This is a genomic window from Rhizobium sp. RHZ02, from assembly GCF_014851575.1.
Classification (GTDB): domain Bacteria; phylum Pseudomonadota; class Alphaproteobacteria; order Rhizobiales; family Rhizobiaceae; genus Rhizobium; species Rhizobium altiplani.
In genome coordinates, this window is the sequence record NZ_JACUZX010000005.1 from 337727 (window position 1) to 395397 (window position 57671).

Sequence of the window (57671 nt, forward strand, 5' to 3'; positions counted from 1 at the left end):
GGGTCTACGACGAAGATCTCGATCGTGAATCCGCCTTCGAGATTCTGGCGGCGCGCGCCAAGAAGGCATCCGACTCCGATGCAGCCAAGCAGGTGCAGCCGACCGAGCCGACCGAGGGCAGCGCCTCGGGCCGCTGGACACTGCCGGGCTTCGGCGATGATGAGACCGAACCGCAGGCCAAGAGCCAGGGCCGCGCCCGCTCCTCCGGCTACCAGCGCGAAACGGTCGTGGAAGCGGCGATGAAGAGCGTGGCCCGTACGGTGGCGACACAGGTCGGCCGGGCCCTGGTGCGCGGCATCCTCGGAAGTTTGAAGCGCTGAGCGGAAGGGGGCTATCGCCCTCGTTCCGCCCCGCGAAATCTTCTGCCCGTCACGCGCTCAACGCTTGCGGACGAACTCCGTACGCAAGACAAGGCCCTTGATGGTGTCGTGGCGACAGTCGATCTCTTCCGGGTTATCCGTCAAACGGATCGATCGGATAACCGTACCCTGCTTCAGGGTCTGATTGGCCCCCTTCACCTTCAGGTCCTTGATGAGGGCGACGGAATCGCCGTCCTTCAGGACGTTTCCGGCAGCATCCCGAACCTCAGCGGCCTGTGCGGCCGCGGCAGCCATTTCCGAAGCCGGACGCCATTCGCCCGTCACTTCATCATAAACGTAATCGTCGTCACCGCCTGCCATGGCGTCTCTCCTGGAATTTTAAGAATACCTGTCGAGCCGCTTACAGCAACCACGCTGCCCAATGCAAGTTCGGGAGCGCGACGGCGCAGCACAAGCGCTTTGGTTGCATTCCTGGGTTAGCAATGCTATTTCTCCTATGCGCTCAAAGAGAAAGGAGGGTCGCGTGCAAAATTTCTATTTCCGGTTCAACCGGCAACGTGGCTCCGTCAACGCCCTGCAAATGCGTTTGCAGGGCTGACCAGAGACCGTTTCTCACAAACTCTCTTCCCTGGTCTGCCCCTCGTGGCAGCAGTTTGGGCATTCGCCCGTCTGCAATACTCATCCACCGAGCTCGAAGCACACGCACGCGATGAAGGCTGCATGCCCTCGCCCGTGTGATCGCTCGGCAAGACCAGAGCAAGATCATGACCCTTATCAATATCCGCAATCTCGGCGTCACCCTCAGCGCACCGGTTTTTGCCAAGCTTGACCTCGTCATCAATGCCGGCGACCGCCTGGGGCTCGTCGCCGCCAACGGCCGCGGCAAGTCCACACTGCTCCGCTGCATTTCGGGAGCGCTCGAGGCAACCCACGGCGACATCACGCGCTCGCGCGGGCTGACGATCGGCTATGTCGAACAGGAGGTGCCAGCCAAGCTGCTTGACGTGCCGTTCCACGATGCTGTCCTTCAGGCGCTGCCTGCCGATCAGCAGGCGAACGAAAGCTGGCGCGTGGACATCGTGCTGGATTCGCTGGACGTGCCCGAAGCCTTGCGCAGCCGCCCGGTCAGGCAGCTCAGCGGCGGCTGGCAGCGGCTGGCGATGCTGGCGCGCACCTGGGTGATGGAGCCCGACGCGCTGCTGCTCGACGAGCCGACCAACCACCTCGATCTCGGCAAGATCGCGGCGCTTGAGGATTGGTTGAACGCCCTGCCCCGCGATGTGCCTGTGATCATCTCCAGCCACGACCGTGCCTTTCTCGATGCAGTCACCAATCGTACGCTGTTCCTGCGGCCGGAGCAGTCGCAGGTCTTCTCCCTGCCCTACAGCCGGGCGCGGGCAGCGCTTGATGAGGCGGACGCGGCCGACAGGAGACGCTACGAACGCGACATGAAGACTGCCGAGCAATTGCGCAAGCAAGCGGCGAAACTCAACAATATCGGCATCAACTCCGGCAGCGACCTGCTGGTTGTCAAGACAAAGCAGCTGAAGCAACGCGCCGACAAGCTCGAGGATGCGGCCAAGCCCGCCCATCTCGAGCGATCGGCCGGTGCGATCAAGCTCGCCAACCGCGGCACGCATGCCAAGGTGCTTGTGACACTCGACGAAGCGGAGGTCCGTACCCCTGAAGGCACGACACTCTTCCGGACCGGCAAGCAGTTCATCTGCCAGGGTGACCGGATCGTATTGCTCGGGGAGAACGGCGCCGGCAAATCACGGCTGATCGCGATGCTGCGAAAGGCAATCGGCCATCCGGAGACGGCGCAGGACGGCATCAAGGCCACCCCTTCGCTGGTGCTCGGCTATAGTGACCAGGCGCTGGCCGACTTGAAGGACAGCGATACGCCGATGGAGACGATCATCCGCCGCTTCGACGTTGGCGACCAGCGGGCGCGGGCGCTGCTCGCGGGGGCCGGCATGACCATCGACATGCAGTCGCGTCCGGTCGGGCGGCTGTCGGGCGGGCAGAAGGCGCGGCTCGGCATGCTGGTTTTGCGGCTGGCGGAGCCGAACTTCTATCTGCTCGACGAGCCGACCAACCACCTCGATATCGACGGGCAGGAAGCGCTGGAGGGCGAACTCATGGCCCACCAGGCGAGCTGCCTTGTTGTTTCCCACGACCGCAGCTTCGTGCGTGCCATCGGCAACCGGTTCTGGCAGATCGAGCGCCGGCGGCTGATCGAAGTGGAGAGTCCGGAGCCCTTCTTTGCGGCTGCACGGCCTTAGGGTCCGGACTCATGCAAGTCGGCGGCGTCGCGGACGGCGCTCCCTGGACCCAAGCAGCGAATTGCGAGGAGAGGCGATAGAGAGTAGAGTTCTCGACACCATTCGACTGGGGGACTAGGCAATGAGCAGATTGTTGATCCTGTCGGCTGGTGCCATCCTGGTACTAGCGTCCGTGGCGCATGCGGCGCCCTCTATGCAACCACTCAAGATCTCTAAGGAATGTAGCCAGTACACCGGCGAGACTCCGAGCTTCTGCACGATTACGGAATCGAATCTGGCGGCGATCCCGGCGGGTACCAAGATCTTGTACTATGGGCCGGTGACCGGCAGTCCCCTTTTCGGCAGTAGCACGGCTGTTATTGCCGTCGGAAACGGAGACACGGCGGTCGGGTACTGCGTCACCTACGACACCGCCAGCCCAATGCAAGGAACCTGTGCGTTTCATGCCGGCAGCGGGACGCTCGCCGGTTTCCAGGCGGTCGTCAAGGTCACGGTGGACGACAAGCAGATCTATCACTGGGACGGAGGCTACCTACTTGGCACCGACAAGGCCGCCAAGTGAGAGCAAAAGGAATGCTGCCTGGCCGTTTGACGTGAATTCGTGTCTGACTCCTGATTGGCAGGAGACAATGGCCGCGCGGCAACTGCGCTTCCGTTTGTCGGGCGGAGCACCTGCCGGCCGGGTCTCTTAGCGCTTCGCACGGCGCCTGGTGAAGTCGGACGCATACGGTCCGATGTCCAAGTGTGTGGGTTATCAGAAAGAGGCCGGCGTGGCACCGAGCAGGCTGAGCTTGCCGCCGTTAAGGGAATAAAGGCTCATCTTGCGCTCCACGGTACCCGCCGGCGTCAGCCTGAAGAGGCCGGTTACGCCGCGGAAGCCGACCTTGCTGGTCAGGTTCTGTGCGTTCATTCCCTCCGGTCCCTTTGTCCGGACAATGCCCGAGGCAACGGCAACAGCATCGTAGCCGTAAGCAGCGTCGGTGGAGAGCGTGCGCTTGTAGTGCCGCTGGTAGCGGTCGGCGATCATCGTCGCGCCTTCGGGCTCGACCATGGCAATCACCGTGCCTGCCACCGAGGGATCCGTATACGTCTGCGGCGGCCAAGCGCTGGTGCCGACGAAGGTGACGTTCGTCTTACCGCTGGCTTTTACGGCGCCGGCGATCGTCGTGGTGATCACCGTTTTCCCGAGCACGAGCACGGTGTCGGCATTCTGCAGATTGGCGCCCGCCCTCTTGACCGCATCAGCGGCGGCGGCGTCCGTCAGATCGTAGCGGGCAAGGCCGAGATACGTACCGCCGCCGGCCTGGATGGCGCCTGCCAACCGGGCCTCGTCAGCAGCCGGAAAATCGCTTTGGGCGAAAACCAGCACCTTCTTGTGGCCGCTGGCAGAGGCTGCCTGCACGCCTTCAATGGCGCTGTCGATCTCATCGGAAACGAAGTTGTAGACATTGCCCGATGTGGGCGGAACCGGCACGCCCAGATTGAGCAAAGCCGGCCGCTGGTCAGCCGGGACCGCAGCGATAGCTGATGTGACGGCAGGCGATGCGTAGCTGACGAGCATAACGGAACCGCGCGCCCTCGCCTCGCTGACGGCAGTCGCGGCGGCTGGAGCGCCGGAGGCCACGTCGACAACCTTCACGAAGACCTGGTTGCCGCCGAGTTCGCCGACGCCTAGGCCGGCACCGTCGCGCACGTCACGCGCAGCACCCTCATAGATGCCGGTCGTGCCTTTGGGGAGCAGCAGCGTGATCTCCGCTCCCGTTTCTCCGAAGTTTTCCTCGACTTCGCTCGAAGGTGCCTTGATGTCGTTGGTCTTCACGTTCTTGGCGATGCCATCGACGTCGGACTGGCAGCCCGAGACCACGCCGCAGGCGACGACGATCGACATTGCGAGAACGGATTTGATGAGTTTGAGGGGACCGGCGCCTTCCGAAAGCGACACTTGCCGTGTCGAGCGTAAACCATGCGAGCCTTGCACCGGCTCGATTGACTGCACTGTCACCTGTTCCCCCACTACTCGCAATCGCGGCCTTTTCCGGCCGTTTGACAGGATTTCATATCTGCACAGGCAACACCGGAAAGCAAACCCTTCGCCCAAACTTGGTTGACGGGCACACTAAACTTTTATGTTCTTTTGAACAGATAATTTATCCCAACCTTATCTATGATTAAATACCTGATTTTTATAGATTTTTTATACGGTTCTCGCAGCCAACGAGAGACCGCGATCCATGAAGCGCAGTATAAAAACAAGCAACATCGCTGCTTTTACTTTGTCTGCATTTTCAGCCGCATTTGCACCGAATACTTCGGCGGCATCCGTATTGCCGTCTTCGCAAATGTCGGGCGGGATTTACTCCGTTAACCTGGCGGCTGAAACGGCCCGCGCCCTGATGCTCGGCGGCGTCGCCAACCTCCTCAGCCTGGCGACGAAAAGTATCGGCACCATCGACGTTGCCGCGCTGACGCGCTCGCTACAGCCCGAGCCGGCCGGCTGGGTGAACGAGAGCGTTGCCCCTGCGCAGCCAGTCGCACGGCCGGCGATCGCCGCGCCGGCGGGCAGCGCCGCTTTCGGGACCGTCGCCATTCCTTTCAAGCGACTGGCTGCCCTGAAGAAGTTCGAACCGTCCCTGTCGGAAATGACCGATGGAACAGCCATTGACTGCAGCGCAGGCAAGTGCTCGGAGGCCGCGAACGCGATCAAGGTTGCCTTCAGCAAGACGTCGCAGTCCTCGATCCGCGACAAGCTGAACGCGGTCAACATCACGGTCAATCACACGATCCGCTACAGCCGCGACATCGACACCTACAAGGTGGCCGACTACTGGGCGACGCCCGCCGAAACGCTCTCCCGCCAGCAGGGCGATTGCGAGGACTTCGCGATCCTGAAGATGGCCGCGCTGCACGCCGAAGGCGTCGAACTCAAGGACATGTCCGTCATTGTCCTGTTCGATCAGAAGCGCCATTTCTACCACGCGGTGCTTTCTGTCGCGGTGAACGGCAACCGCTTCATCCTCGACAACATGCGTGACGAAGTTCTGCCGGATACCAGGCTGCCCGACTATGTGCCGCTCTACTCGATCGCGGACGGCAAGGGCTACCTGCACGGAACACGCACCGGCGCCAAGCAGGTTGCCTCGGCATTGCCACTCGAAAAGGTCGCTCCAGGCGAAGGCACGACGTTCTGAAAATCGCCGGCAAGATGCAGAAAAAGCGGCTGAATCTCGGCCGCGTTTTTCATGTCTTGGATTTTCTGGTCAGTAACGAGAGACATAGCCGATCAGCGTCGGCTTCTCATGCGTTGGCGCCAAAGCCAGATTGATCTGGCCCTTCATCGAGGCCGAGCCGACGGCTATGGTGAAGCCGGTGTTCAGCGTCTTGCCCCTGTGCCGATAGAGCGTGGCGATCGCCTCATCGATCTGCGTGTCGATCGAGAAGCGCAAGCTCTTCGTCAACTGCGCCGCATCACCAAGCGGAAGACGCTGGCGCAGCATGGTCAGGAAGGGATCGTTGAAGAGCTGGATCTTTTTTTCCTGTGTCAGCAGGATCGTCGGCGACGGCGATGCCTGGATGATGGCATTGACGTTTGCCATGGACGAGGCGTCTTCGACGGTATCCAGCCTGCGCAGCGCCCACTTGAAGCTGAGCACACGCAGCAGCGAGGCGAGGTTGCCGGACTCCGGCATCTGCGAGGCCGTATAGTGCACGAGGTCGGCCGTGCTCATCTTGCCGGCAGACGACATGCGGCCGAGGCCATCCCAGTAGATCCGCTCGAGGCGGATACCGCGGCGCTCGCCGCCTCGACCGACGACCGCCCGGAAGCGCGGCTCGATCTCATCGGCGCCGATGACAGGCAAAGGCTCCTCGATCGGCTCGAGTTCAGTGAGTGCGTTGCTGCCTGACTTGACGATCAGCATCCTATCGCTCCGTCAGCGCTTCGCCGCGCGCCTTGTTGATCGGCTTCATCAGGTAGCTCAGCACGGTCTTGTTGCCGGTCATGATCTCGACCGAGGCAACCATGCCGGGGATGATCGGATAGGACTTGCCGTTGCGCTCCAGCGCGGACTTGTCGGTCTTGACCTGTACCAGATAGTAGGTCTCGCCCTTTTCCTTCTCCACGAGACTGTCTGCGGAGATATTCTCGACGACGCCCTCAAGGCCGCCGAAGATCGAGAAGTCGTAGGCGGTGACCTTGACGACGGCAGGCTGGCCGCGGCGCACGAAGGCGACATCGCGCGGCGAGATCTTGGCTTCGACCAGCAGCGTGTCAGCGGTCGGAACGATGCCGGCGATGACACGGCCCGGATCGACATAGGCGCCGATGGTGTTGACCTCAAGCGTGTTGACGATGCCGTCGACAGGCGAGCGGATGTCGGTGCGCTTGACGCGGTCGGACGCGCCGCGGATGGTTTCATCGACGACCGAAAGCTCGGCCAGCGCCTGCGCCTTGTCCGTCAGCGCCTGCTGACGCAGTTCGAGGGCAAGATCGCCGAGCTGCAGCTTGGCTTCCTGCACGGCAGCCTGCAGGCGGTCGATGCTTTCCTGGTAAACCTTGAGCTGGCCCTTCTGGTCGGTGAGATCACGCTCGGTCTTCAACACTTCCGTCTGCGCCACCAGCTTCTTCTGTGCCAGCGGGAAAATGAGATCGTACTGGCGCTGGGCACCTTCGATATTCTGCTGCAGGCGATCGATGTTGGCGTGGGCTTCGCTGAGCTCGTTCTTGCGCTGGCGCACGCGCTCCTGCAAGACGCCAAGCTTGTTCTGGTAGCTGGCGCGATCGGCAGCGAAAAGCTGCGCCTCGTTTGCGCACACATCCTTCGCGACGGCCAGGATCTCTTCCGGGCAAATGTACGGCGTATCGTATTGACCAGCTTCCTCGAGCTTCAGGCGCGCAACCTTGGCACCGAGCGCACGCGCCTTGGCAACGGATTCGCCAAGGGTGGAGGTCGTCGTTGTATTGTCGAGCTGGACGAGTAGCTGACCTTTGCGCACGACCTGACCGAGGACGACGGCGATCTGCTGGACGACCCCGGGCTCCGACGACTGGATGATCTGCGTCTTCGAGACCGGAATGACCTTGCCCTCGCCGCGGGCGATCTCGTTGATGTCGGCAATAGCCGCCCAGGCGACGAAGCTCGCAATGACGAGCGCCACCAGTGCAAGAATGCCGCGGGCGAGAAGCGGAGGATTGTCGTGACGATTGCTGAGGCTCATGACTGCGCCCCTGCTGGTTTACGCTGCATGGCCTCGATGACCGCACCCTTCGGACCGTCGGCGATGATGCGGCCCTTGTCGATGACGATCAGGCGATCGACGAGCTCAAGCATGCTGTAGCGGTGGGTGGCGATCAAAAGCGTCGTATCACGGCTGATCGCCTTCGACAGGCGCGCAATCAGGTTACGCTCGGTCGCCAGATCCATGGCGCCCGACGGCTCGTCGAGAAACACGATCTTCGGCTTCGTCAGCAGCAGACGCGCAATCGTCAGCGCCTGCTTCTGGCCGCTCGACAGGTTCGTGCCGCGTTCGCCGACCGGCATGTCGAAGCCGCGCGGATGATTGCCCACAAACTCGTCGACGCCAGTCATGCGGGCGACTTCCAGGAGTTCCTCGTCGGTCGCGTCGGCGCGTCCGATCAGCAGGTTTTCCTTGACGGTTCCCGAGAAGAGATCGGACGACTGGCCGGCCACGGCAACCGCCGAGCGAACTTCGGCCATGTGGTATTGGCGGATATCGACGCCATCGATCAGCACGCGACCGCCCGAGGGACAAAAGAGCCCATCAAGCAAACGGCCGAGCGTCGTCTTGCCGGAGCCGATGCGGCCGATGATGCCGACGCGCTCGCCCGGCCGCACCGCAAAGGACAGCTTGTTGATGACGGGATAGTCCGAGCCCGGATACTGGAAAGACACATCCTGAAAGCTGAAGGCGCCGCGCGTGATCTCGCGGTTGACGAAGCCAACGGTCGACGGACGGTCGTCGGGCTGTTCCATGATCTTGTCGAGAATGCGAAGCGACATGGTCGCCTGGCGGAAACGCGCCAGCGTCATGGCAATCTGACCGAGCGGCGCACCGGCGCGGCTTGCCAGCATGACAGTCGCGACGATCGCGCCCATGGCGATGCGGCCTTCGGAGAATTCGTAGGTTCCGGCAATCACGATCAGGACGCTCACCATCTGCTGGATGAACATCGTCATGTTGATGGCGTTCGTCGAGATATGCTTGATATCCTCGCTGGTGCGGCTCGAATACTTGGTCAGTTCCTGCCAGCGGCGCAGCATCGTCGCTTCGGCGCGCAGGCTCTTCAGCGTTTCGATCGTCGAGATCGTCTCCACCAGTAGAGACTGGCGACGCGACGCCTCGTTGGCTGCCGTCGTCATGCGCTTGCCGATCGCGGCCTGCGCCCACAAGCCGATCGCAACCGACAGGACGAAGGCGACCGCCGGGATGACGACGAGCCAGCCGGAGATCAGATAAATGACGCCGAGAAAGATGAAGACGAACAGGCTGTCGATCAGGACGCCGATGGTGTTCGACGTGAAAAACTCGCGAACGAATTCATACTGCGTCACGCGGTTGGCATATTCGCCCGTCGACATCGGCCGCGAGGCGAGCGTCGAATTCAGCACCTTGTCGAACAGCAGCTGCGACAGGCGCAGATCCGCCTTGCGTCCGGCATAGTCGATCAGGGACGAGCGAGCGGTCTTCAGCAGGAAGTCGAAGACATAGGCAAGCGAGATACCCGCGGCCAGAACCCAGAGCGTCGGGATCGCCTTGTTCGGCAGGACCCGGTCATAGACATTCATCGTAAAGAGCGGCGAGCCGAGCGCAATCAGGTTGATGAATAGCGCCGCGACCATGACGCGAACATAGGTGCGCCAGTAAGGCGCAAGCGTTGTTGCCAACCAGTGCCGCTTTTCGATCTCGACGGCATGGCCGACCAGCGCCTCTTCCGAGGCGTTCTGGTAGTAAAGCGTAAAGGCAAAGGCCAGTTGCGGCTTCAGCGCCAGGAATTCTTCCCGCGTCAGACGGATCGCGTTGCCGGCAATCGGAACGATATCAGTGACATAGGAGCCGTCCTCGGCGACCTCGAGCAGCGGCAGCACGCTGCCATCGGCAAAGGCGACGATCGCCGGGCAATCGAAATTGCTCTGGCGGCATTCGCGCTCCTGGTGCTTGATCACCTGCAGGCCGATGCGCTCGGCCATGCGCTCGACATCGTCGATCTCAAGCGACTCGGTCACCTCGTCCGGAAGGCCGGAAAAGAGGACCGTGTCGGAGCTTGGTCGGCCATAGAACGCAGCCACGGATTTGAATGCGGCTTTGAATGTCTGCAGCGGTGTGCTGCTGGAGGTCCCGATCGCTACGTTCAGCATTGTTCAATGGCCACGTCGACTATTGCTGTCGAATTGGCGCTAGGAGGTCCAGGGGCATACCGGCCCTCTGATGTGAATCAAGCTCGACATATCCAGGATTCGCGACGCCCGCGGGGACAACAAACTCTTCCCGCGCATAAGGTTTGGACTGATCGACCGGCTTCAGCTTCATCGTCTGAAGCAGATTGCCCGACGCCGCCAGGATCTTGTACTCGGCAAACTGCGATGCAACGCGCGCGGTATCAGCGAGAACCTGAGTGTTGAACTTCGTGTTCTGCGCATCGAGCACATCGAGCAGCGAGCGCTGGCCAACCTTGAACTGCTCGCGGTAGGAGCCGACGAGCTGGTTGTTGATCGATGCCTGCTTGTTGAGGATGCCGGACAACTCTCCGCGGCTGACGCGCTCGTTCCAGGCGGAACGGACCGACTCCGAGACCTCGCGCTGAACCTGGGCGAGATTGTAGCGCTGCTCGCCGGCACGACGGATCTGCTCCTGTTCGCGCGCAACGTCGATGCCGCCGCGATAGAGGTTCCAGCGGGCAACGACGCGGACCTGATAGTCGTTGGTGTTGCCTTCGTCGCCATCGATGTCGTTGCCGACGCGGGCAGAGCCTTCGAGATTGACCTTCGGCAGGTAGTTGGCGCGCGCACCACGAACACCGGCATCGGCAGCATCGACGTCGGCATTGGCCGAATAGATGCGCGGGCTGTTCTTGGCGGCGACGAAGACCGCGTCGTTCAGCGTCTTCGGGACGTACTTGCCCACAGACGGCGGCGTCTGCGCATTGGTGATCGGCTCGCCGACGACCTGAAGAAAGCGGATTTTCGTCTGCTCAAGCTCTTCGAGCGCTTCGCGCAGCCGGGCCGTGGCGGCCTGCAGACGTTCGCTGCCCTGAAGGCGGTCAGCATCCGTCAGGGCGCCGCCCTTGATGCTCTCGTCGATGTCGCCGACCATCTGCGTATGGAACGCAACGTTCTGCTTGGCGGCAGCAACGATCTGGTTCTGGAGCATGTATTCCAGATAGTCCTGCGTCACTTCGAGGGCGAGCGACTCAGACCGTTCGAGAACTCGAAAGGACGCACCATCGACGCGCGAAGCCTGCTGTTCGACCTGGGCGCGGCGGCTGCCGCCATCGTAAAGTGTCTGCGAGATCGTCAGACCAACATCGCCCGGCGACAGATAGTCATGATCATCTCTTAGCGAGCCGGAGCTTTCATTCGACAAGCGGCGGCGCCCGATCCCGCTCTCCAAATCTACGGATGGCAAGTATAAACCGCGCGCTTGGCGTAGTTCAAACTCAATAGCTTCTCTATCCTTCGCAGCCTGCAAGATCTGCGGATTCGTTTTCATCGTCTTTTCGATGGCCTGCTGCAGAGACATTGCATTGGCATCAGCATAAAACGAAAAACTCAAAGCAACCGTCGCAGACAATGCTGCAAAAATTCTTTTGCTCTTAAACAAGTTCGATGCCCCTCAACATCAAAGATTCACTCGGCGAACCCGTATACCAAAGATTTTCTTTGGCAAAGAAGTAACACCAATCTTTCCACATTCCAATCGTAGCTTCCGACATTCCTGCCAAGACAGTTAATCCCAGTGGACAACTGCCTAAAGCGAGAATTTTACAGGATTTTTTAACGGGGGATTTGCCCGAACCTGTTTATCTGGCTTTACTTTCAAACGGACATGACCCGCGATGAATTTTAGCCAGCGTTACTCTTCCGCCACAATCGTTTCAGCTCTTCGGATCGCAACCCTTGGTGCTGTCTGCTACGTGGCTGGATCCGTCGGCGTTTTACTTATCTTAAACCTTCTCGTACCGGATCGACCATTTTTGGTGGGATTTGTCGGCGCAGGCTTAATTTCACTTCTTGTTGCATTTCCGCTGCTATTGATCTTGCAGCTCAAAGTTGGCGACCTCAAAAAACTACAAGAAACGATTAACTATACTGCGCGCCACGATGCCGTAACCAAAACACTGAACGGGACAGCCTTTGCCGCGGCCGTCGAACACTACATCGACCGGCGCAAGCGAATCGCCACCGACGCCGGCGGCGTGATGATCGCCGTCGTCATCGATACGCTTGACGAGATCAGCAGGCGCTATGGCCCGCAATGGGCGGATACCGTCATGCAGTCGCTCGCCGCGATCATTCAGTCGTCCGTGCGAAAGGGCGACCTGGTTGCGCGCCTCGCCACCAACGAGCTCGGGGTTTTCCTCCCGGGCGCGACCATCGAAAACGCCCAGGACGTCGGCACCCGCATCCGTCGGCGCGTCGCGGAAGCCTCGTTCTCGGCCGAGGGATCGCCGATGACGATCGGCATCCGGCTCGGCGGCGCCGTTTTCGAGGGACCGACCGACTTCACGCATATCCGTCAGTTGGCAGACGAAATGGCCATGGAGCGCGGCGGCGAGCGCGAGGACGCCATCCCGCTGTCGCGGCTGCCGGCCGCCTGACCTAGTCTAGTGTCCGTCCATAAACGCCTGTTTTTCAGGGTTTTCAAGGTTGCTCGTCCACTGAATGATGTTTGTTGGGACGGGTGATGGCACAGAACCCTGCAGGTTGTGGCGCGAAGCGCGATCTGGCTGCAATGGGGTCATGAGGTATCGGCCGCCGCTCGCCGGGTGTGCTCTGAACGCTGCCGGATGAGGGTGTCAGGTCGGCCTGAGGCGTGCGAAGAGGGCGAGATTGTAAGCGACCACCGACGACCGGACATAAGCCTTGAAGTGGTCGAGCCCACGCCAAGTGCAGCGCCCCAAGCCATAAGCGCGTTTCAGGCAAGAGATGCCGGCTTCGATGCCGGCGCGGAAGTTGCGCAGCTTGCGATACACCCAGCGGCTGCTGACCATGTCTTCGATGCTGAGACCGCGCTTCTTGTGGAAGGCCATGTCGCGGATGCCGCGGGTTTTGGCTCCACTCAAATTTTCGCGACTGGCATAGCCGCCATCGGCCGCGGCCTGACGCGGCGGCTCACCGTAAAAAGCGATGTGGCGTTCCAGCATCGGCAAGAAGCGCTCGCTGTCGGTCGGATTGCCGACTTCGATGACGAGGTCGAGGATCAGTCCACTTCTGCCGGTGGTCAGATTGAGTTTGTGGCCGTAGTCGACGTCGCGGCTGCCCTTGACGATGATGTCGGCATGCGGCTCGAACAGGCTCACCAGTTTCTCGCCGGCGGAGACCGGCTCGCCAGCCAGGACCCGCCGCTCGGTCTGGGCGATGATCCGCTCGATCAGCGGCCTATAGTGGCAGACTTGCGCCTGCCACAGTTCAACTGCCGGGCCCGCCGCCAGGGTCGACCGCTCAGCCGCGTGTTTGAGATAGCTCAAGGTGATGCGCGTGATCTTGAGCAGTTCGCAGTAGTGCTTCACCCGTTTCGGGCGACCGCGGGTATATTCGATCGCCCGAGCCCGCTTCTTTGCCGCGCGGCGGTGGTCGTGCCATGGGATGGCACGGCCCTGCGCATCGGCCTGCTGCAACAGCCGCACCATCACCCGCACGCAGTCCCATAAGAGGCTGCTGTCGCTCGGCTCGTGGATCAGTGCGGCCGTGACGGTCCTGTCCACACGCACGACCTTGCCACTTTCCAGCCTCTCCTGCCGGGCGCTCGCCAGAAGCACCTGGTTGATCTTCTCAAAGGTTTGCGCCCGGATCGCGCTGATCGTCTTGTGCAAAGCCGACTTCTTCGGGCTCCACCCCCACGGCAGCCGGGCAAAGCCCGCGGAACGAGGCGGGGTCTTCGAGATGGAAGGCCAGTTCCTGGTAGATCCTATGAGGAGGGTACAGCGACCGCGCTGTGACAAAGTGAGGTCGCTTTCAATCAACACCTTACTCTGGAGAGGCCGAACATGCTCGCTACGAATGAACGACCTGAAGCGCCGACCGCTATTCGCATTGATCTTGGCGCGATCTTCGTCTCCTTGGAACTCAGCCGTTCGAAATGGCTAATCACCTCGCTGTCGCCGGGCGGCGGCGAGAAGATGTCGAAACATGCGGTGGCGGCCGACGACATCGCTGGCCTGCTGGCGCGGTTTGGCGAGCTCAAGAGGAAGGCGCAGGCCCGGATCGGACGCTGCTTTCCCATCATCGTGGTCCAGGAGGCCGGGCTCGATGGCTTCTGGATCCACCGAGTGCTGCAGGCCGAGGGGATCGAAAGCCACGTCGTCGATCCGGCTTCGATTGCGACCTCGCGCCGGCGGCGGCGGGCCAAGACCGACAAGATCGACGGTGAGACGCTGGTGCGCACGCTGCTCGCCTATAAAAGGGGCGAGCCGCGTGTCTGTGCGATGCTGCGGGTGCCTACGCCCGAGGAGGAGGACCGTCGCCGCATCTCGCGTGAACGCAAGGCGTTGACGAACGAGCGCGTACGCCACGTCAATCGCATCAAGGGCCTGCTGTTCAGCCAAGGCGTCTCCGGCTACCAGCCGCTGCGCCGCGACCGGCGCACGCGGCTCGAGGAGCTTAGAACCGGCGATGGCCGACCCTTGCCGACGCATCTGAAGGCGCAGGTCGGCCGCGAACTCGATCGGCTGGAGCTTCTGATCGGACAAATCAAGGCAGTCGAGGCCGAGCGCGACGCCATGCTCGCTGCCGCGCCGGTCGGCTCTGCGCATTTCGCTGGTTGTGAGCAGCCGGCACTGCCGATGCTGCTCGCCTTGAAAGGCATCGGGCCGGAGTTTGCCGTTGTCTTGTGGTCGGAGGGGCTGTCACGTCATTTTGACAACCGACGACAAGTTGCTGCCTATGCCGGCCTGGCGCCGACACCCTGGCAAAGCGGCTCGGTCGATCACGACCAGGGGGTATCGAAAGCCGGCAATCCAAGGCTGCGAACGACGCTGATCCAGGTGGCTTGGCTGTGGCTGCGCCATCAGCCGCACTCAGTGCTCAGCCTATGGTTCAAGCAGCGGGTGAAGCAGAACGATGGTCGTCTGAAGAAGAAGACGCTCGTGGCGCTCGCCCGCAAATTGCTTGTCGCGCTGTGGAAATACGTCGATGCCGGCGTCGTCATCGAGGGGGCCGTGATGAAGACCCCTTGATCCCCGATCGCAACCGAATTCTGCAATCTTCCAGGACCCGATCAGTCCTGGCGGATCCAGGTGGGACGACCGCAGTTGAGTATGGCTTCAAACGCCGCTTGGTAGAATGGTCTCGTCCTCCTGAGCCCTTGTCCGCCGCAAGCGGGATGTTGGTTCCGCTGTCTTCGAACAGCGACCGTATATAAGTTGGATCTGGCTTGGCAACGAGCCGCGTCTTGCAATCGGGCTCAGACCGTTGGATGCCGCAACAACCGATGGAAGCAAAAAATGTCACCCTGACGACAGTTCCACATTGACCCTCCTCATATAAACTCAACTGGCGATGCTGCTTGAGCAGCGCGCAGCGCAGCACGGCCTCGGCGGGTAGCCCCTCGCGGCCGGTCTCCTTGAGACCATGCCGGCGCAGGTCCCGCGTCACCAGCCCGAGCAGATCACCATGCTCATCCAGCCATTGCGACATCGCCTTCAGTTCACGGCCGATCTCGTGTTCGGCGAAAAGATCGAATACACTGGCTTGGACCGTGCGTTCTTGGCGCATTGTCGGCTCCGGCGGTTACGGGTTTGTCTTTAGAATCAGTCGCTTGATCTAAAGTATACCTGAAACCGCCGGGCTTTGCCCGCCGAGATATCGCGATTCATACAATAATTTCAGCAGCTTACTGTTTATGGATGGGCACTAAAGCTTGTCGCATCTAAATCGCCTCATACCCTGCGGCCTTGAAGTAGTTTCGACATTCGTCAACGGAGAACAATGCGCAGATGTCGCTGAGGGCATTCGATATTGCGTCGAAGCTCCTTGCGGCTTTCTTTCGTAGGAGCGACTTGAGTTTCGAGAAGGCCATCTCGATTGGGTTCAGGTCGGGCGAATAGGCCGGTAGGAACAGCAGCCTGGCACCGGTTTGTCTGATGAGTTTTTCGGCCTTTTGGCTTTTGTGGAAACGAACATTATCGGCAATGACGATGTCCCCCTTTGATAAAGTTGGGACAAGTTGCGTTTCGATCCAAGTCTCGAATATCTCGGCATTCATTGGTGCGTTGACAATCCATGGCGCGACCATGGAATGCGATCTGAGGCCAGCGATAAACGTCTGCGTCTTCCAGGATCCGAAAGGCGCATGACTGCGGTAACGGTGACCCCGTAACGACCAACCGGAGCGTTTTGTCAGCTTTGTGCTCGTCGACGTCTCATCGATAAAAGTGAGGCGTGCCAGAGCCTTATCAAAAAACGGCTTGCGCCTTTCGATCCATAGACTTCTCGCCCGAGCGATTTCCGGACGAAGCTGCTCGCTTGCCATCAAGCTTTTTTTTGTGGCTTAACCCGAGCCGGTGCAACATACGGCCAACGCTCGAGCGATGCACAATTACGCCGCGCTCGGCAAGCTCGACGCACAATTCATCAAGCGTCAAATCACCCTTCTCAGCCATACGTTCCCGAAACCACGCACCGTGGTCACTTAACTTGCCGCCACCAATATGACCCTGTCGTCTCGGCGACAGAGAACCCGTCTCCCGCTTCAGGATAACAAGGTTATTCACAAATCGAGGCGACACCCGGAAATGACGGGACGCCTCGCGATGGGTGTTGCCCTCTTCAACGAATGCAACAACACGGGAACGCAACTCGATCGGATGTGATTTGCCCATGATCGGTCTCCTTCCAGCCAAGAAGGAATCACAAATCGGCCGATTCGAGAACCTGAATCAAAAAACGGGCGACGCGCTTTAGTCTAGCCGAATCCCGAAAATGGAAAAGGCGCCGAAGGGCGCTCGCCGAAGGGCGCCTTTTCCTTTTGTCGGTTTGTCCGAACATCAGCCGACGTGCGGTGCCGTCGTCGCGTTCCGCCGGCGTGAAGTGTCTCCCAAAAAGCAGAAAAGGCGCGAAACGCGCCTTTTCTGATCTCGTATTGTCTTGGCTGCGGCCGTCAGCTGTTCAGGTGGGCGTTGGCGGCGTGGGTGTGGTCGTCGTCGAAGAGGATCTTCACCGTCGAGGTTGCCGAGGCGACGTAGCCCTGGAGGGTGGCGACCTGGTGCAGGGCGCCAGCACCGTTGGCATTGTCGCTGATGCTGATCACGGTGTTCCCGTTGCTGACGGTTGCCTGAACCATGGCCTGCGCCTCGGTTGCAGTCGCAGTGTGGCCGAGGATCGAACTGAGCAGCTTCGAGACGTCGAGCGAGTCGCCATCAGTTTTGCTAAAGTCGGTGATGACGTCGGCCATGTTGAGGTTGCTCAGCGCGTCGACATCGAGCACGAAGGTGTCAGCTCCACCGCCGCCGGTGACCGTGTCCTTACCGGCGCCGCCTTGGAGGTAGTCATTGCCGTCGCGCCCGTCGAGGATGTTGGCCAAGGCATTGCCGGTCAGCGTGTCGGCATAGTGCGTACCGATAAGGTTTTCGATACCGGTGTAGCCGCCCCCTTGAGCGAAGGTGCCGTGTCCATTTTCGTTCAGGCTAACGTTCAGGCCTGCCCCTAGATGCGACAGGTCGAGAGAGTCATTGCCGCTACCACCATCAAGATTAATAGGCCCGCCCGTCTGGTCAATAACGAAAGTGTCGTTGCCGTCGCCGCCGTCCATACTTACGGCAGTGATGGAGCCACGCGTATGGGCGATCAGCAAGTCATCGCCAGCGCCGCCGTCGAGGTGATCGTTGCCGCCGCTGCTGACCAGCACGTCATTGCCGCCAAGACCGTAGAGACTATGCGAACCTGATCCATCGGCGATGATGATGTCAGTGTTGTTGTCGCTACCTCGAAGGTTGTTTGAGTCGACGTTGGTCATCACAGTGGCGGTTACGTGATCCGACAGCGTGCCATCGCTGACGTCATAGGTGAAGCTGTTTGAGCTTCCAGTGATGTGGAAGGTGACGGAGTTGTTTCCTGCCTCGACTTTGTCGCTTCCCCCTACACTCGTGACCGCAAGCGCATGTCCTTCGGGGTCAGAAGCGTTCCAGAGCAGGGCTGCGTGGGAAATCACTAGGTCCTGGTTCTTCTTGTTGGTGATGACCGTAACAGTATCATCGGTGACGCTCGGTGGCAGGTCCGCCGTCAAAACCGGCGTGTCGTTGGTGCCGGTGATGGTGATGGTCAGCAACGACCCGATTGCGCCGCCATGCCCGTCCGACACGCCATACTTGAAGACGTCGCTCACGACCTGACCTTCAGTCAAGGCGTCGTAGGCTGCGTTGGCTACGTAGCTGTAGCTGCCGTCCGAGTGCATCACCAGGTCGCCATAGGTGCCGTGAACCGTGGTCGCGCCATCCGCCGAGACCGGGCTGAACGCCACAGGATTGGGCGAGAACGGCCGGATGGTGATCACGCTGAGCGCGTCGCCCTCCGCATCGGTATCGTTGCTGAGAACGACGCCCGCCAGAACCTCGTGGCCAGCGTCGCTCGCCGAGGTTTCGGTGAGGCTTGCAGCATCCGCCGTCAAAACCGGCGTGTCGTTGGTGCCGGTGATGGTGATGGTCAGCAACGACCCGATTGCGCCGCCATGCCCGTCCGACACGCCATACTTGAAGACGTCGCTCACGACCTGACCTTCAGTCAAGGCGTCGTAGGCTGCGTTGGCTACGTAGCTGTAGCTGCCGTCCGAGTGCATCACCAGGTCGCCATAGGTGCCGTGAACCGTGGTCGCGCCATCCGCCGAGACCGGGCTGAACGCCACAGGATTGGGCGAGAACGGCCGGATGGTGATCACGCTGAGCGCGTCGCTCTCCGCATCGGTATCGTTGCTGAGAACGACGCCCGCCAGAACCTCGTGGCCAGCGTCGCTCGCCGAGGTTTCGGTGAGGCTTGCAGCATCCGCCGTCAAAACCGGCGTGTCGTTGGTGCCGGTGATGGTGATGGTGACCGTTGCGGTGCTGAAGTGGCCCTGGCCGTCGCTGATCGTATAAGAGAAGGTGTCGGTTGCCTTTTCGCCGGCAGCAAGGTGCTGCAATTGTGCAGATCCGGTCGGATCGTACTTGAACGAGGTGCCATCGAAGGAAACCGATGCGTGCATCGCCGACGTGGCGGTTTTCGTACCCGTTTCGTCGAAGCCGATGACGCTCAATACATCGCCCGAATCCACCTTCTGGTCGTTTTCGAGGAGTAGGCTAGCGTTGATCGAGTAGGCCGCGTCCTCATTGATCGCGGCGTAGTGCGAACCGGGTTCGCCGGCCTCGGCGACGTAGCCGAACTGATAGCCGCCGAAGGTGAGGCCGGTGTTGGTCGGGCCGTCGTTCCACTGACCGTCGCGGAACTGGCCGTAGATCCACAGCACGTCTTCGTCGCCGTTGCTGTTCGGCTCGCCCGGCTCCCAGTGAGTGTAGGTGAAGGGCTGGCCGGCTTCGGGGCCGGTTGCCCAGACCCAATGGCCTTCATTCGCCGCGTCGGTGCCGCCGAGATAGGCGATTGCGTTGCCGTTGACGATCCCGAGGACGACATTCTGTTCGCCGGCGTTGGTGATCGTTGCGAGATAGCTCGCGTGGTTGGAGAGCAGCGCGGCGGCATCGATGCGTGCCTGCGCCCAGGTCTCGTCGTTGACCGTCGGGGCGAAGGTATAGATGTGGCCGTTGGCCTCGTTGAGCGTCCAGCCGTTCGGAACGCTACCGAACGTGTCGGCCTTTGCGATCGGGTCGTCGTTCGCGCCGTTGACGGTGATCGTCAGTTGACCTGCGGTCGCAGCCGCGCCGTCGCTCACCGTGTAGCTGAAGGTTTCGGTAACCTGGTCGCCGGCGTTCAGCGCCTGCGTCGCCGGCCGCTGGTTATCGAGTTCGTAGGTATAGACGCCCGTTGCGGAGTTCCACGTCAGCCGGCCGTAGAGACCGTCGATGCTGCCATCGGTCTCGACAATGCCGCCGTTGAACGAGACGCCTCCAATATGCAGCTTGGGGCTGTCGACATCGGTCGCATGTTCCAGCAGCGTGCCGCCAACGGATGGGATACCGCCGACGACGGTGTGGTCGGCAAGCGTGCCTGCCTCGGTGACCGCATTCGCGAGTGGGGCGCTAATGACCGGCGCGTCGTTGGTGCCGTGAACGACGATGCTGACGATCTGGTCGGCGGTGGCACCGTGGCTGTCGGTGACGCGGATCGTGTAGTTCAACCGCACTTCCCAGCCCTGAGGCAGGAAGTCGAAGGTCTGGGAGCCCGAGTTGAAGTTCCAGGTCAGGCTGTTCGACGTCTGCGTTCCGTCGAGGACAGCCGAGGGCGCGCCGGGAGAGACCGACAGGAAGCCCAGCGCATTCAGCTGTGCCGCCGTGAAGCCTGAGCCGCCGCCGTCAACGGCGAGAACCTGCGCCTTGACGATGTCCCCATGATCGACGTCGCTGACGATCAGCGTGCCGTGCGTCGTTAGACCGCCGGAATTCCCTTCGGTGACACCATCGGTCACGAGAGTCTGGCCCACGTGGCCAGGGATCACCGTCGAAACCGGCGTTCCCGCCGGGATCGTGATCACCGGCGCGTCGTTGGTGCCGGTGATGGTGACGACGACGTCCTTGGTGATGAGGCCGCCGTGGGCGTCGATGATTGTGACGCTGTAGGTTTCCTTGCGGGTGATGCCTTCGCCGAGCGACTGCGCGGCGGTATTGTCGATGGTGTAGGTCCAGCCGAGGCTGCCGCCGGCGGTGGTCGGCGATTCACTGACCTGGGCAAGGGCGAAGGTGCCGAGCAGCGGACCCGTCGGGTTCGTGACGGTCGCCGTGTGGGTGTCGATCAGATCGACGTCGTTGAAGTTGATCGTGCCGGTCGCCTGCTGCTGACCGTCCTCGACGACGCCGCCGGCAAGGATGGAACCGGCCGATACGAAGGTCACGCCGTCGTTGGTGCCATGAACGTCGATGCTCAGGGTCTGGGTGCTGATCGCGCCATACTGGTCGCGGACGGTGAAGGTGAAGGTTTCGGTCTTCGTCTCGTCGAGGGCGATCGCCTGAACGGCGGGGTTGGCGTTGTCGAGCTTGTAGCTGTAGCCGCCGGTGAGCGCGCTCCAGGTCAGCTTGCCGTAGGTGCCGTTGACGCCGGAGAGGCCGTTGCTGCTGCCGCCGACATTGGCGATCGTCATGACGGAGAAGTGGTCGTCGGTGGCGCCCTGCAGGAGGTTGCCGGTCACCGTCGAAGGCTGTGTGTCTTCCGTGACGCTGTTGAACTGCGCCTGCGGAACCGGGGCGTCGTTGGTGCCGGTGATCGTCACCGTCAGCGTCCGGGTGCTGGTCGCGCCATTCTCGTCGGTCACCGTGAAGGTGAAGGTCTCAAGGCGCACTTCGCCCTGTGCCAATGCCTGAACCGAGGGCTTGGCGTTGTCGAGCGCGTAGCTATAGGCGCCGGTCTGGGTGTCCCAGGTCAGCGTGCCGTAGTCGCCGGCGACGCCCGCGCCGCCGTCGATGTGGTTGTCGACATTGGCGATGCGGAGGGCTGCGTCGTGATCGACGTCGGAGGCGCCGTCGAGCAGGCTGCCGGTGACCGTGGTTGCGGCCGCCGTCGTGCCCTCGCTGACGGACGAGAACTGCGACCGTGCCACCGGCGCGTCGTTGGTGCCCAGGATGTTGATCGTCAATGTCGTCTGCGACGTCAGGCCGTTGGCGTCCTTAACCGTGTAGGTGAAGGTGTCGGCGACCTTCTCGCCTTCCTTCAGCTGGTTGGTGTCGCTGTCGAGGTTGCGCAGATCATAGCGGTACTCGCCGTTGGCGCCGAGCGTCAGCGTGCCATAGACGCCCTCCTTGGAGAAGACGCCGAGGAAATTGCTGCCGCCGGCAAGTGCCGAGACGCTCTTGGTGTCGCTGGTGTCGACATCGGTATCGTTGGTGAGCACGTTGCCGGTGGCGCGGTTGTCGCCGTCGGTCAGAACGCCGGCTTCCTTCACAATGTCGCTGCCATTGCTATCGGCAATGGCCACCGGCGCGTCGTTCGCGCCGTTCACCGTCACGCTGACGTCGCGGCTGGCGACACCGCCGTGACCGTCATCGACGGTAATTGTGTAGGTGAGCTGGACGTGCTGACCCTTTGCCAGGAAGTCCAACGCGCTTTCGGCGATCGAATAGTTCCAGTTGACCGTGCCGTTATTGGTATTACCGGCAGCAGCGCCGGCGGTGAAGGCGGCCTTGAGGGCGACTTCCTGCTCGCTCGACAGCGTGACACCAGTGGTCGTGATCGTCTTGAACGCATAGGAGGCCGTTGGACGGTCGGTGAGATCGACATCGGTGAAAGTCAGCGCGCCGCTCGTCGTCCGCGGGCCGGCATCGAGTGCTGCATCGATGGTTTCCGAAACGTCGGAGACCGAGTGCGATCCCGTATCGGCGCTCAGGACCGGCGCGTCGTTGGTGCCGGTGATGGTGACGACGACGTCCTTGGTGATGAGGCCGCCGTGGGCGTCGATGATTGTGACGCTGTAGGTTTCCTTGCGGGTGATGCCTTCGCCGAGCGACTGCGCGGCGGTATTGTCGATGGTGTAGGTCCAGCCGAGGCTGCCGCCGGCGGTGGTCGGCGATTCACTGACCTGGGCAAGGGCGAAGGTGCCGAGCAGCGGACCCGTCGGGTTCGTGACGGTCGCCGTGTGGGTGTCGATCAGATCGACGTCGTTGAAGTTGATCGTGCCGGTCGCCTGCTGCTGACCGTCCTCGACGACGCCGCCGGCAAGGATGGAACCGGCCGATACGAAGGTCACGCCGTCGTTGGTGCCATGAACGTCGATGCTCAGGGTCTGGGTGCTGATCGCGCCATACTGGTCGCGGACGGTGAAGGTGAAGGTTTCGGTCTTCGTCTCGTCGAGGGCGATCGCCTGAACGGCGGGGTTGGCGTTGTCGAGCTTGTAGCTGTAGCCGCCGGTGAGCGCGCTCCAGGTCAGCTTGCCGTAGGTGCCGTTGACGCCGGAGAGGCCGTTGCTGCTGCCGCCGACATTGGCGATCGTCATGACGGAGAAGTGGTCGTCGGTGGCGCCCTGCAGGAGGTTGGCGGTCACCGTCGAAGGCTGTGTGTCTTCCGTGACGCTGTTGAACTGCGCCTGCGGACCCGGGGCATCGTTGGTGCCGGTGATCGTCACCGTCAGCGTCCGGGTGCTGGTCGCGCCATTCTCGTCGGTCACCGTGAAGGTGAAGGTCTCAAGGCGCACTTCGCCCTGTGCCAATGCCTGAACCGAGGGCTTGGCGTTGTCGAGCGCGTAGCTATAGGCGCCGGTCTGGGTGTCCCAGGTCAGCGTGCCGTAGTCGCCGGCGACGCCCGCGCCGCCGTCGATGTGGTTGTCGACATTGGCGATGCGGAGGGCTGCGTCGTGATCGACGTCGGAGGCGCCGTCGAGCAGGCTGCCGGTGACCGTGGTTGCGGCCGCCGTCGTGCCCTCGCTGACGGACGAGAACTGCGACCGTGCCACCGGCGCGTCGTTGGTGCCCAGGATGTTGATCGTCAATGTCGTCTGCGACGTCAGGCCGTTGGCGTCCTTAACCGTGTAGGTGAAGGTGTCGGCGACCTTCTCGCCTTCCTTCAGCTGGTTGGTGTCGCTGTCGAGGTTGCGCAGATCATAGCGGTACTCGCCGTTGGCGCCGAGCGTCAGCGTGCCATAGACGCCCTCCTTGGAGAAGACGCCGAGGAAATTGCTGCCGCCGGCAAGTGCCGAGACGCTCTTGGTGTCGCTGGTGTCGACATCGGTATCGTTGGTGAGCACGTTGCCGGTGGCGCGGTTGTCGCCGTCGGTCAGAACGCCGGCTTCCTTCACAATGTCGCTGCCATTGCTATCGGCAATGGCCACCGGCGCGTCGTTCGCGCCGTTCACCGTCACGCTGACGTCGCGGCTGGCGACACCGCCGTGACCGTCATCGACGGTAATTGTGTAGGTGAGCTGGACGTGCTGACCCTTTGCCAGGAAGTCCAACGCGCTTTCGGCGATCGAATAGTTCCAGTTGACCGTGCCGTTATTGGTATTACCGGCAGCAGCGCCGGCGGTGAAGGCGGCCTTGAGGGCGACTTCCTGCTCGCTCGACAGCGTGACACCAGTGGTCGTGATCGTCTTGAACGCATAGGAGGCCGTTGGACGGTCGGTGAGATCGACATCGGTGAAAGTCAGCGCGCCGCTCGTCGTCCGCGGGCCGGCATCGAGTGCTGCATCGATGGTTTCCGAAACGTCGGAGACCGAGTGCGATCCCGTATCGGCGCTCAGGACCGGCGCGTCGTTGGTGCCGGTGATGCTGATGACGACGGTCTGGGTGGCGCCATTGTTGGCTGCACTGCTGTCGTCCTTGACGGCGACCTGATAGGTCAGCGTCAGCGTCTCGTCCTTCGCCAGGAAGTCGGTGTACTTGTCGGCGAGATCGAAGCTCCAGCCGATCTTTCCGATGCCGCCGTTGCCGGCGTCGGTCGTGAGACTGGCGGCAAAAGCGGTCTTGATGGCGTCGACCGTAGCGGTCGGAACGATGGTTCCGTTCGACCAGACGGCGCTGGCATAACTCGACGATACCTTGTGAGTATCGGTCCAGTCGGCGTCGGTGACGCTCAGCGTGCCTTGGCCGCACAGCAAGGTGTCTGAGCCGGTGCTGAGGTTAGCCTCCTTGATAGTTGGGGCGGCGATGCTGTCGCCGTCGCCAACCGTGATCACGGGGCGGTCGTTGCTGCCGGTGATGGTGACCTTCACGGCTTGCGTGTCGAGCCCGCCGTGAGCGTCCGACACTTCCACGGTGTAGGTGAGTGTCAGCTTCTCGCCTGCTGCCAAGTAGTCAAAGGTCTTGTCGACCGCCGTGAACGTCCAGTCGACAGTGCCGGCGTTCGTGTTGTTGTGAACCGTCGTCTCCAGCAGCTTGATGAGATCGTCCGGTGTCTGGCTAAGACCAGTTTTGACGCCAGACACCTCGACGTGAGTGACCGTCGCGTTGTGTTGGACGTCGCTGAGATCGGCGTCCCAGAACGCCAGCGTTCCCTTTGCCTGATCCTGCGTGCTCGAACCGGTCTGGTTCTTCTGTTCATTGATTGCGCCGGTGGCGCCAAGATCGAAAAGACCCGCAGACACGATGGGCGCATCGTTCGTGCCGGTGACGACGACGTTGACCGTCTGGGTCGAGACGCCGCCAGCGCCGTCACTCACCTGAACCGTGTAGGTTAGCGTCAGGCTGTCGCCTACGCCAAGGTAGTCGAAGGCCAAGTCCGGGGCTTTGAACGTCGCGGTAACCTCTCCGCGGTCAGAATCGTCGGCCTTGGCTACTCCGTCGATGTGCAGGTAGCTCAGCAGGGCCTTGTCGCTGAGCGGGATGCCGAGAAGTCCGGACGGCACACCGGAGGTGCTGACTCCGACGACTTGCGCGGTGTGGCCCGTGTTGTTCAGGTCGACATCCGTAAACCCGATCGTGAGCTTCGCAGTGTCAAACGACAGGGAGGCGAGCTTTTCCATCTGTTCGCTGACGATCGCGGAAACATCGGCGTCGATAACCGGCGCATCGTTCGTGCCCGTAATCGTGACGTCGATGGTCTGGCTCGCGGTTCCGTCCGCCGAAGTAATCGACAGTGAGTCGTGAACGGCCTGCCCGGCAGCCAATGATTGAACGGACTCATTATTGAGCGCGTAGGTCCACTTGCCCGACGTCGGATCGAAGGTGAAGGTGCCGTACTTGCCGTTAAGATCTTCACTCGCCGGCGTCTGGAAATGGTTGTCGTCCGCGTCGCGATCGCTGACGATCAACTGACCTTCGGCGTGCAGCTTGTCGGTGCCTTCGCCGCCGACCTTATCCTCGCTCAGGATAGGTGCCTTGCCGTCTTCGACAACATCGCCCGCGGCGGAGCCCGAAATGGTGGCCGTGTCGTTCATGCCGTTGAGGTCGATGGTCAGCGTCTGGCTGTGGGTCGCGTTCGAGCCGTCGGTGACGGTGAGGGTGAAGCTCTCCTGGGAGTGGGTCTTCAGACCTTCGACCGCCGCGTCGTTCGGGACGTAGGTGTAGGCGCCCGTTGCGCTGTTGAGGAAGAGCGAGCCGTAGGAACCGACTTTGATGGTGTCAAAGCCTTCCTTGGCCCCGGAAGAGGAGCCGCCGGTAATGCCATAAGTTGCGCTATCATTGAGGTCGCGGTCGGCGGTCAAGAGCTTGCCGCTGACGGCCGTGAACGTGTCGTCGGCGACCGTATCGTTGTAGGCGTGGCCGGTCAGTGTGGCCGAAAGCTCCGGCGTGTCGTTCACGCCCTTGACGTTGATCGTCAGAGTCTGCGGCGCGGAGGGGCCGGCCTTGTCGGCAACCGTGAAGCTGAAGACGTCCTGTTCGGTGGTCTTCAGGCCCTCGACCGCGGTATCATCCGGGACGTAGGTGTAGGCACCTGTGATGCTGTTCAGGTAAAGCGTGCCGTAGAAGCCGACCTTGACGGTGTCGTAACCTTCCATGGCGTCGGAGGAGGCGCCGCCCGCCACGCTGTAGATCAGCGCGTCGTTGCGATCCTGGTCGAACCCCGGCAACTGGCCCGAAATCGGCGAGAACGTGTCGTCATTCCGCGTGTCCTGGAAAGACAGCGGCGCGATCTCTTCCAAGGTCGGAGCGTGGTTGAAGCCCTCGTCCCCTGAATCCGGGCCGGCGCCGTCAAGAAGCTCGCTATCCCCTAGCAGCGCCGCGAGTTGCGTCGGCTCGCCGGAATCCTGCTGGAAAGTGTCCTGGAATTCGGCGCCGGAGCTCGAGGGCGAGGCACTTGCCGAATAGGAGCCGTCAGGGCCGGCTGCGACGTTGATGTGGCTCTGTTCAAGGGCCGCAAGCACCGCCTGCTGGGGAAGCGCCACGTCGCCGATCAGGAAGGTGGGCACATGCAGCGCGCCGTTGACGATGACGATTTCCGTGCCGTCCGCCTGGATGAGCACGAGATTGTTGCCTTCGACGCGGATGTCGTCGATCGACACGTCAGCCGGCAAGTGGGCGACGTTGTTCTGATCAGGAACGATTTCGGCCGGATGGGTGTTGGCAGCTACCGTCTGGGGAGCCGCCGGCACGCGGTCGGTCTTCTCCGGCTGTTGGCTATTATCGGCCTGCGCAAATTCGACGCCCTGACGGGCGGAAGTCTCAATACTTGCGTCTTCATGAATGTCCTGGCGGAAGTCGTGCGAGACGTTTTCGCTTGCAGCAGCGGAAATGCGCGGATCTTCGATAGACATAACAAAACAACCCCAATGAGAAACTGGGGCCAATCAATTACGCGGAAGAACCAAAATCAATACTTGCGGCCGCTCCAGGCATAGCCGGTTATGCTTCCACCCAAAAATGTTTTAGGAAGAGTTAACGCGGCGGTCCCGAACATCGTCGGAAACGCTAAAATTCGAATAAAATTAATGAAATATAAACGCCCCTCCGGCAGCGTGTCCCGGCTCCTCGATTCGACACCCGCCCTGCCTCCAGGGCCTTCCGGCGAAGCTTCTGGAACCCTCATGCAGTTCAGCGCGAGACGGCGTCCGGCCGTCCCGCGCTGAGTTGAAAATCGTCGTTTGAAGCGCCTATCGGGTGGGCGCCACGAGGCAGAAGAATGCGCCCTGGGGATCGGCAGCCTGGATGATCCAGCTGCCGCCGGGCACTTCCATCGGGCCGTTCAACACCGTGCTGCCGCCTGCCTTGACGCGTTCGATAGCCGCATCGATGGCCGGCACGTTGAAATAATAGGCCCATGCCGGCATGGGAACGCTCGGCGGCTTGGTCATCATGCCGCCAATTTGCGTGCCGTGCTCGGCGAAGATGGTATAGGCGCCCATCTCACCCATGTCGAAGTCATGATCCTTCGTCCAGCCGAAGACCTTCGAGTAGAATGTGAAGGCTTCGGCACCGTTGCCGGCATAGAGTTCGTGCCAGCCGATATGGCCGGGCGTACCCATCGGTGCCGGCGGCGACGGATTGTCCCTCGGCAGCGGCGTCATGATGCAGATGACCGCCCCATGCGGATCGGCAACGACGGCAAAGCGTCCGACCGTCGGAATATCCGCCGGCTCGCGCCGGACGGAGCCACCGTTGGCGGCAAAGTCCTTCGCCGACTTGTCGACGTCATCGACCGCGACGTAGCCCGTCCAGTTCGGCGGAATGCCCTTCCCTTCCAGTTCGGCGGGAAAATCCATCAGGCCTGCGACGCCGGCTCCATTCGCTTCGAAGATCGTATAGGGCGGCAGGTCCTGGATCGTCATGTCACTTGTCGTCCACCCGACAACCTTGCCATAGAATTCGGCGGCGGCCTTGGGATCGGGGGTCATCAGTTCGCACCAGATGAATTTGCCGTGGTTTTCGGACATGGTCTTCTCCATTTGGATTTGGACTTGCGACGAACGGCAGCGCCGTCCGCAGCTATTGCTTGCGGGTGTAGTGCGCTTCCATGAACTGCTTCCAGGAACCGTCGGGCTGCCTGGCAGCAGAATTGAACGTGCGGTGATCGCGATCGTGGAAGATGAGCTGCTCGCGATACTCGGCGAGTTCGTTTCCGCCGATAAGATCGGGGCCCGTGGTATAGAGGCTCAAGGTCTTGCCGTCGTCGGAAACCTCACCCTCGTAGACCCACATGTGGTCCATCATCGTCCCTATCCAGGTTCCGACATATCTTCCCTTGTCGGCGCTGTAGCCGAGAGTGAGTACCGTCGTCGCCGCGCTACCGCCCGGCATGGTGCCGGAGCCTTCGGCGACGAACCAGATGCCATGAAACGACCGCACGATCTCCGTCCACGGTTCCTGTCCGGTCATTTCGGGTGCCGTCACGTCCCATACGCCAACGAGGTCTTCGAGGAACTCGTGCTCCTTCAGAACTTTCGCTTGCTGCATCGTCCTTCTCCCTTGGGATGATGGTCGCAGATATCAGTGACAGCAGGATGGCGCGCTCTTGGCCGGCTCGTATTCGTCGTGACGCTTGACGAAATCCATGGTCGCGTCTTCGTTACGTCCCTTCGGCGCGCGATCGAGGATCATCAAGGTGCCGACCGCTTCTTCGAGGCCGCGGGCGTAGCTCGAGTAGGTATGGAAGACTTCGCCTGCGTCGTTCTTGTAGAATGCGCTTAGACCGGGAAGCTCGTCATTGGCGTTGGCCGGATCAATCGCCTCGAAATTGTAAAAGACCTTGTCCTTCGCCAGATCCTCCGGACTGAAGGACACATGGTAGTCGAAGTTGAAGCTGTTATCGAAGGATGAGACCCAAGGGAATTTCCAGCCCATGCGCTTCTTGTAAGCCTCGATCCTGGCGAGCGGCGCGCGCGAGACGGCGACCCAGGTGACATCATGGTTGTTGAGATGTGGCAGCGTTCCATCGACGTGATCCGACAGGAACGAGCATCCGGGGCAACCGGCCTCCCAATCGGGGCCAAGCATGAAATGATAGATCAAAAGCTGGCTGCGCCCATCGAAAAGGTCGGCGAAACCTTTCTTGCCCTGCGGCGTGTCGAATATGTAGTTCCTGTCAACCTTGACCCATGGCAGGGCCATGCGTTCGGCGTTGACCTTGTCCCTCAGATGCGTCGCTTCCTTCTCCTTGAGAAGCAGTGCACGGCGGGCTTCCAGCCATTCTTCACGGGAAACGACTTGGTTCTGCATCACGTGCGCCCTCCTCCGGCGCGGTCGAGACGTGCTTGGTTCATGCTCCTTTTCCTTGACTAATTACATTGATATCAATAGAAATTGATCATGTCAAACGCGGTAGAGATTCCCTATTCAACGACACTTCTGGTACATGACACGTGCCTGTGCCTGCATGTGCAGCGCGCGGCGCGCGCACTGGCGCGGCTCTTCGACGATGCCCTTCGCCCTGTCGGGCTCACCAACGGCCAGTTTTCGCTGATGATGTCGTTGAACCGCCCGGAACCGCCGCCCATGGGACCGGTCGCGACCCTGCTTGCGATGGACCAAACGACATTGACGGCAGCGCTCAAGCCATTGCAGCGTCGTGGTTGGGTAAATGTAACGCAGAACGCGAAAGACAAGCGCCGGCGCCTGCTGAGCCTGACGCCGGAGGGAAAGGCCGTGCTCGCGGCCGCGGTGCCGATCTGGGAGAGCACCCACGCCAGCCTCGAGGAAGTCCTGCCTGATGGCGACATGGGAAGGTTGCGGCGCGACCTGCAGGCGCTCGCCTGAAGATCGGTAGCCTGCGACGTCAGTCGCGCGCCATGCGCGGGTCGCTGGCGAAATCCTCCACCGAGAATCCAATTCTGACCTTCGGGAAATCGCAAAGCGCCTGGACACCGATTCCCGACAGCCGGATCCTCCAGGTCTGACGCTCGACAGGCTCGCGGGCGGCAAATGCCGCTGCCGTCAAGAGCGCGATATTGCGGCCACGTTGCGGATCCCGCACGGATTCGTAGAGGATTGCCTGGCAACCCGCCTCGCGAGCAGCGTCAGCCAGGGCCTGACAGGGCGCATAGTTCTGAGGATCCGTCCATATCGCCCGATCGGCATCGAGAGGCGCGCGGGTCAGGTCGACTGCCGATGCGGTCGCGATGGCCGCGGAAAAAGCCGTGTACTCGGCGGCATTGACGGGAAGCGATGTCGCGGGCGACTCCGAATAAAACAGCAGTCGGTAGAACGCCATTTCGGCAAGCGCGGTTTCCACCCGCTCGGACGCATAGAAGACGCCCAGCGTGCGCCCTGCCCGGCGGAAACGCGAACCATGCGGATAGACGGCGCCATAGCGGAACGGGGTCGCCAGCAGGTAGTCCAACCCGATGCATTCCGGCGGCAGCGCCGGCTTGCTTTCTTCGAGCAAGGCTTCGAGCAGGGCCTGCTCATCGAGCGTGTCGACGAGCTTCAGCGTCGAAATCTGGTGCTGCGCCTCGACCAGACGCCAGAACCTGCCCGAAATCGCCCCTGTCTCAGACGATAGCGCGGCGGGCGTCCAGATAGGCAAGGACATCGGTCAATCCCGAAATGCTGACGATCTTTTCGAGCGGAGTGGCGCCGAGCGCCGTGTTGGCGTTGCGCAGCCATTGCCGGGCAACGGTCTCGTCGCCGCCGACAATCGCGTCGAGCGAGCGAAATAGACGGACGAGCAGGATCGCGAGCTCAAAGGACTTCGAGCCGCGCTCAAGCAGATAATCCTGCCGCTTCATGCGCGAGACAGTCGCCTCGGAAACGCCGAGCACCGCCGAAAGCGTTCTGGCGTTGAGGCCGAGACGATCAGCGGCATTGACGGCGGCTTTGGTGATCACGGCCGCTTCGGGAGACCGGGCGCCGGAGATTGGATGTACTACAGCCATGCCATATTCCTTTCACAGGAAAGAATATAGCATCTAAATTTCATATGAAAAGAGCGCCGCGATGCGCGGCGCTCCCTTTCGCATTGATCAAGCAACGGTAACCGGAACTTCCGTCGAGGTGCGCATTGCATGGCTATAGGGGCACACGATGTGGGCCGCAGCGGCAAGCTTTTCGGCGGTCGGCTTGTCGAGGCCGGGAATGTTCACCGTCAGGGCGACTTCGATGCCAAAGCCCGTGCCGTCGTCACGCGGGCCGATGCCGACCGTGGCGCTGACCGTGGTGTCCTCGGGAATCTTGACCTTTTCCTTGCCGGCGACAAATTTCAGCGCACCGAGGAAGCAGGCGGAATAACCGGCTGCAAAGAGCTGTTCAGGGTTGGTGCCGGTCGCGCCGTCGCCGCCGAGTTCCTTCGGAACCGTCAGCGTCACATCGAGAACGCCGTTTTCGGAAACGGCGCGGCCTGCGCGGCCACCGGTGGCCGAAGCTTTGGTCGTGTAGAGGATAGGCATGTCAGTCTCCTTTGCGTTGGGGTTGGATTTTGTTTATCGCACAATTAAATTGTACGCAAGTGAATTTTGCAAATTGCATTTCGAATTCGAAAAGAGGACAATCGAGCCCGTGGAAGGACGACAATGAAAGCGCATCTGGCCAAGACGATGGAAATTCCGGAAGAGGAAAAGCGGCTCGAGAACCAGCTCTGCTTTGCTGTCTATTCGACGGCGCATGCCTTTACCCGCGCCTACAAGCCGATCCTCGACAGGGTCGGCCTCACCTACCCGCAATATCTCGTGATGCTGGCGCTTTGGGAGAAGTCCGAGCAGCCGGTCAAGGCGATCGGCGAGCAACTCGATCTCGATTCGGGCACGTTGTCGCCATTGCTCAAGCGCCTGGAACAGAATGGCCTGATCAAGCGCACACGCGATTCCCGCGATGAACGGCAGGTTATCGTGTCGCTGACCGACAACGGCCGCGCGATGCGGAGCGAAATCGACACCATCATGGGCGCAATCGGCCAGGCCGCAGGCTGCACGCTCGAGGAAATGAAGACGATCCGAGGGCTGTTGAAGGGCCTGCGCTCCAATCTGACATCGGCGGCTTGAGAGCAAGCCATGGAAGCCGGAGCCGAGACGACATCATGCCCACGGCAAGCCCGCAGCCTCCAGCCGTAACCACAAATCTTGCCGGAACGATGAGCCGCGTGCCTGAAGCAGCTGCTCGAGATACCGACCGTTCAACAAAAGCGTGCTTTCCCTCACATAGGCCACGTCGCCCCGCGCCATTAGGTCCCTGCCCAGCGCTGCGTATGACGCCCCTCGCAGGAGTCGCGCCCAATGATAGTCCGGCAGCACGGTCAGGAAGCGATCAAGGCAGGCGATCGCTTCCTCATACTTCCCGGAGGCGAAATGGGCATCGCCTCGGAACAGGAAGATCGGATGATAGTCCGGACTGACCTGATCGGCCTGATCGAACGCCATATGCGCCTCGCCGATCATACCGGCGACGGTCAGTCCGATGCCGAGCCACGTGTGGAATTCGGCGTCGTTGGGGTTGAGGTCGACGGCCCTTTGCAACGCCTCCAGGCCGGCCCTGGCGTTTCCAAGATAGGTTTCAGCAAGGCCGAAGGCGCTGAGCAGGTAGGGCTCGTGGTCATCCAGGCCCAGCCCCACCAGAACGATTTCACGCGCCTGCTGGAAGCCACGCACGGGATCGTCCAGCCAGCCGTTGAAACAGGAGTGGAAATTTATCCAGACGAGGCTCTCGCGGACCAGAACGTGATTGGGATCGATGGCCAGGATCCGCTCGCAGAAACGCCGGGCACGGATCATCCCGTTCAGCGTCGGTCGCTCGACATGATTGAACACCTGCAGATACAGCTTTTCCGTACCGACTTCGCCCTCCGGCTCGGTGGCCGAACTGCCTGCCGCATGCTTCATCACGATATGATAGAGATTGCCGCTGATCTTGCGGACAAGCTGGTCCTGCCCGAGGTCGGAATTCGTGCTTTCATCGAGATATTTGCGGCTCCATATCTGTGTGCCGCTTTGCACGAACACGAGTTGCACCATCGCCCAGCCGGCTTCCCCGTCGCCCTGAACCGCGGTTTCCAGGACATAATCGGCGCCGACCCGTCTGCCGATTTCCTCGACGGTCTCGTGCCTCGCATTCACGGCAAACATCGTCGCGGCGGCGACCACCGAGAGCGGCGAGAACAGGCCGAGCTCCCCGATCAGTTTGCGCGTCAGGGATTCGGCGACGAGACTGTCGTCTCCATCATGTGAAAGGCTCCTGATTGGCAGGATCGCGATCCGAGGCTTGCCATTGGTCAAGTCCACGGACGGCTCCTGCTGTTCGCGAATTCGATCGATGAGCTGCTGCGTTTCGAGATCAGGCGCGACACCGAGATTGGCCTCCAGCAACGCCTTCAGGCCTTCGTAATGCCTGATGGCACGGGCGCGCTCGCCTCGGGCCTTGTGATGGCGCAGGATCGTCCGATGAGATGGCTCGTGGTAAGGATCCTGCCGCAAAAGGCATTGCGCGGCGAGAACCGCCTGCTCAGTGCTGCCCGCCCTCTCCAATCCTTCGGCGAGGTCCGCAAGGCAGTCGACCAGCAAATTGTGGTGTCGGCCGCGTTCGATGCGAAGCCATGTTTCCAATGTCTCGTCGTTGAAGCTCAATCCCTCGAGAAACTCGCCCTCGAAGGCATCCAGTGACGGCGGCAGCGACCCCGCCTTCGCGCTTTCCGCAAGAGTCTGAATGTCGGTGACAATGGCATCAGTTCTCATCCAGCCGGCGCCGCTGTCGAAGACGAGAGGTGACACGCCGTGGCCGTTGACGGCATGGCGGATTGCAAAGAACGCCTGGCGGAGGCTGTTGCGTGCATGTTCCTCGGTGCGCTCGGACCACAGCATGCCCGCCAGTTTCGATCGTGAAACAGGCTTGCCGTTGGACAGTGCCAGCATCGCAATCAGCGCCTGATGCTTGCGCGAAGCGATCACAATGCTCTCTCCCGCGGGGGAAAGCAGCTCGAATCGACCGAACAGGCGCAGCATGAACCGCATCGCTACAATCTCAACTTCTAATTTAGCATGATCAAATAACGGCGATATAACAGCAGGAAAGCGACCGCTTGTCATAGTCAATTTTGGGCTATGGGCGAACGAGGGATGCGGAAATGCTCAAGATGCTGATTGGTATGGCCGCGGCTGCGGTTTTGATACTGCCCGCGTCTCCATCCTTGGCCTGCGCGGATATCGCGCTGGTTGTGGCCGTCGACGGATCCGGTAGCATCACCGACGAAGAATATGCCTTTCAGAAGTCCGCGATCGCCACTGCCTTCCGGGACAACGACGTCCTGGCCATCTTGAGAAGTGCTGGCAACGTTGCGGTATCCGCAGTCTTCTGGGGAGATGGTGAATTCTCCACCCAAAAACTGGATTGGTTCGTCATACACAACGGGAACGGTGCCGAAGCCTTCGCGGCCGCGATCGACGTCAACCAGCGCAGGGTGTTCGGCAACACCGACATCGGCAACGGCATGTGGTCCGCCCTCGATATGCTCGCCGATCCCCGCTTCTGCGCCGTCAAGACCATCATCAACGTCTCCGGCGACGGCAAGGAGACGGTTGCGCCGAAACGACGGCAGACGCCGTCGCTCTATCAGGCGCGACAGCGCGCCATGAAGATGGGAACGACCGTCAATGGACTGGTCATTTCCGACGAGGAACCCGATCTTCCCGACTACTACGAGACGCGCGTCATCCTCGGCGAGGATGCCTTCGTGATGGAAATCAGGAGCTTTGCTGATTATGCGACGGCGATCCGCAAGAAGCTTATCAGGGAATTGTCACCGCCTACAGAAGTTCAGGTCGCCGAGCACCGGCAGTGAATGCGACCAGCCAATCAGCCGGCCGCACCCTCTTGGATCACTGCAGAACCACCACCGGAGCCTTGTTCGGCACGCGGTCATAGAGATCGATGATGTCCTGGTTCAGGAGGCGCACGCAGCCGGATGAAACGGCCTTGCCGATGGAGCGCCATTCCGGATTACCATGCAGGCGGTAGAGCGTGTCTTCGCCATTCGAGAAGATATAGAGCGCCCGCGCGCCAAGCGGGTTCTTCAAGCCCGGCTCCATGCCACCGTTCTCGATCGAATACTTGGCGAGTTCGGGCTGACGCGCGACCATCTCATTCGGCGGCTTCCAACGCGGCCATCTTTGACGCCACTGGATGACGCCGGAACCCTGCCAGGCGAACCCTTCGCGGCCGATGCCGACGCCATAGCGCATGGCGGTGCCGCCCGGCTGAACAAGATAGAGGAAGCGCGAGGGTGTATCGACGACGATCGTGCCGGGCGCCTGACCGGTCGGATCAACCACCTGCTGACGGTAGAAGCGCGGATCGATCTGCTGGTAGGGCACGGCCGGAATGAGAAAGCCGCCGTCCTCGATCGGGCCATACATGACCGCCAGCTCGGCGTCACCTGGCGTCTGCGGTGCCTGGAACATGTTGACCGGACTGCGCATGACGACCGGCTGAGCCGTGGCATAGGGCGGCGGTCCAGCCGTGGATGCACACCCCGTCAGCGCCGAAGCTGCGGTCACTGCCGAGAAGGAAAGGAAGCTGCGGCGGGAAAGGGTTTTTTCGAAGCTCATACGCGGGTCTGGTTTCCTGTTGCGCCGGAAGGACGGACGCCCTTCGCGGAAGGTGGCTCAACGCCGGTGACAAGACAAGAAATCTATCGCCATACGTTAAATAAACCACCACCTCACGAAGTCGTGTCCGTCTGCCGCGAGACGATATCACCAGAGCTGTTGCGCGACTACATCACGACGATTTCGGCCTTTGCCGGAACGCGGTCATAAAGGTCGACCACATCCTGGTTCAGCATGCGCACGCATCCCGACGACGTGGCCTTTCCGACCGACTGCCAATCCGGCGTGCCGTGGATGCGGTAGAGTGTATCCTGCCCGTCCTTGAAGATGTAAAGCGCGCGCGCTCCGAGCGGGTTGCCGAGGCCCGGATTCATTCCGCCGTTCTCCGCAGAGAAGGCCCGGACATCCGGCTGGCGCGAGACCATTTCGGCGGGCGGCGTCCAGCGCGGCCACTTCTGCTTCCACCGGATGACGCCGCGGCCGGACCATGCGTAGCCTTCACGGCCGAGGCCGACGCCGTAGCGCATCGCCTTGCCGCCCGGCTCGACGAAATAAAGGTGCTTGGTTTTCGTGTCGACGATGATCGTGCCGGGCTTCTCGTTGGTCGGATAGTCGACCTCCTGCCGCAGATATTGCGGATCGATGCGGCTGACCGGTATGGCCGGCAGCGTAAAGTCGGTATCGCGCACCTGGCCATACATGGCGCCATTCACCGGATTGGTGACCGGCAGGCCGTAGGTCCGGCTGAAATTCGCGCCTGGGATACCATAGGTCTGGTTATAGATTGTCGGCGGCACACCCGGCCTCTGCGGGACCGGAGTATCCAGCGGCTTGACGCGCATCGGATCCACACCATTATAGAAAACGGGCGACGTTTCCTGCACGAAGCGGGCGGGATCGGTGGCACCGGTATCCGGGACAAGGATGTTGCAGCCGCTCAGGCAAAGAGCAGCGGCCGCAAGCCCGGCAAATGGCGACACCCGGCTGAGAACAGTCATAAAACACCCTCATCGACAACAGCGAGACGTATAGCTGCGGCGAGGATGACACCTGCGGCTGGCGCGAGGCTGGTCACCCGGTCAGCCTCGCATGGATGTCAGACCACGATCAGGCCGCGACGCCGTGGAAGAACCGTATGCTCTGCTCGATCTCCGCCGGCAGCGCCGACGTATGGTTGCCGGTCACCGTATCCGTTTCGATGCGGACCCCGCCGGAGCGGGCACGGCTTGCAAGCAGACCGGCGCGGTCATTGAAATGCGCCTCTTCGGTTCCGTGAACGACGCGGACGGGGCACTTGAAGCTCTTGGCATAGCAGAGCGCGCTGCGGACTTCGAACTCGTGGGCGTTGCTGTCGTCGAAGCGAATGTCCTGCGGGTAGCGATTGAAGAAACGGAAGGCATCCGGATTGCCGGAGATCGGTGCCGCCGCACGGAACTTGTGGCTGCTCATCGCCGCAAGCATGGTCAGCGTGCCGCCGACACTGTGGCCGGCAATGAACAGGCGATCGGCATCGACGCCCGGAAGGTGTTGCAGCCGGTCGGCGGCCGAGAGCACGTCGTCGACCTCGTCGTAGAAGCCCGAGAAATTGCCCATCTGGCCGTTCTCGCCGCGCAGCGACGGCATCATCACCACGAATCCGGCATCGACATAGGCCTTGAGCAGGACCCAATGCCCAAGCCCCATCGCGTTGCCGCCATGCAGGAACAGCACGCCCGGCTTCGGCTTGCTGCCGCGCTTGTATCTGGAAACCCAGGCGACCAACTCCAGTTCGCCGCCGTAACCCGAACGATAGAAGATCTTCTCACCTTCCGGCGGAGCGTCGAGCGGTTCGTACTTGTCGGGAGCTGGCCCCTTCTGCAAGAGCTTGGTATGGAAGCGCTTGCGGACCTTGGCGTAATCGTGATCGATCAGTCTTGGCACCTCCGGAACCTCGAATGCGCTTGCGATGCGCGGGAGCAGGAGGGCTCCAGCCAGGCCTGCAAGAACCGTGCGGCGCTGGCGGAGAAAAGAATTACCTTCGTCTGACGTCATTTCACACTTCCATGGTTCCCGGCGATTCGAAAATTGCACCGGAAGCGTGCGGCCGCCAACACACGTTGTGTTGAAAACGGTGGTCCTGCGGCGTTTTGCGTCAGAAATACCTACTGCTCGCCCTTGGCATCGATCATGGCGACCAGCGTCTGGAGGCGATCCGCCTCGTAGGACGGTTTGTCGGGGCGCAGGCGGGAGATCCGCGGGAAGCGCATCGCAACGCCCGATTTGTGGCGGGTGGAGCGATTGATGCCTTCGAAAGCGACTTCGACAACAAAACCGAAATCCCTATCCGCCCTGACGGCCCGCACCGGGCCGAAGCGCTCCGTCGTGTTGTTGCGAACGAACTTGTCCAGCAGTTCCAGCTCGGCATCGGTGAAGCCGAAATAGGCCTTGCCGACAGGCACTAGCTGTTCTCCCTCCGGCGTCTCGGTCCAGACGCCGAAGGTGAAATCCGAATAATAGCTGGAGCGCTTGCCGTGGCCGCGCTGCGCATACATCAGCACGGCGTCGACGTTATAGGGATTGCGCTTCCACTTGAACCACGGACCCTTCAGCCGCCCGGCCTGATAGACACTGTCGCGGCGTTTGATCATCACCCCTTCGATGACAGGATCCGGGGGTGACGACCGCAGTTGATCCAGTTCATCCCACGACGAGAACTCGACCAGGGGCGAAAGATCGAAACGGTCGTGCGGCGCATGATCGATGACCTCCGCAAGACGCGCGCGGCGATCGACATAGGAGCGGCCGCGTATGTCCTCTTCCCGATCGAACAGCAGGTCGTAGGCACGGATGAAGGCCGGATACTCGTCAAGCATCTTGATCGTCACCGTCTTGCGGTTCAGGCGCTGCTGCAGATCCGAAAAGGTACGCGTCGGGCTGTTCGAACGGGTGGTTCCGCCAACAAGCAACTCACCGTCCATCACGCCGTCGAAGTTGATCGAATCGACGATATCGGGGAACGCGCCCGATATATCGTCGCCGGAACGCGAGTAGATCTTGCGCGTGTCGCCGGAGCGCGACAGCTGCACGCGAATGCCGTCCCATTTCCACTCGGCGGCATAGTCGGACGGGTTGAGCTGATCGAGATCCCCCTCCTCCACCGGATTGGCGAGCATGACGGAATGGAAGATCGCCGGCGTCGCCAACACCGGCTTGTCGCCCTGCCCTTCCAGCCAGCGAAACAGCGGTTCGTAGGGAGGCTGCAGACCATGCCAGAGTGTTTCGATTTCGGTCACGTCGCGGCCGCCCATATCGGCGAGCGCCTGCTTCGCCAGGCGGGACGAGACCCCGATGCGGAGCGCCCCGGTCGCGAGCTTGATGAAGGCGAAGCGACCTGAGGTGTCCAGGCGATCGAGCAGGTCGCGCACGAAGCTGCGAACCTCGGTGCGCCCGAGCGCGTTCATCCGCCTGACAACATCGCCGAGGCGCGGCTGGGCGAACGCCGACCGTTCAATGTCCTTCTCGGCGTCCCAGACAAGGGAGATGGTTTCGGCCAGATCGCCGACATAATCATAGGAATAGCGGAAGAGCACTTCGTCCATCCGCTCCAGCACCAGCTCGCGCAACATGGCCGGCTTGACGTTTCGCACTTCGAGCGTGCCAGCGATGGCGGCAAGACCGTAGCCGCGATCCGGATCCGGGGTGTCGCGGAAGTAATCGGAGAGCAATTTCAGCTTGCCGTTGCGGCTGGGGGTGAGCACGAGGCGGTCGAGCAGGTCGGCGAATGCTTTCATCAGTCGGCCTCGTCTTCATAACCGACCAGGTGAAGCGGCCGGGCCTTGATGCCCTGCAACTGGCACCAGCGAACCAGCGCCTCCTCGCGGCCATGCGTCACCCACACTTCCTCGGGGCGCAGATCACTGATCGTCTCCGTCAATTCCGGCCAGTCGCAATGGTCGGAGATAACAAGCGGCAGTTCGACGCCCTGCTGCTTGGCGCGCTGACGCACCATCATCCAGCCCGAGGCGAATGCTGGCAGCGGCTCATTGAAGCGCCGCGCCCAGCGGTCGGCGAAGGCGGAGGACGGGCCGACGACGATGGCTCCCTTGAAGGTGGACTTGTCGCGGCTCTCGATGGTCGCCGGGCGAAGCTCACCAAGGTCGATGCCCTGTTCCACATAGTAGTCGCAGAGCCTTTCCATCGCGCCGTGGATATAGATCGGCTGGTCATAGCCGGTATCGCGCAGCATGCGGATGACACGCTGCGCCTTGCCGAGCGCATAGGCGCCGATCAGATGCGTGCGCTCCGGAAATTGCCGCAGCGAGGCATAGAGCTTGCCCATCTCATCGACGGGATCGGGATGGTGGAAGACCGGCAGCCCGAAGGTGGCCTCGGTGATGAAGACGTCGCAGGGCACCGGCACGTAGGCGGCACATGTGGGGTCCGCGCGCCGCTTGTAATCGCCCGAGACGACAATGCGGGTGCCGTTCTTCTCGATGGCGATCTGTGCCGAACCGAGCACATGTCCGGCCGGATGAAAGCTGACCTTTACGCCGTTGATCAGGATCTCCTCGCCGAAAGCGGCAGCCTGTTCGCTTGCGCAGAAGCCGTCGCCATAGCGGATCTGCATGATGTCGAGCGTCTGGCGCGTCGCGAGCACGTTTACATGGCCGGGCCGCGCGTGATCGGAATGGCCGTGGGTGATCAGGGCTCGCTCGACTGGCCGCACGGGATCCACATAGAATCCTCCCTCGGGACAATAGAGCCCCTCGGGGGCGGGATAGAGCAAGGCATCTGGTCTCATGCCTGCAAAGATAGCGGGAAAGAGCGGAAGGGCCAGTGGGCAACGGGAAGATGCCTATCTGTACCAAAATGAAACAGGCGCGCTGGCACGTTTCCTGCAGGGCGGTCGAAATGAAGCAAAGTCCGTTAACCTCCCGTCGTGACCTGCTCCGCCTCGCCGGAGCATCCGCCTTCGCGCTGATGGCATCGCGCAGCTTCGCGACAACGCGCGATGGTGGCGTGCGCGGCGCGATCGACGCGGCAGATTACCAGCCAACGCAAGGCGCGCCGGACCGCAAGCGCGTCAGCCTGCAGAAGATGATCGACCAAGCGGCGGCGGAGAACGCACCGGTTTTCCTGCCACCCGGCACCTACAAGGCTTCCAATCTCGTACTGCGGGAGAATACGCGCATCACCGGCGTTCCCGGCGTATCGCGCATCGTCTACACCGGCGGTGGCAACCTCTTCAGCGCTGAGAAGGTCAAGCACATCGAACTCTCGAACATCATCATCGACGGGCAGAATCGCTCGCTCGGTGATGATACCGGCGGGCTGCTGCAATTCACCGGCGTCGCCAAGGTAATCATCGACAATTGCGAGATCGCCAACAGCCGCAAACATGCCGTTCGACTGGAGCGATGTGGTGGCCGGATCACGGGCAGCCGCATATCGGGCGCCGGACAATCTGGCATCCATGCCGTCGAATCCAGCGGGCTTTCGATCACCGGCAACGAGGTCTTCGACTGCGGCAATGGCGGTATTCTCCTGCATCGCTGGACGAAGGCGGCTGATAACAGCGTCGTCAACGGCAACCGCATCTACCGGATCAACGCCAATGACGGCGGCACCGGCCAGAACGGCAACGGCATCAACATCTTCCGCGCCGACAACGTCATGGTCGCAAACAATCACGTGTCGGACTGCGCCTTTACCGCCATCCGCGCCAATTCGGCCTCGGATATCCAGATCACCGGCAACCAATGCCAGCGCTCCGGCGAGACGGCTGTTTATGTCGAGTTTGAGTTTGTGGGCGCCGTCGTCTCCAACAACCTGGTGGACGGCGCGGCGAACGGCATTTCGATCGCCAATTTCGACCAGGGCGGCAGGCTGGCCAGCGTGACCGGCAACGTCGTGCGTAACCTGACGCTCAAGGGTCCCTACGAGCACGAGGTCGGCTTCGGCATCGGCATTGCCGCCGAGGCGGATACACTGGTCTCCGGCAACATCATCGAAGGTGCGCCACGCTGGGGCATGCAGCTCGGCTGGGGTCCCTATCTGCGCAACCTCGTCGTGACCGGAAATATCATCCGCAAGGCCCCGATCGGCTGCGCGGTTTCGGTGGCGGAAGGTGCAGGCGCGGCCATCATCACCGACAACGTGTTTCAGGAAACGCCCGGTGGCGCCGTCCTCGGCTTCGAATGGGACAGGAAGGTGTCGGGCGAACTGGCGACTACAGGCTCCTCGCGCTTTGCGCAGCTGACGGTCGAGCGCAACCGCATCTCCTGAAAAGCATCAAAAGCTTTCATCGATTCATAAGGCTTGGCCGCTTCCGCTGCGACGCTTCGGCTCCTACCCTGCGCCCAGCCGAACAAGGGGGACATCGACATGCTGACAATTTACGGAGTTTATCGCTCGCGCGCCTCGCGCGTTTACTGGATGGCTGAGGAACTGGGTCTCGAATTCGAGTCCGTGCGGGTCATTCAGGCAAGGCGACTTGCCAATCCGCTTGCCGCCGATGCGCCTATCAATACGCTGTCGCCTGATTTCCTGGCGGTCAATCCGATGGCGCTCATCCCCAGCATCAAGGACGACGACCTCGTCATGCATGAGTCGCTTGCCATTACCCTTTACCTCGCCCGCAAGCATGGCGGACCGCTGGCCGGCAAAACCGTCGCGGAAGACGGTTTGATGACGATGTGGACCATTTGGGCGGCCACCGAGGTTGAGCCGCATACGGTGAAGATCGTCTATGTCTACGACGACGAGAAGCAAAACAGCGACGAGGGCAAGGCAACGATCAGCGTCGCCGTCCGATCGCTGAAGAAAGCGTTCGCGACGTTGGAGAAGCACTTGGCGACCAACGAATACGTCGTCGGCAACCGCTTCACCGCAGCTGATCTCAATATCGCGGAAGTTCTTCGCTACGCGCAGACGGAACAGGCGCTGTTCGACGCCCATCCCAATGTCAGCGCCTGGATCAAGCGCTGCCAGTCACGTCCGGCCTATATCGCGATGCAGGCGACGCGGTCGCAGGAACCGGTTTGATCAGGGAAAGAGCTTGAGGGTGCCGGCCATTTCCTCGCGGATCCAGGCCTTGAAATCCTTCACCTTCTTGGGTTCGCGCGCGCCTTCGGCCGTTACGAAATAGTGGCCGAAGCCGGTTTTCGCGCGAATGCCGAAAGGCGCAACCAGCTGCCCCTGCTGCAGGGCAAAGTCCGCGAGCGTCTGCCAGGCGAGCATGACGCCCTGCCCTGCGATAGCCGCATCGAGGCAGAGCGAGGCATCGTTGAAGACGTGGCGCGTCTCAAGCGTCGCGCTCGACAATCCGGCCTCTCGCATCCACACTTCCCAAGTGAACATGGCGCGACCGTCGATGACCACCGGCAGCGACAGTATATCGGCGGGCTCGTGCAGTCGCGCCGCCATAGCGGGCGAGCAGACCGGGAAGACCTGCTGCTGCAGCAGCAGTTCGGCCTTCACGTCCGGCCACTGACCGTTGCCGACGCGGATGCCGACATCGACATCGCAGAGCGCCGGATTGACGAGCCGGGTGGTGGCATCCATCCGCACGCTGATCTCAGGATGCCGTTCGGCAAAGCGATCGAGCCGATAGACAAGCCAGCGCGCGGCAAAGACCGGCGCCACAGAGATCGTCAGAATGCTGTCGTCCCGCCGCTGCGTCGTCGCGACGGCCTGCGACAGCGCATTGAAGCCCTCGGTCAGGCCGGCCAGCAGGCGCGTGCCCGCCTCAGTCGCGACCATGCCTTTTGGCGTGCGCTCGAAGATCACGTGGTCGAGCTGCGCTTCGGCCTTGATGACCTGTTGGCTGACAGCGCCGATGGAGACGCCCAGTTCCTCGGCGGCGGCCTGCAGGGAGCCAAGCCGGCCGACAGCCTCGAGCGCGCGCAATCCGTTCAAGTGAACCGAGTTCAGGTTTCTCATATAGTTTTTCTATACCGAGAGATTGGTAATCTCAATTGAAACCTGGCTGGCCGCCCGCGATAATCCGCCTGTGTTGAGCAGATGCTCCGTTCGCCATTCTGGAAGAAGCGAGGCGCGCCATGCAAATACTAAAGTTTTTCTTGAGCGTGGAAACAATCGAACCGCCCTACAGCGCGGACAGCAAGCGGGATCCGCTCTACCATCCCGATCTGGCCCGCATGTCACCGACGGCGTTGGCAGACCTGCCGCTCGGCCCGCAACCACGCGCGCCCGAGCAGGAACCGCTACAGCTCGCAAAGTGCGCATAGCCCGGTAAAATCTGCTAGTCTTGGCCCGCTTCAGTTTCGAGCGGGCTCACATGACCAGTGTCGATACGATCTTTGCGCGCCTCAAGCGTCTTTCGGCGGAAGCCAATCTGCCTGACGTCGAGGAGAGCACGTCCTACGGTAACCCGGCGCTGAAAGTCGGCGGCAAATCATTCGCGGCGGTCAAGAACAACGAGACCATCGTGCTCTGCATCTCGATCGACGACAAGGAACGGCTGATCGAGATGGCGCCCGAGATCTACTATCAGACACCCCACTATATCGGCTGGCCGTATATGCCCCTGCACGCCGCGATGATCAGCGACGCCGAACTGAAGGAACGGCTGATCGGCGCGTGGCGGTTCCGCGCGCCAAAGCGGCTTACCGCGAATTTTCATGGCTGATGTGCCCGGCAGCCGGGCGACGTCTGTTTAAGCCTGTTCGCGTTCCAATGCCCGCAGCACGGCCGCGCGCTCCATCATCTGCGCATAGTGCGCCGTCGCTTTCCGGAAGCGGGCCGGATCGACGCCATCGGACCGCAGCCAGCCGGTCATGACAAAGAGGTAGGGATCGGCGACCGAATAGTACTCGCCCATGACCCAGGGGCCCTCCAGCATCTTCGCCTCGATGATCTCGAAGCATTCGGCCATGGTTTGCGGCACCTTCGCCTTCATCGCTTCATGGGCTGTCGGATCATCGGCCCACCGGCTGCCCCGGCGGCCGTGCGCGTGGTTCACATGCACGGTCGAGCAAAGATAATTGTTGAAGGCCTGCATGCGAGCGAACTCGAAAGGATCAAGCGGGGCCAATTGCGCGGCGGAGGCGACCTGAGCGATATAGGCGAGGATTGCCGGCGTTTCGGTAACGATGCCGCGATCCGTCACCAGAGCGGGAACCCTGCCCTTGGGATTGATCGCCAGGTACTCGGGAGAACGCTGCTCCGCTTCGGCGAAGTTCAGCTTCTTCGTTTTGAACTGCAGGCCGGACTCCTCCAGCGCAATGAGGCTTGCGAGCGCGCAGGTATGCGGCGCGTAGTACAGTGTCAGCATGATCGACTCCCTTCGATGCTGACTTTATAGCGCGGCTCTCCGCAAACGCACAGATCGAGGCCGGCGAGCCGGCCTCTTAAAAGTCAGCCTGCCTCAAGCACAGCCGGGGACATCCTCGATCCGGTGCCAGACCGGGATGCCGCGTTCGCGCGCGATGCGAACATCATTGTCGGCGCCTTTCGATTCGCCCTCAAGCCGCAGCACGCCATCGCAAAGCTGCAGCAGGCGGCCGGCAACGGGGTGGAAGATTTCCTCGTAGAGATCATCGCCGACAGCCTTGCCGCCGGCCGCGTTCCACACGGGGAGCGCCACCCATTCCCCAATCATCGGTACATGGCCCGCCTGGAACAGCCTGTGCGAGGGCTGCTCCAGCCGCTGCAGATTGGCAGCCATTTTTTCCGGGTCATCCCCGGTTCCGGACCTGTAGGGACCAGCAATCAAGATCAACATCATCAAGCTCCATTTCCCTCGGCTTCATGCACGAGATGGCCGATAACTGCACGATATTTCTTGATTGTCGATTCATTTCGTGCAATTTCACGATAATTCGTGCAAATACGGATGAAGGCATGCTTACGACCCAGCGCAGATCGTTGATCCTCGATATTCTCAGGCGAGACGGCCAGGTGATTGCCAAACGTGTCGCCGAAGACTTCTCGCTTTCGGAGGACACGATCCGCCGCGACCTCAGGGAGATGGCGGCGGAAGGTTTGCTGAAGCGTGTTCACGGCGGGGCGATGCCTGTTGCGCCCGAGCTGCCGGATTTCTCGACGCGAAAGAGTGTTTCGTCCGAGGCGAAGGCGCGGTTGGGACGAAAGGCCGCCTCGCTCGTGCAACCCGGGCAGCTGATCTTTCTGGATGGCGGGACGACGACGGCGGAGATTGCCCGGCAACTGCCGCGCGACTTTGCGTTCTCGGTCGCGACGCACAGTCCGACGATCGCTGCGGAGCTGGAACACCACCCGACGGCGAGCGTCATCCTGATCGGCGGCAAGCTCTACAAGCACTCGATGGTCGCGGTCGGCGCCGTTGCGATGGCCGCGATCTCGCAGCTTCGGCCGGGTATGTTCTTTCTCGGCGTGACGGCTGTGCATCCCGTACACGGGCTGTCGACAGGCGACTTCGAGGAGGCGGCCATCAAGCGGCACATCGCATCCTGCGCGGCCGAAACCTACGTGCCGCTAACGGAGGAGAAGTTCGACCACGTCTCTCCCTGCCAGGTCCTTCCGATCTCAGGCGTATCGGGGCTGATCGTCGCCTCTGATATCCCAGCGGCAGCCATAGAGCCCTATCGCAATCTTACTGCCGAGATCCTCGAGGCATGAACGGCGGGACGAAGCGCGCCCTGAGTTCCTCGAGGTTCTGTGGCAACAGGCTCGCAGCGAGACCGACGACAAAGACAGCGAAGACGATATAGGCGAACGTGTCGCGGCCGGCCCAGAGGGTCAGGACGTCATGCAATCCGGGCTGTAGCGCAGCAATTGACGTCGAAAGCCGCATCTCGCCAAGCACACGACCCGGGATGGTCGCGAAGGCGGGTGCTTCCGACAGCGCCAATAGCGCGCCATAGACGGCGGTGACGGAAATGATTGCGCGCAGCGCACGCCACGCACCAAACGGCCGCGCGCCACTCTCTTCAAACGACCAGCCGATATAGGCGCAGAAGATCACAAAAAACAGGAACGCCACCGGCAGCCCATCCAGCACGGCCTCCGGCTTCAACTGGCCGGTCCAGCTGTTGGCGAGGAGCAGCGGAAACGGCGCCGATGCAACGAACCAGATTGCGACAATCACGCCCCAGATCCAGTTCATCGACAGATAGTGGATGCGGGCAAGCGTCACGACGAGGATGATGCCCCCCGCTAGGTAGACGCCCGACGGTTTCATGGAACCGGTCATGGTGACGATGATCGGCCCACAGGAGCCGGCGATCCGCGCGCAGCCGGACGAAACGACCGTCAGCCAGGTCACGTAGTCAAAACACATGGTGAAGAAGAGGAAGATCGCGATGGCGATCAACATCCACCAAAGATAGCGGCCCGCAAACATATCCTGCCCTCATGGCGTTCGATGTACTGGGCAAAAGGGTAACTCAGCCCACAAAAACCGCATCCGTTCTCGTGGGCTGTAGTTTCACATACATTAGCAACTTCTATTTTCGCAGCGAGACTGTCCCGTTCCGGAACGGCTTATGCAGTCAACGCAGCCGTCGCGCGAATATCACCAACATGCATACCGTTCCAATTGTGCATCTGGACGGTCGCCATGGCGGCCAGGCGCGCGCGAATCGCATCTTCCTTGCCGAAGAATCGGCTGAGGGCGGCGGCAACCATTGCCTCGGAGGCACGCGAATGGCCGTCGTCGCATTTGACTGTTATCGCGACTCCCTGCTCGGGGATCGCCGCGCAGAAGACACCCTCGGCCCCCGTCTTGGCGAAGATGCGACCAGGTGCGGCCTCCATCAGCGCGGTGCAGGCACGGCCGGTTCCGGCCACATAAAAGGGCTCGGCCATGCAGGCATCAAACAGCCGCCGGGAAGCCTTGGCGCGGAGCGGCTCGAGGCCATTGCCGGTCGCCATCTTGGCAAAGCCAAGCGCCAGGCCACGCAGGGGAACGGCGTAGGTCGGGATGGAGCAGCCATCCGTGCCGCAATTGTCATGGCCAAGCGCCGCACCTGTCAGGCTTTCCATGACGCCACGAATTTCGGCCTGCAGCGGATGGTCGTAGCCGACATATCCCTTCGGATCGATGTCCTGATGGCAGCAAGCGCAGATGAAGCCGGCATGCTTGCCGGAGCAGTTGTTGTGCAATGCCGTCGGCTTGTCGATCGTGCGCGCCTGGTGGATCAGCACCTTCTGGCTCGAGGACCAATGAGCGCCGCATTCCAGCGTTTCGACATCTCGACCGGCTTTCGCCAGCATGGCGGCGGCGAGCGCCACATGCTCGTCCTCGCCATTGTGCGAGGAGCAGGCCAGCGCCAGTTCCTTGTCGCCGAAGCCATAGGCGTCCGCAGCACCGCTTTCCATCAGCGGCAGCGCCTGCATCGCCTTGCAGGCAGAACGCGGGAAGGTTGGCGCGTCGATGTCGCCGATCGAGAACACGATCTTTCCATCACCATCCACGGCAACGACGGCGCCGCGATGGCGGCTTTCAACGAGCGAGCCTCGGGTGACTTCGACGGTGACGGGATTGGTCATGGCTTGGTCCTGATCATGTAGGCAGATGCGTCACGCATAGCGAGTCGCGTCGATAAAGCAATTGCCTTTCGTCGACTCCTGTACCGGGGCGCCGCTCAAGGCGGCGTGACGCGATAGGCGCAACGGCGGGCGCCGAGCAGGATATGTTCCTCGCGCTCGACCTTGGCGCCGAGGACGGCGCGAAAGGTCTCCAGCTCGGAGCGGCAAAAACCGGCACAGACGCTTGCGGCGGCGCAGATCGGGCAGTGGTTTTCGACAAGCAGAAGCGAACCGTCCGCCTCTTCCCAGCTGTCGGCCATGTATCCTTCGCTGGTGCGTATGGCGGCGAGCTGCCGCACACGGGATTCCATGTCGGCAGCGTCGACTTCCTTGCGGTAGCGCTTGAGGGTATCTGCTTCGCGGGCGGAAATGACGGCATCCAGGGCCGGCGTCCCCAGCTGCGCGACCAGCGTGCTCAGGATCGTGGCTGTGAGTTCGGCATGGCCATCGGGAAAGGTCTGGTTGCCGGCTGTGGTCAGGTTCCAGAGCTGTCTCGGTCTCCCCCTGCCGGTCGCACTTTCGTTCACTGCTTCGACCAGCCCATCCTCCGCCATCTTCGTCAATTGCTGACGGGCGGCTTCCGACGATATGCCGAGCTTTGAGCCGAGTGTCGCGGCAAGTTGAGGTCCTTCCGTTTTGATTAGCAGCAGGATTCGGTTGGCCGGGGATTGTCTCATTTATTTTTCCAAGCTTGCACTTGCTTTAATAACATGGCCGTGTATTTTTTCCAAATAATAACTTGCAAAAATAATGCATATCCCGGGAAGCACACAAGGCATTAGACATGACCGGCATTGAAGAGATTTCCGCAGACAGGCCATCCGTCTTTCACCTGTTTTCCGCGCCGCTTTTGCCCGCGACACTCATGCTCGGCGGTGGCGTCACCCTCTACGCGGTTGAGACCTACATCACCGCGACAATCGCGCCGTCGATCGTGCGCGACATCGGCGGGCTCGAACTGCTGTCATGGATGACGACGCTCTTCGTTGCCGCTGCGGTCCTGGGGTCGATCTTTGTCGCGACGCGTCCTCAAGGCATCGGCTTGCGCAGTGTCTACGTCGCAGGCGCGCTCATCTTCGGCACCGGCAGCCTGGTCTGCGCGCTTGCCCCGGCAATGCCATTTGTGCTGGCCGGGCGTACGGTACAGGGATTCGGCGCCGGTATTCTTGCCGGGCTTGCCTATGCTTTCATTCGCTTCGCCTACCCAGAGCCGCTGTGGCAGAAGGCATCAACCCTCTATGCCGCCATCTGGGGTGTCTCGACCCTGGTCGGACCCAGCCTCGGCGGCTTGTTTTCCGAAGGCAACGCGTGGCGCCACGCCTTCATGGTGCTCGTCCCGCTCTGCGTGCTGATGGCGTCGCTTGCGCCCTGGCTGCTGCCACGCGCCGAGGATGACCGCGCCCATGGCAAGACCCCGATCCTGCAGATTGCCTTGCTGCTTGCCGCCGTGATGCTGGTCAGCATTGCCGGAACGATCGATGTGACAAGCTTCAAAGCATTGTTGATTGCAGCATCGATTGTCGCGATCGTCTCCATGCTATCGGTCGAACGGCGCGGCAGGAACCGTCTCCTCCCGACAGGCGCGGTCACGCTCGCAAAGCCTGTGGCACGTGTCTACCTGACGATGTTCGTGCTACTGCTGGTGCTCACAAGCGACATCTACATACCCTATTTCCTGCAGGCCCTGCATGGCGTGACGCCGCTGGTGTCAGGCTATCTGACCGCCCTTGTCGCGCTCGGCTGGACCTTTGCCGCCTTCTTCAGCGCAACGCTGTCCGAAAAGCGTGCCAGCGCCGCGATCGCCGCCGGCTGCGTGATCGAGATGATTGCGGTTGCCTCGCTGACCATCTTCCTCGCAGCGGATAACCAATCGGGCAACCTAGCCATTCTCGGCCCGGCTGTCATCGGCATGTTCCTAATGGGTTTCGGTGTTGGCCTTGGCTGGGCGCATCTGGTGACCAAGGTCCTGAGCCTTGTCGATAACTCCGAACAGGACAAGGCCTCGGCCGCGATCTCGACGGTACAGTCCCTCGGCAGCGCCTTCGGCGCCGCCGTCGCCGGTGTGATCGTCAACAGCACCGGACTGGTGAACCCTGGCGGGGTTGCCGGCAGCGTCTCGGCTGCCCACTGGCTCTACGTCCTGATGGCCCTTCCAGGCCTGATCGCGGTCGCAACGTCTCTGACCCTCTCGTCGCCCGCCGAACGGCAGGCCCGGTGAGCGACGTGCGAGCGGTCATAGACGCAGCATGATCTGCCGATGTGACCGCTCGTTTCCATCCCAGCGATTGGGCGGATCGGCTCTTGTCGACCGGCCGCGATCACGGCATGGGACCACCCATCACGTGATTTGACCGCTGCCATCACAAACTCTGGTTATTCGAAAGCACACTACTGGTTTATATCAGTGGCATCGGGAATCACGCCATGCCATCCGCTTTTTCGTCCATCCTCCGCGATCGTCAAATCCGCGTCCCAGCGCTGACGCTGGTTGCGCTCGCCTTCACCTATGCCTCGACGATGCCTTATCAATCGATCATCGGCATCAACGAACTCGGCCTGTCCGACCGCAGCTATTCCGGGCTGATCTTCCTTGCGGCGCTGGTCAACGTCTCTACCAGCCTGACGCTCGGCATCTGGTCCGACGGGCTCAGCGATCGGCGCCCGCTGGTGCTGGCGCTGTCGGTGTGCGGCATGCTCGGCTTCGGAATGATCTACGAATTCCGCACCGCCGCAGTCTTCATGTTCGGCATATTGGTGCTGATCCCCATCAGCAATTCCACCTATTCGATCCTGTTTGCCAGTATCCGCGCGACGACGAACACGATGGACCGCGGAAAGGCTGCAGCGATCACGTCCACGGTTCGCGCGCTGTTCTCGGGCTCCTGGGCGCTGGCGCCTGGCCTGATCGGCCTGTACCTCATCAATTCGCAATCGATGACACCGGCCTATGGCATTGCGGCTCTCGCGAGCCTGACCTGCTTTTGCCTCTACCTGTTCGTGGCCAAGCCTGCGCCGGCGGGCGCAGCCTCCCCTTCCCTGAATATCGGCTTTTTCTCGTCGCTCGGCAGGATTTTTTCCCCTCATGTGCTGGTGAGGGTCTGCCTCATGGCGCTGCTGCTCGGCTTGCAGCGGTTGAACAGTGTCGTTTCGCCGTTGATCATTACCGATGCCGCAGGCGGCACGGTGGTCGATGTCGGTTTCATGGCCGGCCTCGTCGCCTTCCTGGAAATGCCGTTCATGCTGATGTGGGGCGCGCTGCAGCGGCGCTTCCGCAACGTGCATGTGCTTGCGCTCGGAGCGCTCATCTATTGTCTGTATCTGATATTGCTGAGCTTTGCCTCGGCGCCCTGGCAGATCTATGCCCTCGTGCTGGTCAACGCCTGCGGTGCTGCAGCCATCCTCAGCGTACCGATCACCTACCTGCAGGACCTGATTGCCGATCGCCCGGGACTCGGCAGTTCGCTGGTCTCGGTCAACACGTTCATCGCAAACGGCATCAGTGCGTCGATCTTCGCCGCCGGGACCGGCTTCACAGGATATTCAGGCACAGCACTGCTTGCCGCCGTGGTCGGTCTCGCTTCGGTTGGCCTACTGCTGTTCCTTGAAAGAGCCCCCCGACCGGTCCCGCGACCGGCCTAGATCCGCAGCATGATCTTTCCGATGTGACCGCTCGTTTCCATCAGCCGATGCGCCTTGGCGACGTCCTCGAAAGGAACGACGGTATCGATAATAGGCGCAAGCTTGCCTTCATCGAGAAGCGGCCAGACCTGGGAAAGGAGATCGTCCCGGATCGCGCGCTTTTCCTCAGGCGTGCGCGGGCGCAGCGTCGAGCCGGTGATCGTCAGCCGTTTGACCATGATCGGCGCTAGATTGACCTTTTCCACGACAGCGCCGCCGAGAAAGGCGATGATCGAGAGGCAGCCGTCCTTCGCAAGCGATGCCACGTTCCGCTCAAAATAGGCAGCACCAATCATATCGAGGATGATATCGACACCGTGGCCCGTCTCGGTCTTGATGACCTCTGCAAAATCGTCGGTCTTATAGTTGATGGCCCGCTTTGCACCGAGCCTGACGCAGGCGTCGCATTTCTCCTGCGAACCGGCGGTCGCGTAGACCTCAGCGCCGAAGGCCCGCGCAAGCTGGATGGCGGTCGTTCCGATACCACTCGAGCCGCCGTGCACGAGGACCTTCTCGCCTTCTGTCAGCCCGGCCATCTGGAACATGTTGGCCCAGACGGTGAAGTAGTTCTCCGGGAGGGCGGCCGCCTTGGCCGCATCGTAGCCTTTCGGAAAACGGAGCGCCTGGCCGGCGGGCAGCAGGCAATATTCGGCATATGCGCCGCCGTTCGTCAGGCCGCAGACTTTGTCGCCGACGGCAAAATCTCTGACGCCAGCGCCAACGGCAACGATCTCGCCCGCCATCTCAAGTCCGAGGATCGGGCTTGCGTCCTTGGGCGGGGGATAGGTGCCCTGACGCTGAGCGACGTCGGGCCGGTTGACGCCGATCGCCTCGATGCGAATAAGAAGCTGCCCCTCGCCCGGTATCGGCAAGGGTCCGGTGGCAATCCGCATCACTTCAGGCGCGCCGAAGCTCGGCAGGTCGATGAAGCGCATCTGCGTGGGCAAAGACATGGTCCGGTCTCCTCGTTCCGAAAGCACGTGAGATAGTCCAGCGCTTCGGATTTGAGAAGGCAGGAAGAACGGATGGCGTCAATTCGTCTCGCCCAGGAGGTGGAAGACGAGCCCCTCCTCGCTTTCCTTAGCCTCGGCCTTAATGTGAGCAATTTCGGCGCTGACGCGATTGGTGTCGTCGATGACAAGACCTTCCGGTAGCTCCAGCACGCCGATCGAGCAGCGCATCAGCGGGAACAGTGCCTCGACGCCTGCGCGGTCATGGCCGCGAATGCTGCCAGCGGCGCAATCCGTATCGGAATAGAGGCCGAGCACATCCTCGTGAAAATCGCTGATCAGGCGGTCGAGAATTTCTGTCAGCTCTTCCTTGGCCCAGCCGCGGACGCCGATGAAGAAATCGTCGCCGCCGACATGCCCGAGGAAATGACGTTCGGCGAAAAAATAGCGGCGCATGAGGGCGGCAAAGAGCGAAATCGCGTGGTCGCCGAGATGGAAGCCATAGGCATCGTTGAACGGCTTGAAGTTGTCGAAATCACAGTAGCAGAAGTGACGCTTCTCGTCGCCATCGAGGCTGGACTCGCGCATGAAGTCGCGGATCGCCCTGTTGCCCGGCAGTCCGGTCAGAGGGTTCTGGTCCTGGGCCGTCTTCAGCTTCTTCTCATTCATGACCTTGATGAGCGAGGCGGCTGACACGACACCCGCATAGCGCATGTTGTCGGTCAAAAGCAGGCAGTTCGTGCCTTCCATGTTGGCGAAGATCGCCATTAGCTGTTCGGTATCGGAATCAAGCCCGACGATCGGCGCCATCTCGACGAAGTGGGAGATCGTTCGCTCGTAGACCTTGTTCTTCAGGAGGTCGCGACCGAAAGGCTGGTAGATGTATTCCTTCAGATGGCGTTCGTGCAGGATACCGCGCGGCTCGCCGTTCGCATTCAGCACCGGGAAAAACGCCTGCTGCGGATTGCGGCGGAACAGCTCGAAGACACTGTCGATCGTGTCGTTTTCATAGACTGTCGGCAGCATCTCGATCTGCTTGCGGATCAGGATCTCGTCGAGCGATTGCGGATTTCGCTTGCTCTTGCCGAGGTCCAACAGGTGCGGAAACGACGGCTGCAACTCGGTGACATGGGTGGTCGGGCGGGAGACGAACCAGCCTTGGACGAGATCGACGCCGAACTCGCGGCAGGCGACGAATTCCGCCTCCGTCTCGATGCCCTCGGCGATGACGCGAGTGCCGAGCACATGGGCGATGTGGACGATGTTTTTCAGAAGATGGCGCTTGCGCGGGCTGCTGTCGATGTCGGCGATGAAATGGCGGTCGATCTTCAGGTAATCGACCGGGTGGTCGCAGAGCAGCTTCATCTCGCCGTGGCCGACACCGAAATCGTCGATCGCCAGCTTGAAGCCGGCCTTGCGGAGAAGCGATACGAGCGCCGCAAATTCGGGCACGCTAGTATTGTCGAAGCGTTCGGAAAACTCGAAACAGATGGAAGACGGAGGAATATTGGCGAGCTTCAGGTGCTGCAGCAGGCCTTCCACCAGGCGCTCACCATGCGGGATCAGCCGAACATCGAGATTGAGGAACAGTGTCGAACTGGAAAAGTGCGGCAGCGTTGCGAACTTCGCAAGCGCACGGCTTGCCACCATCTGCTCCAGTTGCAGAAGCTGCTGGTTCTTGTGAGCCTCGTCGAGGATTTCGATCGGGGAGTTGAAGCCGATGCGTTCCTGCCCGCGCATCAGCGATTCATAGCCGAACGCCACTCCCGTCCCTGCTTCCACGATGGGCTGGAACGCGTTCTCGATGACGAGTTTCGCAAGGGTCACGATCTGATCGCTGGCGTAGCGACGAACAAGCGCCGGATCGACGGTGGCAGCCAAAGACATGCCAATCTCCACTGTGTCTTATTGTTTTGCGCAGGGAAACTGGCGGAGAAGGATCAACGAACCCTTTCCCGAATATGAAACTTTTGTGAAACCACGTCCATTTTCGATCGAATTTTATCGATCAATCAATGGCTTGGTCAGGCTGTATGCCTGTTCTCAGCCTCATGATCGGCGAACATGTCAGCGACGCATTTGCCACCCCGGGAGACGCCGCTCTGATCGAAGGCGCCTTCGGGGCATCCGCCGAGTTTGCGGGCGGCCTCCCACATGCGCAGGGCCTCGCGCACAACCTCGCTGCTTGACGCATAGGTGCCATTGTCGACAGCGGCGCGGATATCCGCAGCCTGCAGCGGCGAAATGGATACGGTAACCATCGGCATGAGATTCCTCCCTTTGCCTCGTCGGACAGTCCCTGTCCTCTGGGAGACGGATTAACCCGTCCACGGCATTGCCGACGCCGCCGCCTCGGCTGCCTCTTATTGGGCGAAATTTTAGACCCCACTCACATACTTGTCAAAAAGGAAACAGTCCGTGATGTCTGCCTGTGAATTGCGGGCATAAGTCAGCGACGGACCGCAAGACCGAAAGCGAGCATCGACCAACCCTGCAGCAGAAGGTCACAGGCGAGGAAAAGTCCCAGGATCCAAAGGCTGTTGACCGGCCATCCGAGCGCAATAACCACGCCAGCCAGCGCCGTGATGATACCGCTCACAAGGACCCAGCCCCATCCTTTCACGGGGCGCATGCGCCAGCCGACCCAGATTCGGAACACGCCAGCAACGAGCAAGGCGATCGCCAGAAACAGCGTCAACACGGCCGATGCCAGAAGGGGATTCTCGAAGGCAAAGAAACCGGCCAGCAGATAGAGAACGCCGCTCAAGGCCCAAACCAGCGCCTGCTCCCAGCTTCTCACCTGAAAGGCGTGGATCAGGTAGACCACGCCGCCGACCAGCATCAGGATTCCGACATAGTAGACGGAGACAACGGTTGCGAGCGCGACGTTTGCCAACGCGATAAAGCCGCAGACGATCAGCAGCACGCCAAGTGCCGCGAACCAACCCCATTTCGATTGCAGCGACGAAAAACCCAGTCGATCAGAAATATCTGCCATGGCACACCTCCTGGTTGGTAAAAGAATATGCCGCAAAATCGCGGAATTGGAAGAGGTTAGCCTTCTGGAAGTGTTGCCAGATTTTTATTGATTGATCAGTCAATCAAAATTATGCTGGATGGCATCTTCATGGAGTGATGCGATGCCCAAGGTCGGAATGGAGCCGGTTCGCCGCAAGGCGCTTGTCGATGCCGCGCTGCGCGTGATCGGCGATCACGGCTCGCTGACTGTCACCATGTCCGAAATTGCCCGGCAGGCCGGTGTGTCGCCGGCGCTGGCGCATCATTACTTCGGCAGCAAGGAACAACTGCTGATCGAGACTGTCCGCTCTCTCCTCAAGCAGCTGCGCGACGACGTCGTGACTGCGCTGAAGGCGGTTGACGCACCGCGCGAGAAGCTCTCCGCCGTCATCCGCGTCAGCTTCCAGGCAGACCAGTTCGCGCCGGCAACAATCGCCGCCTGGCTGGCCTTCTACGCCGAGGCGCAGCGCTCCGAGGAAACCCGGCGCTTCCTTGTCATCTATGCCCGCCGTCTGCAGTCGAACCTCATCGCCAACCTGAAAGCGCTCTGCCCTTACGATGCCGCAGAACGCATTGCCGAAGGCGCGGCTGCGATGATCGACGGGCTCTACATCCGCCAAAGTCTGAGGTCGGCGCCTGTCAGCATCGAGGCATCGATCGCGCTTACCGAAGACTATATCAATTCACAGCTTGCCGCCCTTGCGAAAGGACAGATTCAGTGACCCTCAGAGCCCAGCCGAAAGCCTCCCATTTCATCGACGGCGAATATGTCGAGGATGACGCGGGCAGCGTCATCGAAAGCATCTATCCGGCAACCGGCGAAGTCATCGCCCGGCTGCACGCGGCAACCCCTGCTATCGTCGAAAAGGCGATCGCATCGGCCAAGCGCGCCCAGCCGGAATGGGCTGCGATGAGCCCGACGGCGCGCGGCCGTATCCTGAAGCGCGCCGCTGACCTCATTCGCGAACGCAATCGCGAGCTGTCCGAACTGGAGACGCTGGATACTGGTAAGCCGATCCAGGAAACGATCGTCGCCGACCCGACATCAGGCGCCGACAGCTTCGAGTTCTTCGGCGGCATTGCAGCTGCCGGCCTCAATGGCTCCTACATCCCGCTCGGTGGCGATTTCGCTTACACCAAGCGTGTACCGCTTGGCGTCTGCGTGGGCATCGGCGCCTGGAACTATCCGCAGCAGATCGCCTGCTGGAAGGGTGCACCGGCGCTCGCCGCCGGCAATGCCATGGTCTTCAAGCCGTCGGAAAACACACCGCTTGGGGCCCTTGCCATTGCCGAGATCCTTCATGAGGCGGGCCTGCCGAAGGGGCTCTACAATGTCATCCAGGGGGATCGCGAGACGGGACCGCTGCTGGTCAACCATCCTGATGTCGCCAAGGTGTCGCTGACGGGCTCGGTTCCGACCGGCCGCAAGGTCGCCGCGGCCGCTGCCGGCAGCCTCAAGCACGTCACCATGGAGCTCGGCGGCAAGTCGCCTCTAATCGTCTTCGACGATGCCAATATCGACAGCGCCGTCGGCGGCGCCATGCTCGGCAACTTCTATTCGACCGGCCAGGTCTGCTCGAACGGCACACGCGTCTTCGTGCAGCGGAAGATCAAGGCGGAATTCCTCAAGCGGTTGAAAGCCCGCACCGAGGCGATCGCCATCGGCGATCCGATGGACGAGGCGACGCAACTCGGGCCGATGGTGTCCTGGGCGCAGC

At 61.4% G+C, this 57671-nt stretch carries 49 protein-coding genes and 2 pseudogenes (2 of these 51 running past the window's edge); 18 read left to right on the forward strand and 33 right to left on the reverse strand.

Annotated features, from left to right (window positions below; genetic code table 11):
* On the forward strand, window positions 1-320 hold the 3' end of the coding sequence (locus IB244_RS11655) for a helicase HerA-like C-terminal domain-containing protein (RefSeq protein WP_192304281.1). The gene continues 1240 nt to the left of window position 1, outside the view; the window shows 320 of its 1560 coding nt (coding positions 1241-1560); the start codon falls outside the window, past its left edge; its stop codon occupies window positions 318-320.
* 57 nt (window positions 321-377) lie between these two features.
* On the opposite strand, the gene IB244_RS11660 is transcribed toward IB244_RS11655, so the two are convergent.
* Window positions 378-680 carry an alkylphosphonate utilization protein gene (locus tag IB244_RS11660; RefSeq protein WP_025662734.1) on the reverse strand — a complete coding sequence of 101 codons (303 nt, stop codon included), beginning with the start codon at window positions 678-680 and terminating at the stop codon, window positions 378-380.
* 404 nt (window positions 681-1084) lie between these two features.
* Here IB244_RS11660 and IB244_RS11665 point away from each other — a divergent pair, with 404 nt between their 5' ends.
* Window positions 1085-2605: an ABC-F family ATP-binding cassette domain-containing protein gene (locus IB244_RS11665; RefSeq protein WP_062370588.1), complete on the forward strand. Its 1521-nt coding sequence runs from the start codon at window positions 1085-1087 to the stop codon at window positions 2603-2605.
* A gap of 121 nt (window positions 2606-2726) precedes the next feature.
* On the forward strand, window positions 2727-3167 hold the full coding sequence (locus IB244_RS11670) for a hypothetical protein (protein ID WP_018859606.1): 441 nt from the start codon (window positions 2727-2729) through the stop codon (window positions 3165-3167).
* Window positions 3168-3359: 192 nt separating this feature from the next.
* Here the strand turns inward: IB244_RS11670 and IB244_RS11675 are convergent, their stop codons facing one another.
* Entirely contained in the window at window positions 3360-4607 is a 1248-nt protein-coding gene (locus IB244_RS11675; protein WP_192304283.1) for a hypothetical protein, read from the reverse strand.
* A 322-nt stretch (window positions 4608-4929) separates the two neighbouring features.
* Between IB244_RS11675 and IB244_RS11680 the strand changes: the two genes are divergently transcribed.
* Window positions 4930-5793 carry a transglutaminase-like cysteine peptidase gene (locus IB244_RS11680; RefSeq protein WP_246734394.1) on the forward strand — a complete coding sequence of 288 codons (864 nt, stop codon included), beginning with the start codon at window positions 4930-4932 and terminating at the stop codon, window positions 5791-5793.
* Window positions 5794-5862: 69 nt separating this feature from the next.
* Here the strand turns inward: IB244_RS11680 and IB244_RS11685 are convergent, their stop codons facing one another.
* Genes IB244_RS11685 through IB244_RS11700 form a run of 4 tightly spaced genes read right to left on the reverse strand, consistent with a single transcriptional unit; the run spans window position 5863 to window position 11359 of the window.
* Window positions 5863-6522: a ribbon-helix-helix domain-containing protein gene (locus IB244_RS11685; RefSeq protein WP_192304287.1), complete on the reverse strand. Its 660-nt coding sequence runs from the start codon at window positions 6520-6522 to the stop codon at window positions 5863-5865.
* A 1-nt stretch (window position 6523) separates the two neighbouring features.
* Window positions 6524-7819: an HlyD family type I secretion periplasmic adaptor subunit gene (locus IB244_RS11690; protein ID WP_192304289.1), complete on the reverse strand. Its 1296-nt coding sequence runs from the start codon at window positions 7817-7819 to the stop codon at window positions 6524-6526.
* Complete coding sequence (locus IB244_RS11695; protein WP_192304291.1) at window positions 7816-9978, reverse strand: type I secretion system permease/ATPase; 2163 nt, start codon at window positions 9976-9978, stop codon at window positions 7816-7818. The genes IB244_RS11690 and IB244_RS11695 overlap by 4 nt, the downstream gene beginning before the upstream one ends.
* A 19-nt stretch (window positions 9979-9997) precedes the next feature.
* Entirely contained in the window at window positions 9998-11359 is a 1362-nt protein-coding gene (locus IB244_RS11700) for a TolC family outer membrane protein (RefSeq protein ID WP_192304293.1), read from the reverse strand.
* Window positions 11360-11876: 517 nt separating this feature from the next.
* On the opposite strand from IB244_RS11700, the gene IB244_RS11705 reads away from it, so the two are divergent.
* On the forward strand, window positions 11877-12437 hold the full coding sequence (locus tag IB244_RS11705) for a GGDEF domain-containing protein (RefSeq protein ID WP_246734395.1): 561 nt from the start codon (window positions 11877-11879) through the stop codon (window positions 12435-12437).
* A 198-nt stretch (window positions 12438-12635) separates the two neighbouring features.
* Here IB244_RS11705 and IB244_RS11710 read toward each other — a convergent pair.
* Window positions 12636-13743: pseudogene (locus tag IB244_RS11710) on the reverse strand (ISNCY family transposase); the annotation flags it as partial.
* Window positions 13744-13826: 83 nt separating this feature from the next.
* On the opposite strand from IB244_RS11710, the gene IB244_RS11715 reads away from it, so the two are divergent.
* Window positions 13827-15014: an IS110 family transposase gene (locus IB244_RS11715; RefSeq protein WP_192304295.1), complete on the forward strand. Its 1188-nt coding sequence runs from the start codon at window positions 13827-13829 to the stop codon at window positions 15012-15014.
* Window positions 15015-15315: 301 nt separating this feature from the next.
* Here IB244_RS11715 and IB244_RS11720 read toward each other — a convergent pair.
* The 7 genes and pseudogenes from IB244_RS11720 to IB244_RS11745 all read right to left on the reverse strand — a co-directional run.
* Window positions 15316-15552 (reverse strand): annotated as a pseudogene (locus IB244_RS11720) (ISNCY family transposase); the annotation flags it as partial.
* 154 nt (window positions 15553-15706) lie between these two features.
* Complete coding sequence (locus IB244_RS32145; protein ID WP_246734392.1) at window positions 15707-16309, reverse strand: IS630 family transposase; 603 nt, start codon at window positions 16307-16309, stop codon at window positions 15707-15709.
* A complete protein-coding gene (locus IB244_RS32150; RefSeq protein WP_246734396.1) occupies window positions 16233-16658 on the reverse strand; it encodes a helix-turn-helix domain-containing protein in 426 nt (141 codons plus the stop codon). Before IB244_RS32150 ends, IB244_RS32145 begins: the two co-directional genes overlap by 77 nt.
* Before the next feature lie 278 nt (window positions 16659-16936).
* Complete coding sequence (locus IB244_RS11730; RefSeq protein ID WP_192304297.1) at window positions 16937-27091, reverse strand: VCBS domain-containing protein; 10155 nt, start codon at window positions 27089-27091, stop codon at window positions 16937-16939.
* Between the two features lie 336 nt (window positions 27092-27427).
* A complete protein-coding gene (locus IB244_RS11735; protein ID WP_192304299.1) occupies window positions 27428-28207 on the reverse strand; it encodes a VOC family protein in 780 nt (259 codons plus the stop codon).
* Window positions 28208-28259: 52 nt separating this feature from the next.
* Window positions 28260-28727, reverse strand: a complete 468-nt coding sequence (locus IB244_RS11740) for a DUF1579 domain-containing protein (RefSeq protein WP_192304301.1) — start codon at window positions 28725-28727, stop codon at window positions 28260-28262.
* A 33-nt stretch (window positions 28728-28760) separates the two neighbouring features.
* A complete protein-coding gene (locus IB244_RS11745; protein ID WP_018859617.1) occupies window positions 28761-29489 on the reverse strand; it encodes a DUF899 domain-containing protein in 729 nt (242 codons plus the stop codon).
* A gap of 90 nt (window positions 29490-29579) precedes the next feature.
* On the opposite strand from IB244_RS11745, the gene IB244_RS11750 reads away from it, so the two are divergent.
* The gene (locus IB244_RS11750) at window positions 29580-30026 is read left to right on the forward strand and encodes a MarR family winged helix-turn-helix transcriptional regulator (protein WP_192304303.1); all 447 of its coding nucleotides are present in this window, start codon (window positions 29580-29582) and stop codon (window positions 30024-30026) included.
* Between the two features lie 19 nt (window positions 30027-30045).
* On the opposite strand, the gene IB244_RS11755 is transcribed toward IB244_RS11750, so the two are convergent.
* The 3 genes from IB244_RS11755 to IB244_RS11765 form a co-directional block, all read right to left on the reverse strand.
* Window positions 30046-30801 (reverse strand): RES family NAD+ phosphorylase, encoded by a 756-nt coding sequence (locus IB244_RS11755; protein ID WP_192304305.1) that lies wholly within the window; start codon window positions 30799-30801, stop codon window positions 30046-30048.
* Window positions 30761-31144: an MbcA/ParS/Xre antitoxin family protein gene (locus IB244_RS11760; RefSeq protein WP_029867482.1), complete on the reverse strand. Its 384-nt coding sequence runs from the start codon at window positions 31142-31144 to the stop codon at window positions 30761-30763. The genes IB244_RS11755 and IB244_RS11760 overlap by 41 nt, the downstream gene beginning before the upstream one ends.
* Window positions 31145-31231: 87 nt before the next feature.
* Window positions 31232-31654 carry an organic hydroperoxide resistance protein gene (locus tag IB244_RS11765; protein WP_025662361.1) on the reverse strand — a complete coding sequence of 141 codons (423 nt, stop codon included), beginning with the start codon at window positions 31652-31654 and terminating at the stop codon, window positions 31232-31234.
* Window positions 31655-31777: 123 nt separating this feature from the next.
* Between IB244_RS11765 and IB244_RS11770 the strand changes: the two genes are divergently transcribed.
* Window positions 31778-32245 (forward strand): MarR family winged helix-turn-helix transcriptional regulator, encoded by a 468-nt coding sequence (locus IB244_RS11770; RefSeq protein ID WP_018859622.1) that lies wholly within the window; start codon window positions 31778-31780, stop codon window positions 32243-32245.
* A gap of 33 nt (window positions 32246-32278) precedes the next feature.
* On the opposite strand, the gene IB244_RS11775 is transcribed toward IB244_RS11770, so the two are convergent.
* Window positions 32279-34204 (reverse strand): BTAD domain-containing putative transcriptional regulator, encoded by a 1926-nt coding sequence (locus IB244_RS11775; protein ID WP_192304307.1) that lies wholly within the window; start codon window positions 34202-34204, stop codon window positions 32279-32281.
* A 113-nt stretch (window positions 34205-34317) separates the two neighbouring features.
* On the opposite strand from IB244_RS11775, the gene IB244_RS11780 reads away from it, so the two are divergent.
* Window positions 34318-35031, forward strand: coding sequence for a DUF1194 domain-containing protein (locus IB244_RS11780; protein WP_192304309.1), 714 nt, complete (start codon window positions 34318-34320; stop codon window positions 35029-35031).
* 37 nt (window positions 35032-35068) lie between these two features.
* On the opposite strand, the gene IB244_RS11785 is transcribed toward IB244_RS11780, so the two are convergent.
* The 5 genes from IB244_RS11785 to IB244_RS11805 form a co-directional block, all read right to left on the reverse strand.
* Entirely contained in the window at window positions 35069-35797 is a 729-nt protein-coding gene (locus IB244_RS11785; protein ID WP_029867486.1) for a L,D-transpeptidase, read from the reverse strand.
* 167 nt (window positions 35798-35964) lie between these two features.
* The gene (locus IB244_RS11790; protein WP_192304311.1) at window positions 35965-36795 is read right to left on the reverse strand and encodes a L,D-transpeptidase; all 831 of its coding nucleotides are present in this window, start codon (window positions 36793-36795) and stop codon (window positions 35965-35967) included.
* Between the two features lie 109 nt (window positions 36796-36904).
* Window positions 36905-37828, reverse strand: a complete 924-nt coding sequence (locus tag IB244_RS11795) for an alpha/beta hydrolase family protein (RefSeq protein WP_025662365.1) — start codon at window positions 37826-37828, stop codon at window positions 36905-36907.
* Between the two features lie 110 nt (window positions 37829-37938).
* Complete coding sequence (locus IB244_RS11800) at window positions 37939-39567, reverse strand: cisplatin damage response ATP-dependent DNA ligase (RefSeq protein WP_192304313.1); 1629 nt, start codon at window positions 39565-39567, stop codon at window positions 37939-37941.
* The gene (locus IB244_RS11805) at window positions 39567-40577 is read right to left on the reverse strand and encodes a ligase-associated DNA damage response exonuclease (RefSeq protein WP_192304315.1); all 1011 of its coding nucleotides are present in this window, start codon (window positions 40575-40577) and stop codon (window positions 39567-39569) included. Before IB244_RS11805 ends, IB244_RS11800 begins: the two co-directional genes overlap by 1 nt.
* A 110-nt stretch (window positions 40578-40687) precedes the next feature.
* On the opposite strand from IB244_RS11805, the gene IB244_RS11810 reads away from it, so the two are divergent.
* Entirely contained in the window at window positions 40688-42061 is a 1374-nt protein-coding gene (locus IB244_RS11810) for a TIGR03808 family TAT-translocated repetitive protein (protein ID WP_192304317.1), read from the forward strand.
* Window positions 42062-42160: 99 nt separating this feature from the next.
* On the forward strand, window positions 42161-42820 hold the full coding sequence (locus IB244_RS11815; RefSeq protein ID WP_112824472.1) for a glutathione S-transferase family protein: 660 nt from the start codon (window positions 42161-42163) through the stop codon (window positions 42818-42820).
* Here the strand turns inward: IB244_RS11815 and IB244_RS11820 are convergent, their stop codons facing one another.
* The gene (locus IB244_RS11820; RefSeq protein ID WP_192304319.1) at window positions 42821-43717 is read right to left on the reverse strand and encodes a LysR substrate-binding domain-containing protein; all 897 of its coding nucleotides are present in this window, start codon (window positions 43715-43717) and stop codon (window positions 42821-42823) included.
* Window positions 43718-43857: 140 nt separating this feature from the next.
* On the opposite strand from IB244_RS11820, the gene IB244_RS11825 reads away from it, so the two are divergent.
* Complete coding sequence (locus tag IB244_RS11825; RefSeq protein ID WP_409564059.1) at window positions 43858-44025, forward strand: hypothetical protein; 168 nt, start codon at window positions 43858-43860, stop codon at window positions 44023-44025.
* A 50-nt stretch (window positions 44026-44075) separates the two neighbouring features.
* Window positions 44076-44426 (forward strand): MmcQ/YjbR family DNA-binding protein, encoded by a 351-nt coding sequence (locus IB244_RS11830; protein WP_192304321.1) that lies wholly within the window; start codon window positions 44076-44078, stop codon window positions 44424-44426.
* A gap of 27 nt (window positions 44427-44453) precedes the next feature.
* Here the strand turns inward: IB244_RS11830 and IB244_RS11835 are convergent, their stop codons facing one another.
* The gene (locus IB244_RS11835) at window positions 44454-45071 is read right to left on the reverse strand and encodes a glutathione S-transferase family protein (protein WP_018859635.1); all 618 of its coding nucleotides are present in this window, start codon (window positions 45069-45071) and stop codon (window positions 44454-44456) included.
* 93 nt (window positions 45072-45164) lie between these two features.
* On the reverse strand, window positions 45165-45521 hold the full coding sequence (locus tag IB244_RS11840; RefSeq protein WP_026371959.1) for a hypothetical protein: 357 nt from the start codon (window positions 45519-45521) through the stop codon (window positions 45165-45167).
* Window positions 45522-45640: 119 nt separating this feature from the next.
* Between IB244_RS11840 and IB244_RS11845 the strand changes: the two genes are divergently transcribed.
* Window positions 45641-46396: a DeoR/GlpR family DNA-binding transcription regulator gene (locus IB244_RS11845; RefSeq protein WP_018858459.1), complete on the forward strand. Its 756-nt coding sequence runs from the start codon at window positions 45641-45643 to the stop codon at window positions 46394-46396.
* Here the strand turns inward: IB244_RS11845 and IB244_RS11850 are convergent.
* The 3 genes from IB244_RS11850 to IB244_RS11860 all read right to left on the reverse strand — a co-directional run bounded on the left by IB244_RS11850 (window position 46371) and on the right by IB244_RS11860 (window position 48984).
* Window positions 46371-47120, reverse strand: coding sequence for a hypothetical protein (locus tag IB244_RS11850; protein WP_192304323.1), 750 nt, complete (start codon window positions 47118-47120; stop codon window positions 46371-46373). The two genes, IB244_RS11845 and IB244_RS11850, sit on opposite strands and share 26 nt — an antisense overlap.
* Before the next feature lie 140 nt (window positions 47121-47260).
* The gene (locus IB244_RS11855) at window positions 47261-48268 is read right to left on the reverse strand and encodes an asparaginase (protein ID WP_192304325.1); all 1008 of its coding nucleotides are present in this window, start codon (window positions 48266-48268) and stop codon (window positions 47261-47263) included.
* Between the two features lie 95 nt (window positions 48269-48363).
* Window positions 48364-48984: a metalloregulator ArsR/SmtB family transcription factor gene (locus tag IB244_RS11860; RefSeq protein ID WP_169683896.1), complete on the reverse strand. Its 621-nt coding sequence runs from the start codon at window positions 48982-48984 to the stop codon at window positions 48364-48366.
* Window positions 48985-49091: 107 nt separating this feature from the next.
* On the opposite strand from IB244_RS11860, the gene IB244_RS11865 reads away from it, so the two are divergent.
* Window positions 49092-50525, forward strand: a complete 1434-nt coding sequence (locus IB244_RS11865) for an MFS transporter (protein ID WP_169683897.1) — start codon at window positions 49092-49094, stop codon at window positions 50523-50525.
* Window positions 50526-50731: 206 nt separating this feature from the next.
* The gene (locus tag IB244_RS11870; RefSeq protein WP_192241152.1) at window positions 50732-51946 is read left to right on the forward strand and encodes an MFS transporter; all 1215 of its coding nucleotides are present in this window, start codon (window positions 50732-50734) and stop codon (window positions 51944-51946) included.
* Here the strand turns inward: IB244_RS11870 and IB244_RS11875 are convergent.
* The 4 genes from IB244_RS11875 to IB244_RS11890 all read right to left on the reverse strand — a co-directional run bounded on the left by IB244_RS11875 (window position 51943) and on the right by IB244_RS11890 (window position 55933).
* Complete coding sequence (locus IB244_RS11875) at window positions 51943-52938, reverse strand: NAD(P)H-quinone oxidoreductase (protein ID WP_192304327.1); 996 nt, start codon at window positions 52936-52938, stop codon at window positions 51943-51945. The two genes, IB244_RS11870 and IB244_RS11875, sit on opposite strands and share 4 nt — an antisense overlap.
* Window positions 52939-53016: 78 nt before the next feature.
* Window positions 53017-54822, reverse strand: a complete 1806-nt coding sequence (locus IB244_RS11880; protein ID WP_192304329.1) for a GGDEF domain-containing protein — start codon at window positions 54820-54822, stop codon at window positions 53017-53019.
* A 137-nt stretch (window positions 54823-54959) separates the two neighbouring features.
* A complete protein-coding gene (locus tag IB244_RS11885) occupies window positions 54960-55202 on the reverse strand; it encodes a type II toxin-antitoxin system ParD family antitoxin (RefSeq protein WP_112660907.1) in 243 nt (80 codons plus the stop codon).
* Between the two features lie 182 nt (window positions 55203-55384).
* Entirely contained in the window at window positions 55385-55933 is a 549-nt protein-coding gene (locus tag IB244_RS11890) for an HdeD family acid-resistance protein (RefSeq protein ID WP_018858468.1), read from the reverse strand.
* 142 nt (window positions 55934-56075) lie between these two features.
* On the opposite strand from IB244_RS11890, the gene betI reads away from it, so the two are divergent.
* Together betI and betB are read left to right on the forward strand one after the other, a co-directional pair.
* Window positions 56076-56675, forward strand: coding sequence for a transcriptional regulator BetI (gene betI / locus IB244_RS11895; protein ID WP_018116475.1), 600 nt, complete (start codon window positions 56076-56078; stop codon window positions 56673-56675).
* On the forward strand, window positions 56672-57671 hold the 5' portion of the coding sequence (gene betB / locus IB244_RS11900) for a betaine-aldehyde dehydrogenase (protein WP_192241150.1). It continues 470 nt past the right edge of the window; the window shows 1000 of its 1470 coding nt (coding positions 1-1000); it begins with the start codon at window positions 56672-56674; its stop codon lies off the right edge, out of view. The genes betI and betB overlap by 4 nt, the downstream gene beginning before the upstream one ends.

Bases quoted from the DNA above. Each gene is read 5' to 3' on its own strand.
- IB244_RS11660 (WP_025662734.1), bottom strand. From the start codon at position 680: ATGGCAGGCGGTGACGACGATTACGTTTATGATGAAGTGACGGGCGAA.
- IB244_RS11665 (WP_062370588.1), top strand. From the start codon at position 1,085: ATGACCCTTATCAATATCCGCAATCTCGGCGTCACCCTCAGCGCACCG.
- IB244_RS11670 (WP_018859606.1), top strand. From the start codon at position 2,727: ATGAGCAGATTGTTGATCCTGTCGGCTGGTGCCATCCTGGTACTAGCG.
- IB244_RS11685 (WP_192304287.1), bottom strand. From the start codon at position 6,522: ATGCTGATCGTCAAGTCAGGCAGCAACGCACTCACTGAACTCGAGCCG.
- IB244_RS11690 (WP_192304289.1), bottom strand. From the start codon at position 7,819: ATGAGCCTCAGCAATCGTCACGACAATCCTCCGCTTCTCGCCCGCGGC.
- IB244_RS11695 (WP_192304291.1), bottom strand. From the start codon at position 9,978: ATGCTGAACGTAGCGATCGGGACCTCCAGCAGCACACCGCTGCAGACA.
- IB244_RS11700 (WP_192304293.1), bottom strand. From the start codon at position 11,359: ATGTCTCTGCAGCAGGCCATCGAAAAGACGATGAAAACGAATCCGCAG.
- IB244_RS11715 (WP_192304295.1), top strand. From the start codon at position 13,827: ATGCTCGCTACGAATGAACGACCTGAAGCGCCGACCGCTATTCGCATT.
- IB244_RS32145 (WP_246734392.1), bottom strand. From the start codon at position 16,309: ATGGCAAGCGAGCAGCTTCGTCCGGAAATCGCTCGGGCGAGAAGTCTA.
- IB244_RS32150 (WP_246734396.1), bottom strand. From the start codon at position 16,658: ATGGGCAAATCACATCCGATCGAGTTGCGTTCCCGTGTTGTTGCATTC.
- IB244_RS11730 (WP_192304297.1), bottom strand. From the start codon at position 27,091: ATGTCTATCGAAGATCCGCGCATTTCCGCTGCTGCAAGCGAAAACGTC.
- IB244_RS11735 (WP_192304299.1), bottom strand. From the start codon at position 28,207: ATGTCCGAAAACCACGGCAAATTCATCTGGTGCGAACTGATGACCCCC.
- IB244_RS11740 (WP_192304301.1), bottom strand. From the start codon at position 28,727: ATGCAGCAAGCGAAAGTTCTGAAGGAGCACGAGTTCCTCGAAGACCTC.
- IB244_RS11745 (WP_018859617.1), bottom strand. From the start codon at position 29,489: ATGCAGAACCAAGTCGTTTCCCGTGAAGAATGGCTGGAAGCCCGCCGT.
- IB244_RS11750 (WP_192304303.1), top strand. From the start codon at position 29,580: ATGTCAAACGCGGTAGAGATTCCCTATTCAACGACACTTCTGGTACAT.
- IB244_RS11755 (WP_192304305.1), bottom strand. From the start codon at position 30,801: ATGTCCTTGCCTATCTGGACGCCCGCCGCGCTATCGTCTGAGACAGGG.
- IB244_RS11760 (WP_029867482.1), bottom strand. From the start codon at position 31,144: ATGGCTGTAGTACATCCAATCTCCGGCGCCCGGTCTCCCGAAGCGGCC.
- IB244_RS11765 (WP_025662361.1), bottom strand. From the start codon at position 31,654: ATGCCTATCCTCTACACGACCAAAGCTTCGGCCACCGGTGGCCGCGCA.
- IB244_RS11770 (WP_018859622.1), top strand. From the start codon at position 31,778: ATGAAAGCGCATCTGGCCAAGACGATGGAAATTCCGGAAGAGGAAAAG.
- IB244_RS11775 (WP_192304307.1), bottom strand. From the start codon at position 34,204: ATGCGGTTCATGCTGCGCCTGTTCGGTCGATTCGAGCTGCTTTCCCCC.
- IB244_RS11780 (WP_192304309.1), top strand. From the start codon at position 34,318: ATGCTCAAGATGCTGATTGGTATGGCCGCGGCTGCGGTTTTGATACTG.
- IB244_RS11785 (WP_029867486.1), bottom strand. From the start codon at position 35,797: ATGAGCTTCGAAAAAACCCTTTCCCGCCGCAGCTTCCTTTCCTTCTCG.
- IB244_RS11790 (WP_192304311.1), bottom strand. From the start codon at position 36,795: ATGACTGTTCTCAGCCGGGTGTCGCCATTTGCCGGGCTTGCGGCCGCT.
- IB244_RS11795 (WP_025662365.1), bottom strand. From the start codon at position 37,828: ATGACGTCAGACGAAGGTAATTCTTTTCTCCGCCAGCGCCGCACGGTT.
- IB244_RS11800 (WP_192304313.1), bottom strand. From the start codon at position 39,567: ATGAAAGCATTCGCCGACCTGCTCGACCGCCTCGTGCTCACCCCCAGC.
- IB244_RS11805 (WP_192304315.1), bottom strand. From the start codon at position 40,577: ATGAGACCAGATGCCTTGCTCTATCCCGCCCCCGAGGGGCTCTATTGT.
- IB244_RS11810 (WP_192304317.1), top strand. From the start codon at position 40,688: ATGAAGCAAAGTCCGTTAACCTCCCGTCGTGACCTGCTCCGCCTCGCC.
- IB244_RS11815 (WP_112824472.1), top strand. From the start codon at position 42,161: ATGCTGACAATTTACGGAGTTTATCGCTCGCGCGCCTCGCGCGTTTAC.
- IB244_RS11820 (WP_192304319.1), bottom strand. From the start codon at position 43,717: ATGAGAAACCTGAACTCGGTTCACTTGAACGGATTGCGCGCGCTCGAG.
- IB244_RS11830 (WP_192304321.1), top strand. From the start codon at position 44,076: ATGACCAGTGTCGATACGATCTTTGCGCGCCTCAAGCGTCTTTCGGCG.
- IB244_RS11835 (WP_018859635.1), bottom strand. From the start codon at position 45,071: ATGCTGACACTGTACTACGCGCCGCATACCTGCGCGCTCGCAAGCCTC.
- IB244_RS11840 (WP_026371959.1), bottom strand. From the start codon at position 45,521: ATGTTGATCTTGATTGCTGGTCCCTACAGGTCCGGAACCGGGGATGAC.
- IB244_RS11845 (WP_018858459.1), top strand. From the start codon at position 45,641: ATGCTTACGACCCAGCGCAGATCGTTGATCCTCGATATTCTCAGGCGA.
- IB244_RS11850 (WP_192304323.1), bottom strand. From the start codon at position 47,120: ATGTTTGCGGGCCGCTATCTTTGGTGGATGTTGATCGCCATCGCGATC.
- IB244_RS11855 (WP_192304325.1), bottom strand. From the start codon at position 48,268: ATGACCAATCCCGTCACCGTCGAAGTCACCCGAGGCTCGCTCGTTGAA.
- IB244_RS11860 (WP_169683896.1), bottom strand. From the start codon at position 48,984: ATGAGACAATCCCCGGCCAACCGAATCCTGCTGCTAATCAAAACGGAA.
- IB244_RS11865 (WP_169683897.1), top strand. From the start codon at position 49,092: ATGACCGGCATTGAAGAGATTTCCGCAGACAGGCCATCCGTCTTTCAC.
- IB244_RS11870 (WP_192241152.1), top strand. From the start codon at position 50,732: ATGCCATCCGCTTTTTCGTCCATCCTCCGCGATCGTCAAATCCGCGTC.
- IB244_RS11875 (WP_192304327.1), bottom strand. From the start codon at position 52,938: ATGTCTTTGCCCACGCAGATGCGCTTCATCGACCTGCCGAGCTTCGGC.
- IB244_RS11880 (WP_192304329.1), bottom strand. From the start codon at position 54,822: ATGTCTTTGGCTGCCACCGTCGATCCGGCGCTTGTTCGTCGCTACGCC.
- IB244_RS11885 (WP_112660907.1), bottom strand. From the start codon at position 55,202: ATGCCGATGGTTACCGTATCCATTTCGCCGCTGCAGGCTGCGGATATC.
- IB244_RS11890 (WP_018858468.1), bottom strand. From the start codon at position 55,933: ATGGCAGATATTTCTGATCGACTGGGTTTTTCGTCGCTGCAATCGAAA.
- betI (WP_018116475.1), top strand. From the start codon at position 56,076: ATGCCCAAGGTCGGAATGGAGCCGGTTCGCCGCAAGGCGCTTGTCGAT.